At 68.0% G+C, this 57,671-nt stretch carries 34 protein-coding genes and 8 pseudogenes (2 of these 42 only partly in view); 32 read left to right on the forward strand and 10 right to left on the reverse strand.

Annotated elements, in window-relative coordinates; genetic code table 11:
• The 6 genes from MYXE_RS11195 to MYXE_RS11220 form a co-directional block, all read left to right on the forward strand.
• Positions 1 to 103 carry the final stretch of a helix-turn-helix transcriptional regulator gene (locus MYXE_RS11195; protein ID WP_003918971.1) on the forward strand. Its footprint begins 899 nt before the window's first position, so the window shows 103 of its 1,002 coding nt (coding positions 900-1,002); its start codon lies off the left edge, out of view; it ends in the stop codon at positions 101 to 103.
• A complete protein-coding gene (locus tag MYXE_RS11200; RefSeq protein WP_003918969.1) occupies positions 100 to 1,071 on the forward strand; it encodes a helix-turn-helix transcriptional regulator in 972 nt (323 codons plus the stop codon). The genes MYXE_RS11195 and MYXE_RS11200 overlap by 4 nt, the downstream gene beginning before the upstream one ends.
• Positions 1,072 to 1,121: 50 nt before the next feature.
• Positions 1,122 to 1,364, forward strand: coding sequence for a Sec-independent protein translocase subunit TatA (gene tatA, locus MYXE_RS11205; RefSeq protein WP_039889444.1), 243 nt, complete (start codon positions 1,122 to 1,124; stop codon positions 1,362 to 1,364).
• Between the two features lie 46 nt (positions 1,365 to 1,410).
• Entirely contained in the window at positions 1,411 to 2,340 is a 930-nt protein-coding gene (gene tatC / locus MYXE_RS11210) for a twin-arginine translocase subunit TatC (protein WP_085196850.1), read from the forward strand.
• Positions 2,341 to 2,427: 87 nt separating this feature from the next.
• Positions 2,428 to 5,190 (forward strand): DEAD/DEAH box helicase, encoded by a 2,763-nt coding sequence (locus MYXE_RS11215; protein WP_003918966.1) that lies wholly within the window; start codon positions 2,428 to 2,430, stop codon positions 5,188 to 5,190.
• A 64-nt stretch (positions 5,191 to 5,254) separates the two neighbouring features.
• A complete protein-coding gene (locus MYXE_RS11220; protein WP_085196852.1) occupies positions 5,255 to 6,052 on the forward strand; it encodes a DUF4333 domain-containing protein in 798 nt (265 codons plus the stop codon).
• A gap of 66 nt (positions 6,053 to 6,118) precedes the next feature.
• Here MYXE_RS11220 and MYXE_RS11225 read toward each other — a convergent pair.
• Positions 6,119 to 7,074: pseudogene (locus MYXE_RS11225) on the reverse strand (5'-3' exonuclease).
• A 23-nt stretch (positions 7,075 to 7,097) separates the two neighbouring features.
• Between MYXE_RS11225 and MYXE_RS11230 the strand changes: the two are divergent.
• Both MYXE_RS11230 and MYXE_RS11235 read left to right on the forward strand, forming a co-directional pair.
• Positions 7,098 to 8,222, forward strand: a complete 1,125-nt coding sequence (locus MYXE_RS11230; RefSeq protein ID WP_003918963.1) for a M24 family metallopeptidase — start codon at positions 7,098 to 7,100, stop codon at positions 8,220 to 8,222.
• Positions 8,223 to 8,297: 75 nt separating this feature from the next.
• Complete coding sequence (locus tag MYXE_RS11235) at positions 8,298 to 8,963, forward strand: GNAT family N-acetyltransferase (RefSeq protein WP_085196854.1); 666 nt, start codon at positions 8,298 to 8,300, stop codon at positions 8,961 to 8,963.
• A 14-nt stretch (positions 8,964 to 8,977) separates the two neighbouring features.
• Here the strand turns inward: MYXE_RS11235 and MYXE_RS11240 are convergent, their stop codons facing one another.
• Positions 8,978 to 9,391: a F420-dependent biliverdin reductase gene (locus MYXE_RS11240; RefSeq protein ID WP_003918960.1), complete on the reverse strand. Its 414-nt coding sequence runs from the start codon at positions 9,389 to 9,391 to the stop codon at positions 8,978 to 8,980.
• A 35-nt stretch (positions 9,392 to 9,426) separates the two neighbouring features.
• Here MYXE_RS11240 and MYXE_RS11245 point away from each other — a divergent pair, with 35 nt between their 5' ends.
• From MYXE_RS11245 to MYXE_RS11270, 6 genes are all read left to right on the forward strand, one after another.
• On the forward strand, positions 9,427 to 10,176 hold the full coding sequence (locus tag MYXE_RS11245; protein ID WP_003918959.1) for an SDR family NAD(P)-dependent oxidoreductase: 750 nt from the start codon (positions 9,427 to 9,429) through the stop codon (positions 10,174 to 10,176).
• Complete coding sequence (gene cbiE, locus MYXE_RS11250; RefSeq protein WP_085196856.1) at positions 10,173 to 11,351, forward strand: precorrin-6y C5,15-methyltransferase (decarboxylating) subunit CbiE; 1,179 nt, start codon at positions 10,173 to 10,175, stop codon at positions 11,349 to 11,351. The genes MYXE_RS11245 and cbiE overlap by 4 nt, the downstream gene beginning before the upstream one ends.
• Entirely contained in the window at positions 11,348 to 12,094 is a 747-nt protein-coding gene (gene cobM / locus MYXE_RS11255; protein ID WP_003918956.1) for a precorrin-4 C(11)-methyltransferase, read from the forward strand. The genes cbiE and cobM overlap by 4 nt, the downstream gene beginning before the upstream one ends.
• Positions 12,094 to 12,831 carry a cobalt-precorrin-6A reductase gene (locus MYXE_RS11260; RefSeq protein WP_085196858.1) on the forward strand — a complete coding sequence of 246 codons (738 nt, stop codon included), beginning with the start codon at positions 12,094 to 12,096 and terminating at the stop codon, positions 12,829 to 12,831. Before cobM ends, MYXE_RS11260 begins: the two co-directional genes overlap by 1 nt.
• Positions 12,832 to 13,011: 180 nt before the next feature.
• Positions 13,012 to 15,639, forward strand: coding sequence for a LuxR family transcriptional regulator (locus MYXE_RS11265; protein WP_085196860.1), 2,628 nt, complete (start codon positions 13,012 to 13,014; stop codon positions 15,637 to 15,639).
• Positions 15,626 to 16,231: a TIGR03086 family metal-binding protein gene (locus MYXE_RS11270; RefSeq protein WP_085196862.1), complete on the forward strand. Its 606-nt coding sequence runs from the start codon at positions 15,626 to 15,628 to the stop codon at positions 16,229 to 16,231. Before MYXE_RS11265 ends, MYXE_RS11270 begins: the two co-directional genes overlap by 14 nt.
• Here the strand turns inward: MYXE_RS11270 and MYXE_RS11275 are convergent.
• The 3 genes and pseudogenes from MYXE_RS11275 to cobG all read right to left on the reverse strand — a co-directional run bounded on the left by MYXE_RS11275 (position 16,206) and on the right by cobG (position 19,395).
• Positions 16,206 to 17,666, reverse strand: coding sequence for a precorrin-2 C(20)-methyltransferase (locus MYXE_RS11275; RefSeq protein WP_085196864.1), 1,461 nt, complete (start codon positions 17,664 to 17,666; stop codon positions 16,206 to 16,208). The genes MYXE_RS11270 and MYXE_RS11275 overlap by 26 nt on opposite strands.
• Positions 17,663 to 18,286: a precorrin-8X methylmutase gene (locus MYXE_RS11280; RefSeq protein ID WP_003918949.1), complete on the reverse strand. Its 624-nt coding sequence runs from the start codon at positions 18,284 to 18,286 to the stop codon at positions 17,663 to 17,665. The genes MYXE_RS11275 and MYXE_RS11280 overlap by 4 nt, the downstream gene beginning before the upstream one ends.
• A gap of 9 nt (positions 18,287 to 18,295) precedes the next feature.
• Positions 18,296 to 19,395 (reverse strand): annotated as a pseudogene (gene cobG / locus MYXE_RS11285) (precorrin-3B synthase).
• A gap of 129 nt (positions 19,396 to 19,524) precedes the next feature.
• Between cobG and mtnA the strand changes: the two are divergent.
• The 6 genes and pseudogenes from mtnA to MYXE_RS11315 all read left to right on the forward strand — a co-directional run bounded on the left by mtnA (position 19,525) and on the right by MYXE_RS11315 (position 29,249).
• Positions 19,525 to 21,119, forward strand: a pseudogene (gene mtnA, locus MYXE_RS11290) (S-methyl-5-thioribose-1-phosphate isomerase).
• Positions 21,116 to 21,691, forward strand: a complete 576-nt coding sequence (locus MYXE_RS11295) for a 1,2-dihydroxy-3-keto-5-methylthiopentene dioxygenase (RefSeq protein ID WP_085196870.1) — start codon at positions 21,116 to 21,118, stop codon at positions 21,689 to 21,691. The pseudogene mtnA and the gene MYXE_RS11295 overlap by 4 nt, the downstream one beginning before the upstream one ends.
• Positions 21,688 to 22,383 (forward strand): acireductone synthase, encoded by a 696-nt coding sequence (gene mtnC / locus MYXE_RS11300; protein ID WP_003918942.1) that lies wholly within the window; start codon positions 21,688 to 21,690, stop codon positions 22,381 to 22,383. Before MYXE_RS11295 ends, mtnC begins: the two co-directional genes overlap by 4 nt.
• Before the next feature lie 213 nt (positions 22,384 to 22,596).
• Complete coding sequence (locus MYXE_RS11305; RefSeq protein WP_085196872.1) at positions 22,597 to 25,212, forward strand: helix-turn-helix transcriptional regulator; 2,616 nt, start codon at positions 22,597 to 22,599, stop codon at positions 25,210 to 25,212.
• A gap of 80 nt (positions 25,213 to 25,292) precedes the next feature.
• On the forward strand, positions 25,293 to 28,862 hold the full coding sequence (gene cobN, locus MYXE_RS11310) for a cobaltochelatase subunit CobN (protein WP_085196874.1): 3,570 nt from the start codon (positions 25,293 to 25,295) through the stop codon (positions 28,860 to 28,862).
• 3 nt (positions 28,863 to 28,865) lie between these two features.
• On the forward strand, positions 28,866 to 29,249 hold the full coding sequence (locus MYXE_RS11315; RefSeq protein WP_003918938.1) for a PPOX class F420-dependent oxidoreductase: 384 nt from the start codon (positions 28,866 to 28,868) through the stop codon (positions 29,247 to 29,249).
• Here MYXE_RS11315 and MYXE_RS11320 read toward each other — a convergent pair.
• Positions 29,246 to 29,941, reverse strand: a complete 696-nt coding sequence (locus tag MYXE_RS11320; RefSeq protein ID WP_003918937.1) for a dienelactone hydrolase family protein — start codon at positions 29,939 to 29,941, stop codon at positions 29,246 to 29,248. The genes MYXE_RS11315 and MYXE_RS11320 overlap by 4 nt on opposite strands.
• Before the next feature lie 20 nt (positions 29,942 to 29,961).
• Here MYXE_RS11320 and MYXE_RS11325 point away from each other — a divergent pair.
• The 3 genes and pseudogenes from MYXE_RS11325 to MYXE_RS11335 form a co-directional block, all read left to right on the forward strand.
• Positions 29,962 to 30,273: pseudogene (locus tag MYXE_RS11325) on the forward strand (amidohydrolase); the annotation flags it as partial.
• On the forward strand, positions 30,266 to 32,263 hold the full coding sequence (gene lnt / locus MYXE_RS11330) for an apolipoprotein N-acyltransferase (RefSeq protein ID WP_085196877.1): 1,998 nt from the start codon (positions 30,266 to 30,268) through the stop codon (positions 32,261 to 32,263). The pseudogene MYXE_RS11325 and the gene lnt, both read left to right, overlap by 8 nt.
• Positions 32,260 to 33,066: a polyprenol monophosphomannose synthase gene (locus MYXE_RS11335; RefSeq protein ID WP_003918933.1), complete on the forward strand. Its 807-nt coding sequence runs from the start codon at positions 32,260 to 32,262 to the stop codon at positions 33,064 to 33,066. Before lnt ends, MYXE_RS11335 begins: the two co-directional genes overlap by 4 nt.
• Here the strand turns inward: MYXE_RS11335 and MYXE_RS11340 are convergent.
• Positions 33,041 to 33,379: an RNA polymerase-binding protein RbpA gene (locus MYXE_RS11340; RefSeq protein WP_003918932.1), complete on the reverse strand. Its 339-nt coding sequence runs from the start codon at positions 33,377 to 33,379 to the stop codon at positions 33,041 to 33,043. The two genes, MYXE_RS11335 and MYXE_RS11340, sit on opposite strands and share 26 nt — an antisense overlap.
• A gap of 154 nt (positions 33,380 to 33,533) precedes the next feature.
• Here MYXE_RS11340 and MYXE_RS24005 point away from each other — a divergent pair, with 154 nt between their 5' ends.
• The 3 genes and pseudogenes from MYXE_RS24005 (at position 33,534) to MYXE_RS11365 (ending at position 49,346) form a co-directional block, all read left to right on the forward strand.
• Positions 33,534 to 33,866: a hypothetical protein gene (locus MYXE_RS24005; protein ID WP_178031413.1), complete on the forward strand. Its 333-nt coding sequence runs from the start codon at positions 33,534 to 33,536 to the stop codon at positions 33,864 to 33,866.
• Positions 33,867 to 34,166: 300 nt separating this feature from the next.
• Positions 34,167 to 46,635: pseudogene (locus MYXE_RS24010) on the forward strand (type I polyketide synthase).
• 24 nt (positions 46,636 to 46,659) lie between these two features.
• A pseudogene (locus MYXE_RS11365) lies at positions 46,660 to 49,346 on the forward strand (NAD-dependent epimerase/dehydratase family protein).
• Positions 49,347 to 49,353: 7 nt separating this feature from the next.
• On the opposite strand, the gene MYXE_RS11370 reads toward MYXE_RS11365, so the two are convergent.
• Positions 49,354 to 50,040, reverse strand: coding sequence for a hypothetical protein (locus MYXE_RS11370; RefSeq protein ID WP_085194287.1), 687 nt, complete (start codon positions 50,038 to 50,040; stop codon positions 49,354 to 49,356).
• Between the two features lie 77 nt (positions 50,041 to 50,117).
• On the opposite strand from MYXE_RS11370, the gene MYXE_RS11375 reads away from it, so the two are divergent.
• Genes MYXE_RS11375 through MYXE_RS11390 form a run of 4 tightly spaced genes read left to right on the forward strand, consistent with a single transcriptional unit; the run spans position 50,118 to position 54,633 of the window.
• On the forward strand, positions 50,118 to 51,623 hold the full coding sequence (locus tag MYXE_RS11375) for a carboxylesterase/lipase family protein (protein ID WP_003921162.1): 1,506 nt from the start codon (positions 50,118 to 50,120) through the stop codon (positions 51,621 to 51,623).
• Positions 51,613 to 53,643: a DUF7064 domain-containing protein gene (locus MYXE_RS11380; protein ID WP_085194285.1), complete on the forward strand. Its 2,031-nt coding sequence runs from the start codon at positions 51,613 to 51,615 to the stop codon at positions 53,641 to 53,643. The genes MYXE_RS11375 and MYXE_RS11380 overlap by 11 nt, the downstream gene beginning before the upstream one ends.
• Positions 53,644 to 53,696: 53 nt before the next feature.
• Complete coding sequence (locus tag MYXE_RS11385) at positions 53,697 to 54,203, forward strand: gluconokinase (protein ID WP_232061590.1); 507 nt, start codon at positions 53,697 to 53,699, stop codon at positions 54,201 to 54,203.
• Between the two features lie 37 nt (positions 54,204 to 54,240).
• The gene (locus MYXE_RS11390; RefSeq protein WP_085194283.1) at positions 54,241 to 54,633 is read left to right on the forward strand and encodes a DUF2784 domain-containing protein; all 393 of its coding nucleotides are present in this window, start codon (positions 54,241 to 54,243) and stop codon (positions 54,631 to 54,633) included.
• A 40-nt stretch (positions 54,634 to 54,673) separates the two neighbouring features.
• On the opposite strand, the gene MYXE_RS11395 is transcribed toward MYXE_RS11390, so the two are convergent.
• Together MYXE_RS11395 and MYXE_RS11400 are read right to left on the reverse strand one after the other, a co-directional pair.
• Positions 54,674 to 55,483, reverse strand: a complete 810-nt coding sequence (locus MYXE_RS11395) for a DoxX family protein (RefSeq protein ID WP_085194281.1) — start codon at positions 55,481 to 55,483, stop codon at positions 54,674 to 54,676.
• A gap of 62 nt (positions 55,484 to 55,545) precedes the next feature.
• Positions 55,546 to 56,052: pseudogene (locus MYXE_RS11400) on the reverse strand (DUF6328 family protein); the annotation flags it as partial.
• A gap of 50 nt (positions 56,053 to 56,102) precedes the next feature.
• Here MYXE_RS11400 and MYXE_RS11405 point away from each other — a divergent pair.
• A protein-coding gene (locus MYXE_RS11405; RefSeq protein WP_415624423.1) for an IS3 family transposase occupies positions 56,103 to 57,373 on the forward strand; the annotation gives its coding sequence in 2 pieces (ribosomal slippage) (positions 56,103 to 56,376 and positions 56,376 to 57,373; 1,272 coding nt in all).
• A gap of 52 nt (positions 57,374 to 57,425) precedes the next feature.
• Positions 57,426 to 57,671, forward strand: a pseudogene (locus tag MYXE_RS11410) (ERCC4 domain-containing protein); it runs 749 nt beyond the window's last position.

A 57,671-nucleotide genomic window follows, 5' to 3' on the forward strand; every position in this document is an offset into this window, starting at 1 on the left:
CTACGGCGCTGACGCGGTCGTCCTCGAGCCGGCGTCGCTGCGGGACGACATACTGGCCCGCCTGCAGGCCCAGGCCGTTCTTGAGGAGGAGCGGCGCCAATGACAGCCGTATCTACTCGCCTGGTGCGGTTGCTGAACATGGTCCCGTATTTCCAGGCCAATCCGCGGGTCACCCGCGCCAAGGCGGCCGCCGACCTCGGCGTAACCGTCAAACAACTGGAAGAAGACATCAACCAGTTGTGGTTGTGCGGGCTGCCCGGTTACGGGCCTGGTGACCTGATTGACTTCGAATTCTCCGGCGACACAATCGAAGTGACGTTCTCGGCAGGCATCGATCGGCCGCTGCAGCTCACCTCCCCGGAGGCCACCGGCCTGCTGGTGGCGCTGCGGGCGCTGGCCGACGTTCCCGGCCTGGTGGATCCCGAGGCCGCGCGCAGCGCGATCGCGAAAATCGAATCGGCCGCCGGTACTGCCGCGCACGGGACCCATGCATCGGCGGTCGAGGACCCGGCGCCCGCCGAAAGCGAGGCCGCGGCCGCGGTTCGCACCGCGGTACGCCGCAACCGGGCGTTGGCCATTGACTACTACTCTGCCTCGCACGACACGCTGTCCAGCCGGGTCGTCGACCCGATTCGGGTGCTGTTGATCGGCGACCACAGCTACCTGGAGGCCTGGTCACGGGAGGCCGAAGGGGTGCGGCTGTTCCGGTTCGACCGCATCGTCGAGGCCCGGGTGCTCGATGAGCCGTCCGCGCCGCCGGAACCGGCGGTCCAATCACCACCGGACACTTCACTTTTCGACGCCGACCCGGCGCTTCCGTCGGCGACGCTGCGGGTGGCGCCGTCGGCGTCGTGGATGTTCGAGTACTACCCGATGCGCCTGCTGCGCGAGCTGCCCGACGGTCACTTCGAGGCGGCGATGACGTATGCCTCCGAGGATTGGATGAGCCGACTGGTGCTGGGCTTTGGGTCAGCTGTGCAGGTACTGGCGCCCGACTCCCTGGCCCAGCGAGTGCGAAACGCCGCCGCGGCGGCGCTGGACGTCTACCAGGCCGCGGCGCGGTCCGGATAAGACACCCGTCAGCTGCGGTAGCATCGGGTGGACGTCTGGAGGTAACGAAATTGGGCAGTCTAAGTCCGTGGCACTGGGCGATCCTTGCCGTCGTGGTGGTCCTGCTGTTCGGCGCCAAGAGGCTCCCCGACGCGGCACGTTCGCTGGGCAAGTCGTTGCGCATCTTCAAGTCAGAAGTCCGTGAACTGCAAAGCGAGAGCAAGCCGGAAAAGCCTGCCACTCCCGCCACGCCGACCACCCCGGTGCAGTCTGAGCGGGTCGACCCGCCGACCGCCGGCGGACAGTCGGCCTAGCCCGGCATAGTCGTCGCGGTGCCCCGAGCGGCACTGATTCACCGTCGTGCGCACTACCCGACTTTTGCGGCGCCTCGATCCGCGGCTGCGCCGCAGCCGCACCAACCCCGACGCGACGATGTCGCTGGTGGATCACCTCACCGAGTTGCGGACGCGGCTGTTGATCTCGCTGGCCACGATCGCGTGCACCACGGCGCTGGGATTCGTCTGGTATTCGCACTCGATTTTCGGGCTGGAAAGCCTGGGTGAGTGGTTGCGGCATCCGTATTGTGCGCTGCCGGCCTCGGCGCGAGCCGACATCAGCGCCGACGGGCAATGCCGGTTGCTGGCCACCGCGCCGTTCGACCAGTTCATGCTGCGACTCAAGGTGGGGCTGACCGCGGGGCTGGTGCTGGCCTGCCCGATGTGGCTGTACCAGTTGTGGGCGTTTATTACCCCGGGGCTGTACAGAAAGGAGCGCCGCTTTGCGATCGCGTTCGTGGTTCCGGCGGCGGTTTTGTTCGTGGCCGGGGCGGTGCTGGCGTATTTGGTGTTGTCCAAGGCGTTGCGGTTCCTGCTGACCGTCGGCAGCGACGTGCAGGTGACCGCGCTGTCCGGCGACCGCTATTTCGGGTTTTTGATCAACCTGCTGCTGGTCTTCGGTGTCAGCTTCGAATTCCCGTTGCTGATCGTCATGCTCAACCTGGCCGGTGTGCTCAGTTATGCGCGGCTGAAGTCGTGGCGGCGCGGCTTGATCTTCGCGATGTTCGTGTTCGCCGCGGTGTTCACGCCGGGGTCCGATCCGTTTTCCATGATCGCACTTGGGCTGGCCCTGACCCTGCTGCTGGAGTTGGCAATTCAGATCGCTCGGCTGCATGACAAGCGAAAAGCCAAGCGTCAAGCCATGATTGCGGACGACCAAGCGTCGCCCATCGAGCCGCCGTCGCCGATACCCGAACCGTCACGCATTTCCCTACCCCATGACGACATCACCTGAGCCCCGAACCAGCGAGCGGGCGTGTGTGTACGCCGACGCGCCGGCGACCGCTGACCACTCCGCCTGCTTGCCCCATTCGGCGACGCCGTGAACGCCCCGACGCAGCTGGACCGCTTCGTCGCCGAGCTGCCGTTTGCGCTGGATGACTTTCAACAGCGGGCCTGTGTGGCGCTCGAGCGTGGCCACGGCGTGCTCGTGTGCGCGCCGACCGGGGCGGGCAAGACGGTGGTCGGCGAGTTCGCCGTGCATTTGGCGCTGGCCGCGGGCGGCAAATGCTTCTACACCACGCCGCTGAAAGCCCTGAGCAACCAAAAGCACACCGATCTGACCGCACGCTACGGCCGAGATCGCATCGGGCTGCTGACCGGCGACCTGTCGGTCAACGCCAACGCGCCGGTGGTGGTGATGACCACCGAAGTGCTGCGCAACATGCTCTACGCGGATTCTCCTGTGCTGCAAGGTCTTTCACATGTCGTGATGGACGAGGTGCATTTCCTCGCCGATCGGATGCGCGGCCCGGTGTGGGAAGAGGTGATCCTGAATCTGCCCGACGAGGTGCGCCTGGTGAGCCTCTCGGCGACGGTGAGCAACGCCGAGGAGTTCGGCGGCTGGATCCAAACTGTGCGCGGCGACACCACCGTGGTGGTCGACGAGCACCGGCCGGTGCCGCTGTGGCAGCACATGCTCGTCGGCAAGCGCCTTTTCGACCTGTTCGACTATGACGCCGACGCGGGCCAGCTCCGAGTATCGCCGAGTCTGGTGCGCCACATCGCCCACCGTCGTGAGGCAACTCGGCTCGCCGACTGGCGGCCCCGGCGGCCGGCAGGACGGGGAGGTCCCGGACGAGCGGGTGGTCGACCAGGTTTCTACCGGCCGCCCAGTCGCCCGGAAGTCGTCGCGATATTGGACCGGGAAGGGTTGTTGCCGGCGATCACATTCGTGTTTTCCCGGGCCGGGTGTGACGCCGCGGTCGCGCAATGCCTGCGGTCTCCGTTGCGTCTTACCACCGAGGAGGATCGCGCGCGGATCGCTGAGGTCATTGATCACCGCTGTGGCGATTTGGCCGACGAAGACCTCGCCGTGCTCGGCTATTACGAGTGGCGGGAAGGGCTGATGCGCGGTCTGGCCGCTCACCACGCCGGAATGCTGCCGGCGTTCCGGCACACCGTCGAAGAGCTGTTCACCGCCGGCTTGGTCAAGGCGGTGTTCGCGACCGAAACGTTGGCCCTGGGCATCAATATGCCGGCGCGCACAGTGGTGCTGGAACGGCTGGTGAAGTTCAACGGCGAGCAGCACCTGCCGCTGACCCCCGGAGAGTACACGCAGCTGACGGGCCGGGCTGGCCGGCGCGGCATCGACGTCGAGGGCCATGCGGTGGTGATCTGGGATCCCCAGGAAGAAACCGCAGAGCCTGCCGAGGTCGCCGGGCTGGCCTCCACCCGCACATTTCCGCTGCGCAGCTCGTTCGCCCCGTCGTACAACATGACGATCAACCTGGTGAACCGGATGGGTCCCGAGCAGGCGCACCGGTTGCTGGAGCATTCGTTCGCCCAGTACCAGGCCGACCGCTCGGTGGTCGGCCTGGTCCGCGGCATCGAGCGGGGCCGTCGACTGCTCGACGAGATCGCCGCCGAACTCGGCGGCCACGACGCTCCGATCCTCGACTATGCCCGGCTGCGGGAGCGGATCTCGCAGCGGGAGCGGGCGCAGGCGCGGGCGTCGCGCGCGCAGCGCCGCCAGGCGGCCAACGACGCGCTGGCCTCGCTGCGCCGCGGCGACATCATCAGGATCACCCACGGCCGCCGCGGCGGGTTGGCGGTGGTGCTGGAATCCGACCGCGACAGTTCCGATCCGCGGCCGCTGGTGCTCACCGAACACCGCTGGGCGGGCCGGATTTCGTCGGCCAACTACCCGGGCGCGGCTGCGCCGGTCGGGTCGATGACGTTGCCCAAGCGGGTCGAACACCGTCAGCCCCGGGTGCGTCGGGATTTGGCGTCGGCGCTGCGCTCGGCCGCCGCGGGCCTCGCTGTCCCGCCCCCGCGCGGCAAGCGCGGCCCCCGCCGGGACAACGACGTCGGCGCGTCTGGCGACCCAGAGCTGATGTCGCTGCGCGAGCAGCTGCGTCGCCACCCCGCCCACCACGCGCCCGACCGGGAAGCCCAGCTGCGGGTCGCTGAGCGCTATCTGCGCATCGAGCGTGACAACGCTGCGCTGCAACAAAAAGTGGCCGCGGCCACCAACTCATTGGCCCGCACCTTCGACCGGATTGTCGGGCTGCTCACCGAGCGCGGGTTCATCCGGATGCTCAACGGCGATCCACAGGTCACCGAGGACGGCCGGCTGTTGGCCCGAATCTACAGCGAGAGCGACCTTTTGGTCGCCGAATGTCTGCGCACCGGCGTGTGGACCGGTCTGCGGCCCGCGGAGTTGGCGGCGGTGCTGTCGGCGGTGCTCTACGAGTCACGAGGTAGCGAGGGCGCGGGCCCGCCGCAGCGCGCCGACACGCCGACCGCGCCGTTGCGGCGCGCGCTGGCTCGCACACGTCAGTTGTCGACGGAGCTGCGCGCCGACGAGCAACGGCATCGCATCAGCTTGAGCCGCGAACCCGACGAGGGCTTCGTGCCCGCCATCTATCGCTGGGCCAGCACCGGCGACCTCACCGCTGCGCTGTTGGCCACCGACGACTCGGGCACGGGTATCTCAGCGGGGGATTTCGTGCGCTGGTGCCGGCAGGTGCTGGACCTGTTGGACCAGGTGCGCAAAGCGGCCCGCGAACCTGAGCTGCGAGCCACCGCCAAGCAGGCGATCGACGACGTCCGGCGCGGCGTCGTCGCAGTTGACGCCGGGTAGGCTGGCGCGGAGCTACGGTTACATCCGGTGAAGCAGGACCAGAGTCGAGAGGACCGAACACACCATGAGCGGACCGCAGGGATCCGACCCCAACCAGCCGTGGCAGCCGCCAGGCCAGGGTGAGGAGCAGCAGGCCACCGGTGGTGACCAGCCGACGGCGCAGGCCTCGTCGCCGTGGCAGCAGCCAACCGCAGACCAGTCGACCTGGCAGGCGCCGGCGTACACGTCCTCGGAATACCCGCAATACCAACAGCCGACGGGCCAGTTCTATCCGCCGTATCAGCAGACGGTGCCGGGCTATCCGCAGCCCGATCAGTACGGCCAGCCCGCCCAATACGGGCAGCCCACCCAGTACGGCCAGCCCGGCCAGTATCCGCAGCCCGGTCAGTACGGCCAGCCCGCCCAATACGGGCAGCCCACCCAGTACGGCCAGCCCACCCAGTACGGCCAGCCGGGTCAGTATCCGGGGCAATACGGTCAGCCCCAGTTCCCGGGGCAGTATGGCCCGCCGAGCGAGCGTTCGAAACGCTCAACGGCCGTGATCGGCACCGTGATCGGCGTGTTCGCCGCGATCGTGGTCGCGGTCGTGCTGGTGCTGGGTTTCTGGGCGCCCGGGTTCTTCGTGACCACCAAGCTGGACATCAACAAGGCGCAGGCCGGCGTGCAACAGATCCTCAGTGACGAGACCAACGGCTACGGCGCGAAAAACGTCAAGGACGTCAAGTGCAACAACGGCCAAAACCCGACGGTCAAGAAGGGCGCAACCTTCGACTGCGAGGTCAGCATCGACGGCACCAAGCGGCAGGTGACGGTGACCTTCCAGGACAACAAAGGCACCTACGAGGTCGGCCGCCCGAAGTAGCTGCCCAGCAGACGCAAAAGCACCCAAACCGCCGGTTTCGGGTGCTTTTGCGTCGGCTCGCGCCACCTATCCCGGCAGCGAGTCAAGCGCCTTTTGCAGCCGGGCGACCGGCGAACCGACACCGAGCCGACTCGCCAGCTCCGCGGTGCGTCGAGGGTCGGCCGCCACCAGCGGCACGGCATCGGTCGACGTGGACAGCTCGACCGGCGCGTCGGTGGCCACCCGCACCACCGGGTCGGCCGCCTCGATGTAGTCGGCGGCCTGGCGCAACTTTGCCCGAAGTGCTTTGGGCATAGCCGATTTCGGATCCTCGGCGGCGGCCAGGATCGCGGCCAGTGAGCCGTGGCGGGCCAGCAACGTCGCGGCGGTCTTTTCGCCGATGCCCGGCACGCCGGGAAGCCCGTCGGAGGGGTCGCCGCGCAGCAGCGCCAACTCGGCGTAGGCGGCGCCGCCCGATCGGCGGGCAGCCCGTATCGCTCCGCCACCTCGCGGGGGCCCAGCAGCATCGCCTTGGTCAGCCCGCGTCCCAGGTAGAGCACCCGCACCGGCACCGGCGTGTCGGCGACTACTTGCAGCAGGTCCCGGTCGCCGCTGACCACGATCACCGGGTCCCGGCGTTCTCGCGCGGCCAGCGTGCCGATCACGTCGTCGGCCTCGAAGCCCGGCGCACCGGCGGTGCAGATGCCGAACGCGTCGAGGATCTCCTCGATCATCTGCACCTGCGGAGTCAACTCGTCGGGCACCGCTTCGATATCGGGTTGCGCATCAGGGTTTTCCTGCTCGACCCGGTGCGCCTTGTACGACGGGAGGCGGTCGACCCGGAACTGCGGGCGCCAGTCCAGGTCGAGGCACACCGCCAACCGGTCGGGCCGCTGCTGAGTGATCAGCACGGCCATCGAATCGAGGAAGCCGCGCACCGCGTTTACCGGCCGCCCATCCGGGGAGGTAATCGACGACGGCACCCCGTAGAAGGCTCGAAACCACATGCTGGCCCCGTCGAGCAGCAAGAGCGGTGCTGACATGCTGGCCACGTTAGCCTGAGGCCATGGGTCCGCGCCGATTCGACGCAGACGTCTATGCGCACCGACTCTCCGAGGCGGCGGCCGCCACCGCCGCGGCCGGGCTGGCCGGTCTGGTGATCACCCCCGGCTACGACCTGCGGTATCTGATCGGCTCACGCGCACAGACCTTCGAACGGCTGACCGCATTGGTAGTGCCTGCCTTCGGCGAACCCGGCGTGGTGGTGCCGCGACTCGAGTTGGCCTCGCTAAGGGAGTCGGCCGTTTCGGAATTGGTTTTGCCGGTGTGGGATTGGGTGGACGGTGACGACCCCTACCAGCTGGTGGTGGCGGCGCTCGGCGGTGCGCCTGCGGCCTGCGCGGTCGCCGAATCCATGCCCGCACTGCACTTGTTGCCGTTGGCGGAAGCACTAGGTGTGACGCCGGTGTTGGCCACAGGGGTGCTGCGCGGGCTGCGGATGATCAAGGACGCCGCCGAGATCGACACGCTACGCCATGCTGGCGAGGCCATCGACCGGGTGCACGCCCGGGTACCGCAACTGCTGGCGCCTGGCCGAACCGAGGCCGATGTCGCCGCCGATATTGCCGACGCCATTGTCGCCGAAGGACATTCGGAGGTGGCGTTCGTGATCGTCGGTTCCGGGCCCCATAGCGCCGACCCACATCACGAATGCTCGGATCGCACGCTGCAAGTCGGTGACATCGTCGTCGTCGACATCGGCGGCGCCTGCGATCCCGGTTACCACTCCGACTCGACCCGGACCTACAGCATCGGCGAGCCGGAAGCACAAGTAGCCCAACAGTATTCGACGCTGCAGCGCGCACAACGTGCCGCCATCGATGCGGTGCGACCAGGCGTGACCGCGGAACAGGTCGACGCCGCGGCCCGCGACGTTCTGGCCGAGGCCGGGCTCGCCGAATATTTCGTACATCGCACCGGTCACGGTATCGGGTTGGCGGTGCACGAAGAGCCCTACATCGTCGCCGGCAACAAGCTGCCGCTGGCCGCGGGCATGGCGTTTTCCATCGAGCCCGGCATCTACTTTCCGGGCCGATGGGGTGCCCGCATCGAGGACATCGTCGTCGTCACCGACCGCGGCGCAACGGCCGTCAACAACCGGCCGCACGAGCTGATCGTGGTCCCGGCCTGACGCGGCCCCGCCGGGGCCGCAGACCGCGCTGGTGAAACCCGATGCGGACGGGTCGGCGCCCACTACGCTGATGCGATGACCGACCAAGACCGTGCCGCCGCCCGCCGCGACATCGCCGACGCCTTGCTCAAAGCCCTCGAACGTCGTCACGAAGTGCTCGACGTGATCGTGCAGGCCGACGATCGGCCCGCTGCGGTCGAGGCGATCGTCGCGTTGCTGGGCACCTCACGGCTGGGCGGCGAGGCGGTGATGTCGATGTCCTTCGACCAACTCACCAAGGACGCCCGCCGCAAGATTGCCGCCGAGCTCGACGGCCTCAACAGCCAACTGAGCTTCACCCTCAACGAGCGCCCGGCCAGCTCGGGCGACAGCCTGGTGCTGCGCCCGTTCGCCGGCGACGCCGACCGCGACATCTTCGCGGCCCGCACCGCGGACACCGGTGCCTCAGGGGACGGATCCGGGGGGCCTGCCGGTGGACTCGACGACGAAATCCGTTCGGCGCTGGCGCGAATCGACGCCGAAGAGGCCGCCTGGTTCGTCGCCGTCGACGGAACCCAGAAGGTCGGCATGGTCTTCGGGGAGCTCGCCCACGGCGAAGTTCACGTCCGGATCTGGATCCACCCCGATTACCGGCACCGCGGCTACGGCACCGCCGCACTAGCCCAGTCGCGACCGGAGATGGCGCGTTATTTCCCCGCGGTGCCGCTGGTGATCCGCGCGCCGGGCGCCCGGCCCGCCTAGCGGTTTCCGCGCGCTCAGCTGTCGGTGCGGTCCAGCAGCTCGGCCGACCCGAGCACCCGCTCCACCTGCACCTCGATCACCACCCGCCGCGGGTTGGGCCGCGGCGTGCGGTAGCGCTGCGCATAGCGCAACTCGGCGTCGCGTACCGCGTCGATGTCGCTGTTCACCTTGGCGCGGCCTTCCAACGACAGCCAGCGGGCGCCGTCGACCTGGCTGAGCACCGCGATTCCGCCGCGCTCGGCGTTGAGCGCCTTCTGCGAACCGCCGGTGGTGATCACCCGGGCGATGTGCGTCTTGGGGTCGAACGTGAACCCCACTGCCACCACATGCGGCGTATTGTCGGCGCGCAGCGTGGTCAGCATCGCCAGATGCCGCTCGGTGAGAAACGCCAGCGCATCGTTGCTGAGCCGGGTGGTGGTCTTGGCCATCGCGGCCCACGTTAGCGCAGGCAATAATCGCAGCCGTGGATGACACGGGTGGCAGGCCGCTCGTCATTTTCGGTGGCCGCAGCGAAATCGGCACCGAACTGGCGCGACGGCTGGCGCCCGGCGCGACGGTGGTGCTGGCCGCGCGGGGAGCCGACCGGCTCGGCGAGCAGGCCGCGATGATCCGTCAAGCCGGTGCAGCGAGCGTGCACACCCGCGAGTTCGACGCCGACGACCTGGAATCCCACGGACCGCTGGTCGAGGCGATCATCGCCGAGCACGGCCCGATCGACACCGCGGTGCTGGCCTTCGGCATCCTCGGCGACCAGGCCCGCGCCGAGACCGACGCCGCGCACGCGATCGCCATCGTCCACACCGACTACGTCGCCCAGGTCAGCCTGCTCACCCATCTGGCCAAGGCCATGCGGGGCGCCGGGCGCGGTTCGCTGGTGGTGTTCTCCTCAGTGGCCGGGGTGCGGGTGCGCCGGGCCAACTACGTCTACGGCTCGGCGAAGGCCGGCCTGGACGGGTTCGCCAGCGGACTGGCCGACGCGCTGCACGGTACCGGGGTGCGGCTGCTGATCGTTCGGCCGGGGTTCGTGGTCGGGCGCATGACGCAGGGCATGACGCCCGCGCCGATGTCCAGCACTGCCACTCAGGTGGCCGCCGCGACCGCCCGGGCGCTGGCCAAGGGCCGACGTACCGTGTGGGTTCCGTGGGCGCTGCGGCCGGTGTTTTTCGGGCTGCGGCTGCTGCCGCAGTTCGTTTGGCGCAGGATGCCACGATGAACCGCGTAACGGTCGTGGGGATCGGCGCCGACGGCATGGCGGGACTGTCGGAAGCATCGCGGTACGAATTACGCAAAGCCACAGTCATTTACGGATCACAGCGGCAACTGGACCTGCTCGATGACAGCGTGGCCGCGGCTCGTCGGCCCTGGCCGTCGCCGATGCTGCCCGCGCTGCAGGGCCTGCTCGACAGTGACTCCGACGTGCATGTGCTGGCCAGCGGTGACCCGCTGCTGTATGGGATCGGAAGCACGTTGATTCGGCTGTTCGGCGCCGAGCGGGTGCGGGTACTGCCGCACGTGTCGGCGGTGACGCTGGCCTGCGCGCGAATGGGCTGGACCGTTGCCGACACCGAGGTGATCAGCCTGGTTACCGCCGAGCCTCACACCGCTGTGCGCCAGGGCGGGCAGGCGATCGTGCTGTCGCGCGACGTCACCACGCCGACGAGCCTTGCGCGGTTGCTCACCGAAAACGGCCGCGGCGAATCGGAATTCACCGTTCTCGAGCAGCTCGGTGGACCGAAGGAGCGCCGCCGCGACGGGACCGCCCGCGAGTGGGCCGCCAGCGGGCCTGATGACGTCGACGACCTCAACGTGATCGCCGTGCGCTATCTGCCCGACGAGCGGGTGTCGCCAGTGCGCGACGATGCGCTCTTCCATGATGGGCAGATCACCAAACAGAGCATGCGGGCGGTGACGCTGGCCGCGCTGGCGCCGCGGCCGGGGGAGCGGTTGTGGGATGTGGGTTCGGGCTCGGGCAGCATCGCTGTCGAGTGGTGCCGCAGCTGGCGTGGCTGCACGGCTGTGGCGTTCGAACGGGACGAGCAGCGCCGCGATCGCATCGCCCGCAACGCGGTCGCGTTCGGGGTGAGCATCGAGGTACGTGGCGCAGCCCCTGGCGCTTTCGACGGTGCGCCGACGCCGTCGGTGATCTTCGTCGGCGGCGGCCTGACCCAGCCGGGTTTACTCGATGCCTGCCTCGGGCATCTGCCGGCCGGTGGACGTTTGGTCGCAAACGCCGTGACGGCCGAGTCAGAAGCCTATGTAACGCAGGCGCATTCGCGGCTCGGCGGGCAGCTGCGGCGCTTCCAGCACTACCAGGGCGAGCCGCTCGGCAGTTTCACGGCCTGGCGCCCGCAGCTGCCGGTCACCCAGTGGGAGGTGACCAAGCAGTGACGGTGTACTTCATCGGCGCGGGTCCCGGTGCCGCCGACTTGATCACCGTGCGCGCGCAGCGGCTGCTCGGACAGTGCCCGGTATGCCTTTACGCCGGGTCGATCATGCCCGACGACCTGCTCGCGCTGTGTCCGCCGGGCGCGAGGATTGTCGATACCGGCCCGTTGACACTGGAGCAGATCATTACCGAGATCGCCGATGCGGATGCCGCCGGCCACGATGTCGCGCGGCTGCATTCGGGCGACCCGTCGCTATACAGCGCGATGGCCGAACAGTGCCGCCGACTTGACGCGCTGGGCATCGATTACGAAATCGTGCCCGGGGTCCCGGCTTTCGCCGCGGCGGCCGCCGTATTGCGCCGCGAATTGACCGTTCCCGGGGTCGGCCAGACGGTGACGCTGAGCAGGGTGTCCACCGTGTCGACACCGATGCCGCCCGGTGAAGACCTGTTCGCTCTGGCCCGCCGCGGCGGCACACTGGTGCTGCATTTGGCGGCCGCGCAGATCGACGCGATCGTCCCTGAGCTGCTGGCCGGCGGCTACCGTCCCGAAACGCCTACGGCTGTCGTGGCTTTCGCCAGCTGGCCGCAACAGGTGGTGCTGCGTGGGACGTTGTCCGATATCGCCGAAAAGATGCACGACGCCGGCATCACCAAAACGGCGATCATCATTGTCGGTGAGGTCCTCGCCGCAACGGAATTTGCCGACAGCTACCTGTATTCGGCTGAGCGAAGGACGCATTGATGCGGGTACTGCTGCTCGGCGGCACCGCTGAAGCACGCGCACTGGCCGCGCGGCTGCATCCTGACGTCGACCTCATCAGCTCGCTGGCGGGGCGGGTGCCCGACCCCGCATTGCCCGTCGGGCCGGTGCGGATCGGCGGGTTCGGTGGTGTCGAAGGGCTGTGCCGCTGGTTGCGCGACGAGCGGATCGACGCTGTCGTCGACGCCACGCATCCCTTCGCCGCCACCATCACGGCGCATGCCGCTAGCGCATGTCGGCAACTGGGGTTGCCGCATCTGGTCCTCGCCCGCCCAGGGTGGGAGGTCGACAACGCCATCGTGGTCACGTCGGATACTGAAGCGGCGAAAACCGTTGCCGAACAAAGCTATTCGCGTGTGTTTCTGACCACTGGGCGATCCGGTGTCGCGGCGTTCGCCGACAGCGATGCGTGGTTTTTGATCCGCGCCGTCACCGCGCCCGACGCCCGTTGCCTGCCGCGCCGCCACAAAGTGCTGTTGTCCCGCGGGCCGTATCACTACGACGGCGAATACACGCTGCTGCGCGAGCACCGTATCGACGCGCTGGTCACCAAGAACAGCGGGGGTGAGATGACGCGGGCCAAGCTCGACGCCGCGGCCGCGTTGGACATCGCGGTCGTGATGGTCGATCGTCCGCCCCCGCCGGCTGGCGTGACGACGGTGAGCACTGTGGACGAAGCGGTCGCCTGGGTTAGGCGAGCAGACGCAAAAGCGCCCTGAACGATGGGGATTCGGGCTCGCGGGCAACGCGAAATGACCTTGGCCATTGCCCACCGCTTCCATCGAGCTCTCCGCAGACGAAAGCCATGCTGGTCGCGGTGCAGGCGAGGCATAGCGAAGTACTCGTGATTAGCTGCTGAATTACCACGTCAGTGACCGGTGCGCGGATATAGTCGGCGCGTGATCAGCGGCGATCCGCTGACTGGGCGCGAGGGTGAACTCAAACTTATTCGCCGCGCACTGAGCGGGTTCGGCAACTACTCCGGCGTCATCATCGCCGGGGCCGCCGGTGTGGGCAAGACTCGGCTCGCACGAGAGGTATTGGCTCGCGCGGCCGCGGCAGGTGCCCGCACCAACTGGATTGTGGGCACCGAGTCTGCCCGACCGCTGCCGTTGGGCGCATTCGCCGCTTTGCTTACCGACGCGATGGCTGAGCCGTTGCTCAGTGTGCGGCGGCTGATCAATACCTTTGTCGCGCAACAGCATCGAGGTCGAGTGCTTATCGGAGTCGACGACGCTCATCTTCTGGACGGGTTGTCCGCACATGTCGTGCACCAATTGGCGTCAACCCGTGGTGCCCGGCTGGTGGTGACCGTGCGAACAGGCGCGGACGAGCCTGATGCCGTGACGGCGTTGTGGAAGGATGAGCTGCTGACGCGGCTGGACCTGGAACCACTGTCCGCCGCAGCCACCCGCTGCCTGATCGAAACCAGCGTCGGTGGACCGGTGGATGCCCGCAGCGCCGAGCGGTTCTGGAAGCTGACGGGCGGCAACGCCTTGTTTTTGCGGCAGCTGGTTGCTGACCAGATCGCGGCCGGCCGAATGCGGCAGGTCGCCGGGGTGTGGATGTGGGACGACGACGTCGCAGTGTCGCCGAGCCTCAGCGACATGCTGGGTCGACGGCTGCGTCGGATGACGCCCAGGGTGGCACGGGTCGTCGACACCCTGTCGCAATGCGAACCACTCAGCGTCGAGGTGCTCTGCGACCTGGTGCGCCGCCGAGATCTCGAATCTGCCGAACAGATGCGCCTCGTCACCGTGGAACGCGTCGGCGACGAGCGCGTGGCCCGGCTGGCGCATCCGCTGTTCGGTGAGCTTCGCCAGGCAACCGCTGGGGAACTCCATCTGTCCAAGGTCCGCGGACAGTTGGCGCGGCGGCTGGCCCGGGAGGTCGACCGCGACATGCGGGCAACAGTGCGCCGGGCTTTGCTGACGCTCCACTCTGATCTCGATCCCGACCCGAAGCTGTATCTGGAGGCAGCGCGCTTTTCGATGATGCTGTTAGATCCCGATTCAGCCGAGCGGTTCGCCGCCGCGGCCGCGGCCTGCGGCGCACCTGACGCCGCGCCGATGCGGGCGATGACCCTCGTGCTTCTCGGGCGAGGGGAGCAGGCCGAAGAAGCCCTGCGGGCCATCTGTGGCGCGGACCGTGAGGACCGCCATCGATGGTCGACCATCAGGGCGGCCAACCTGATCTGGATGCTCGGGCGGCCCCGGGAGGCAGCGGCCATTCTCGACGGTCTCGCCGCGGCAAAGGAATCCGCCGCGCAGCGTGATGCCCGTCTCGCGGTCGAAGCCTGCATCGACGCGGTATCTGCCCGCTGCGCCGACGCGGAAGAGAAGGCCAAAGCAGCGCTTTGTTCGCAGGTGCTCTCGGATTTTCACGCGATGATGGCATCGGTCGCGCTGGTGATGGCGATGGGTGCACTCGGTCACGTCGATGACCTGGCTGATGTCGCCGAGCGTGCCGTTGAGCGGGCGATCACTGCGTTCGAGTCGTCGCCGATGCGATTTTGGTTCGGCGCAGTCTACGCGCGCGCCTGCCGGTTGACCGGGCACATCGACGAGTGCGGGCAATCCGCCCGGAGGATCGCCGATTCGGCTCGAGATGTTCCCGGTTTTGCATACGCGAACCTGGCATTCCTGTTGGGCCACGCCAGTCTGGTGCGCGGCGATCTCCGCAGCGCCCTCAGCTTGCTGCGCGAAGCGCGTGCCGGAGTTGAAAAGCACGGTGCGACAACAGGTTTACGTCCGGCAAGTTGCTTCGGGTTAGCCGAAGCACACGCCAAACTGGGACAGGTGGCCGCGGCAGAGGAGGCACTGGCCGAAGCCCAACGCTTCGTGCCCGCCGAGTATCTGTTCATGCAGACCGCGCTGTCCCTGGCAACCGGCTGGACGCTGGCGGCCAAAGGCTACCTGGGCGAGGCGATCGCCACCGCGCACCAAGCCGCGACCGAAGCGCGCGAGCGCGGCCAGCCGACCCACGAGCTGGCTTGCCTGCAAGCAGCGGCCCAGTGGGGCGACGCATCGCAGGCGAGCCGGGCCCGCGACCTGGCTGACGAGTTATCGCTTCCTCTTGCGAATACTGTTGCGCGGCATGCTGAATCGTTGCTCAGCGGCGACGGGGAAGGTTTGCTTGCGGCCTCGTCGGAATACCAGGCGATCGGTGACCGGGTCGCGGCTGCGGATGCCGCGGCACAGGCAGCGGCCGTGTTTACCAGCCGCCAACACCGCCAGCGGGGACTGTATGCGACGGCGACAGCGCGGGAGCTTGCCGCCGAGTGCGCGGGGCTGTGCACGCCGGCATTGCGCACCACCGCCGGACTTCCGCTGGGTGGGCGACAGCGTGAGGTCATCGAGTTAGCGATTGCGGGTTTGTCCAACCGCGAAATCGCGGAACGGCTGGTGATGTCGGTGCGTACCGTCGAAGGTCATATTTACCGCGCGTGCCAGCGAGTCGGGGTCAACACCCGCGACGAGCTCAAGACGGTCATCCGAGCTAGCTGGAAAAGCGATGACAGAGCGTGACGCAACGGCGGCCGAGCTGCACCTGGCGGTGTGTCGACGCTTTGGCGACGCGGTCCGAGCGGCCGACGGGAAGTGGCAGCGTCCGTCGCCCTGCGAGGGCTGGAACGCCCGTGACGTGGTGGAGCACGTGATCGGATTTCACGACGCGCTTTTGTTGCGGCCCTTGGGTTTAAAGCCGGAGCGCCCGCGTACGGACCCGCGTCGGCGCTGGGAATTGACCTTCGACCGGCTGCCCGTTGCATTCGGCCCAAGCCAGGTTCTGCGGCGGGTGGTCGAGGTGCCGGCTGTCGGGAACAACCCCGCAGCCCGTCGCGAAGTGAAGACTCTCATGCCGCGGCTCAGCCAAGACGTGTTGGTGCACACCTGGGATCTGGCCCGCGCCGTCGGCGCCGATGACCGACTCGATCCCGACTGGTGTGCACTGTTTTTCGAGCAGCTGCCGTCGGATCCCGATGCCCTTAGCGCATCAGGGATGTTCGCGGCGCCGGTGGCCGTCGGCGACGACGCCGACATCCAGTCGCGGCTTCTCGCCCGCCTGGGCCGCGATCCGGCCTGGGTTGCGCGCTTCAGCGGGGGTACCTTCGCGGGGTGAACACACGGTCGTCGTACCACTGCGTCTGCGACGAGCCGACAATCAACAGGCAGCGCATGTCGACCTCGGCCGGGTCCAAGTCGGCCAGTCGCACCACCACCACACGCTCGTCCGGGCCCGACACGTCACGACCGATCACCACCGGCGTACCGGGATCCCGGTGGCGCAGCAGCAGGTCCCGCATCGCGGCAACCTGCCACGTGCGCGTCTTCGACGCGGGGTTGTAGATGGCCAACACCATGTCGGTGGCAGCCGCGGCCGACAGCCGGGCTGCGATGACGTCCCATGGTTTGAGCCGGTCGGACAGCGAGATCACTGCGTAGTCGTGACCCAGCGGCGCGCCGACCCGGCTCGCGACCGCCTGCGCGGCGGTCATCGCCGGGATCACCCTGACCTGCACACCCGGCCATTGCTTGGCCTCCTCGAGCACCGCGGTGGCCATCGCGAACACCCCGGGATCACCGGATGACACCACCGCCACCGCACGGCCTTGCTCGGCCAGCGCGCAGGCCAGCCGGGCACGCGCCTGCTCGTCGGTGTTGTCACTGGGATGACGACGTTGACCCTCCCGAACCGGGACGCGATCCAGATAGCGGCCGTAACCGACGAGATCGGTGGCAGCAGCGAGCTCGCGGCGGCATTCCGGCGTCATCCAGTCGGCCTGCCCTGGGCCAAGTCCGACCACCGCCACGCCGCCGGCCCGCGATTCGCGGCACCGACCACCCGGCAGCAGCGCCAGCGAGAAGTACGGGACGCTGTCCTGGTCGACGTCGGCGGCCGGTAGCACCCGCTGGCCGGCGGTGCTGGCACGCTCCACGTAAAAAGCGTCATCGAGTCGACCGGCTAGCGAAAGTGCTTCGCGCACAGCGGGATATGAGCGACCCAGCTTCATGACCACCGCGGCGTCGGCGTCGGCGAGCCGGTGCGTCAGTTCGGCGACACCCAAGGTGCCGGGCAGCACCGACAGCACCTCGTCGCCGGCTACCAGCGGTGTCGCGATCGCGGCCGACGCCGCGCTGACCGACGTCACACCGGGCACGATGACCGCATTGAACCGCTGGGTGAGCCGGGTGTGCAGATGCATGTACGAGCTGTAGAACAGCGGATCGCCCTCGGCTAACAGCGCCACGTCGCGTCCGGCGTCCAGGTGTGCCGCGATCCGGGAGGTGGCCTCGGCGTAGAAGTCCTCCAGCGCACCGGCGTAGCCGCCGGGATGATCGGTGGTCTCCGTGGTTACCGGATAGACCAGGTGCTCCTCGATCTGGCCTGGCCGCAGATACCGTTCGGCGATGCCGCGGGCGATGCTGCGGCCGTGGCGTGCGCTGTGGTAGGCCACCACGTCAGCTTCGCGGATCACGCGGGCCGCCTTGACCGTCACCAACTCGGGGTCGCCGGGCCCGAGTCCGACACCGAAAAGTGTTCCCCGCCTATTCATTTGATGTTTGCCGCGATCGCGTTGACAGCAGCGGCGGCGATCGCGCTGCCGCCGCGGCGGCCTCGCACGATCAAATGCGACATCCCGCGCGGGCGCTCGATAAGCTCCTGCTTGGACTGCGCAGAGCCAACGAAGCCCACCGGGCCGCCCAGCACCGCCGCCGGCGCCGAGACCCCCTCGTCGACCAGTTCCAGCAGCCGAAACAGGGCGGTGGGCGCGTTGCCGATCGCCAGCACCGCGCCCGCCAGACGGTCGGCCCACAGCTCCACGCCCGCTGCCGAGCGGGTGGTGTGCCGGCGGGCGGCCAGCTCGGCGGCCCGCGGATCGGCGACCAGCGACACAATCTCGTTGCCGGGCAGGCGGTCCGACATGATCCCGGCGGCCACCATGGACGAATCGCACAGCACCGGCGCGCCGCCGGAGAGCGCAGCGCCCGCGCGGGCGACGACGTCGTCGGTGTAGGCCACCTCCTCGGCGAGGTCGACCTGGCCGCAGGTGTGGATCAGCCGGACGACGACCTGCTCGACGTCGGGGGGAAATCGGGCCAAATCCGCTTCGGCCCGGATAGTCGCGAACGACTGCCGGTAGATCTCGGCCGCATCGCGAAGGTAGTCGAGCACCCGCTCACCTTAAGGCCGCGCGAGTCGGTACCCGTCTCCGGTTGCCACAAGCACCTCACCGGCCGGTGGGCTGCCGCAGGCTCGCTCGCAGCCGACGAAGTGGCGGTGCACACCGCTATCCGCGGCCAGTGACCGTGCGGCGTCGGCGCGCACGTCGGCGACCGACCGCGCGCAGCCGGGACTGCCGGTGCACGCGCTGACCGATAGCCACGGGGAGTTCGCGTCGAACACCAGACCCAGCGGCGCCAGCACCCGCAGCGCCGCGTCGGCGCCGGGCTCGTCGAGGTCGCACACCAGTACCGAACGCCACGGAGTGATTACCAGCGGTGCGCCGATCGCAGCCAGGCGATCGGCCACCGCAGCGGTCAACACCCCGAGCGGCACCGCCGCGCCCAACGCGACGCGCCCGTCGTCCTGGGGCAGCCAGCCCACCGGTGGTCGAAGAACCGCGGGAAACGGTGTCGGCGCGAGCTGCACACCGGGCAGCACTATCGAGAGGTCAGCTAATTCCCTTACCCGCCAAGCATTTCCACGGACATCGACGAATTTCACCGCCAGCTTCACCAGTGCGGGTATGACGGCGTCGACCGTCAGGCGCACGCCGGTGTCGCGCCCGGCCAGCAGCAGCGCGATACCGTCATCGACGACATGGGCTCCCACGTCGGCGGCCAACCCGGACACGTCGCCGCGGCCGTCGTCGAAGCTGAACCAGAACCGTCCCGGCAATCCGGCCAGTGCCGGTTCGGCGCACACCGCCCCATCCAGCTCGGCCACCCAGCCGCGCACGTCGGCCAAACCCCCCGCCCGCCCGGACAGCGGCGAGGCGACGATGTTGCGGACCCGCTCGTGCGTCGTCGATGGCAGCAGGCCGCCCCGGCCAGCGCGTCGGCCAGCGCCTGCACATCGGTGATGCCCCGAATCTGGACATTGCCCCGCGCGGTCAGCTCTAATACCGCCGACCCGTGGCGACTCGACGCCCCGGCGAGCGCGGCCAACTGCGCGGCGGTGAGCATCCCACCGGGCAGGCGCACCCGCGCCAGGGCGCCGTCGGCCGCCTGGTGCATCTCCAGCGCACCCGGGCACTGGTCTCGGTCGCGTGCTCTGCTCACCCGCCTACCGTACGGCCGATATGCCTCGTGTCTCACGATCCGCGGGAAGCAAAACCTGGCATGTGGCCGATACGAGGGTTGAATACGACTTGGAGAAATCAGTGAAGTGCAATCCTGAGGACTGCGGCGATGGCTGAAAGCTCGGTGAAGTGGGAGGACGGCGCGCTGGTCGCCATCGACCAGCGCGCGCTGCCGCACCAGCTGCGCTGGTTGCGGATCACCACGGTCGACGAGCTCATCGACGCGATCAAGACGCTGGCCATTCGCGGGGCCCCGGCGATCGGGGTGTCCGGGGCGTTCGGCGTGGCGCTGGCGGCGTTCGCGCACGTCGGCGATCCCGAGAAGGTGGAACTGGAGGCCTCCCGGATCGCCGCGGCCCGGCCCACCGCGGTCAACCTGGCCTGGGGGTGCAGCGCGCGCTGGCCAGGTTGTCACAGGGCGCGCGGGCGGTGCTGGACGAAGCTCGGGAGATGCTCGCGGAAGGCGACCGGGTCAACCGGGCCGCCGCGACCCAGGCCGCGGATCTGGTGCAGCGGGTGTGCCCGGATCGGCGATTGCGCATCCTCACCCACTGTGACACCGGGCCGCTGGCTACGGCCGCTTTCGGGACGGCGCTGGGCGCACTGGAGGTGCTGCATACCCGTCACGCCATCGACGAGGTGCTGGTCGACGAGACCCGCCCGCTGCTGCAGGGCGCCCGGCTGACGACCTGGGAGCTCGCTCAGGCCGGAATCCCGCACCGGCTGGCCGTCGACTCGGCGGCGGCCTGGGCGATGGCCACCGGGCAGGTGGACTGCGTGCTCGTCGGCGCCGACCGCATCAGTGCCGACGGGTCGGTCGCCAACAAGATCGGCACCTACAGCCTGGCCCTGGCGGCTCGCCACCACGGCATCCCGTTCATCGTCGTCGCGCCCGAATCCACCCGCGATCCGGGCACCGCGACCGGTCGCGACATCGTCGTCGAACAGCGCAGCGCGGACGAGATCACCCATCTCGGCGACGTCGCCACCGCACCGGCAGACACCGCGGTGTTCAACCCCGCATTCGATGTCACCCCGCCGGAGCTGATCACCGCGGTGGTCACCGAGAACGGTGTGATCGGTGAAGGCAAAAACATTGCCGCAAGCCAGATTCCCGGTATCGCCCGGGACTTGTATTTGCGCGGGTGGATGCCGGGCACCGCAGGCAACATCTCGGTCCGCGCTGGCCAGGCTGCGCTGATCACCGGCAGCGGGCTGTCCAAAGGAGAGCTCACCGCAGAAGACTTGGTGTGGGTGAATATTGCTGACTCCCAGCAACTTTCGGGATCACGGCGGCCCTCGGCGGAAACCGCGATCCACACCGCGATCTACCGCGCAACCGACGCCCAGGCGGTGGTGCACGTTCACCCGCCGCACGCCACCACCCAGTCGATCGGCGCACCGAATACTTTGCGGTTCAGCGGTTATGAGCTCATCAAGGGACTTGGCGTCACCGACACCATCGACATCCCGGTGTTCGCCAACCACGCTGACGTGGCGCGCATCGGCGCCGACATCCAGCACCACCTGACCGAACACCCGGACGCCCCGCCGGTGCTGTTTGTCGCCGGTCACGGCGTCACCGCATGGGGCACCGACCTGGCGCAGGCCCGCGACCGCGTGGAATGCCTGGAGGCGATGTGCGAGTTGGTGACACTGACCGGTCGCCGCGACATTGGAGCACCTTCGGAGGAACCCTCATGACCCTGCTGCAAGTGATGGCCGACAGTGACGCCGCTGACGTGCGCCTGCGCACCGACGACCCGATCGAGATCGGTGCCGAACTGGCCAAGCGCGACATCGTCTTCGACCGTTGGCCCACACTGCCCGGCTTTGACGCTTCAGCGCCCACCGAGGGCATCCTGGCCGGCTACGACGACCGCATCGCCGAACTCAACGCCGATGGCCGCTACCAGGTCATCGACGTGGCCCGGCTGCACCCCGACGATGCCGATCCAGGATGGCCGGCCGTCGCCCGCGCCGCCCGCGAAAAGTTCCGGTCCGAGCACCGTCACGCCGAGGACGAGGTGCGCTTCTTCGCGGCCGGCCGCGGCTGCTTCTACCTGCACCTGGATCACGACGTGGTCGCGGTGGTGTGCGCGGCCGGTGACCTGTTGTCGGTGCCGGCCGGCACTCGGCACTGGTTCGACATGGGCAGGCGTCCCGATTTCGTGGCGATCCGGTTCTTCGAGCAGCAAGACGGGTGGATCGGCGACTTCACCGGCGACCCTATCGGCGAACGCTTCCCGACGCTCGACGAGCTCGTCGCCGGATGATCGCCGCGATCGTCCTCGACATCGAGGGCACCACCAGCCCGACCCGATCGGTGCGAGAAGACCTCTACGGCTACACCAAAGCCCACCTTGCCCAATGGCTGGCCGACAACCGCGACGGCCCAGCCGATCCGGTGATCGCGGCCACCCGGGAGCTATCCGGGCGGCTCGACGCCGACACCGCCGAAGTCGCCGAAATCCTATGCCGCTGGCTGGATTCGGACATCAAGGCTGAACCGTTGAAGACCGCCCAAGGTCTGATCTGCGCAGAAGGGTTCCGTCGCGGCGCGCTGCACGCAGAGTTCTTCGATGACGTACCGCCGGCGTTGAAATCCTGGCATGACGGCGGCATCGCGCTCTACGTCTACTCGTCGGGTTCGACACGCAATCAACAGGATTGGTTCACCTACACCCGCAGCGGCCCGCTGGCCTCGCTGATCGCGGGCTGGTTCGACCTGACCAACGCCGGCAGCAAACGCGACGTGGCCTCCTACCGCAGGATCGCCGACGCTATCGGGCTGCCCGCGGAGCAGATTCTGCTGCTGTCCGACCACCCCGACGAACTCGACACCGCGGCCGCGGCTGGCTGGGCTGTGCTCGGCGTGACCCGGCCCGGCGAGCCGAATGCGCCGCGGCCGCCGCACCGCTGGGTCAGCTCATTCGCCGAGGTCGACGTCCTGGCGGTGGCCGATTAGGCTGCAGTGCAATAGCTGTGTTTCGCTCGACCCGCGAGCCAGACGCTGCCACGCCGGGGTGATTCCGGGCCAACATCGCCCTATCCGTTTGCCAGCGAAAAATTGACAACCACCGCTAACCGCTGGCTGAGTCAGCGTAGTGTCTGCCAAAAGATGGGGCCCCGGGAGGTTGGGCATCCGGTGCAAGCCGCAAGCGGGTCGACGTGGCCGGTAGTGGCCCGCGATGAGGAGTTTCGCCAGGCGTTGGCGGTGCTGCAGGACGCTGACGCGAAGTTCCGCGGCGTGGTGTTGCTCGGCGATGGCGGGGTCGGCAAATCCACCCTGGCGCGAGCAGTTGCCGATGCCGTCGAGTCGAGCGGGCAGACGGTGCGTTTTGTGTTGGGCACTCAAACCGGGCGCGCCGTGCCGCTGGGCGCGTTCTCTCGGCTAGTGACCGTCGCAGCGGCACAATCACCCGCCGCGATGCTGGGCGGCGCACTGAAAACCTTGGAGACCGATCCCGACCTGGTGCTCGTCGTCGACGACGCCCACCTGCTCGACCCGCTGTCAGCGAGTTTGGTCTACCAGCTCGCGGCCGGCGGCAGTACGCAGTTGATCGTGACCATTCGCTCTGGTGAACCGGTGCTTGACGCAGTGACAGCGCTGATGAAAGAACGGCTGCTGCTGACCATGCACATCGACCCGTTCACCCGTGAGCAAACGGAAGAGCTCGCCCGCCGCGTGCTCGGCGATGCGATCGCGCCCCGACTGCTCGACGAACTACACCGGCGCAGCGGGGGAAACGTGCTGCTGCTGCGGGGGTTACTGAGCGCGGGACGAGAAACCGGCGTGTTGTTCCACGCCGAGGATGGCTGGCAGTTGCGCGGTCCGTTACATCCGGACCGTGAACTCGATGACCTGCTCGAGTTTCGGTTGCGATCTCTTGCCCCCGAGGAATTGGAAGCGGTCGAGATCTTGGCTATCGGCGAACTGCTGGACTGGGAGGTCCTGCGCGGACTGTGCAACGCCGATGCGGTGGAACGCCTGGAGCGCAGAGGCATCATCCAGCTGGTGCCCGACGGCCCGGCCGCCGTCGCGCGGTTGAACCACCCCATCATCGGTGAAGCTGCGATCCGGCTCGCCGGCGTCGTGCGGTCGCACCGGCTCAATAGCATGCTGGCACAAGCGTTTCGAAAGCATCTTGAGCGCGGAGACCGGCGCTTGAGATTGCCGGATGTGCGCGGCCAGATTCGGCTGGCCCAGTTCATAATCCACAGTGACTTGGAGCCGGACCTCGACGCGATCATCTCCGCGGCGGTCAGCGCGGTGACCATGTCCAGCCTGCGCAACGGCGAGGAGCTGGCGCGGTTCGCGGTCGAGCGTGGCGGCGGTCTGCAGGCTGCGCTCGTCCTCGCGGACGCGTTGAGTTGGCAAGGCCGCGGCGACGAGGCCGAATCGGTGCTGGCCGGTGCTGATCCCGTTGGCGCCGACGAGTTTTCGACTCTGCAATGGGGTTGTCTGCGTGCGGCTAACCTGTTCTGGGGTTGCGGTCAAGTCGAATCCGCCAAGCAGGTTCTCGTCGAGGTCAAGGATCGCGTGGAATCCGAGGCGTGTATCGCTTTGGCGAAGGCTCTGGAGGTGTCGTTTGCATTTTTCTTCGGCGATATCACGACAGCGATCGAGACCGGACCGGCCCTGTGTGCATCGGATGCGCTGCCGCTGGCCAAGGTTTGGGCAGCGGTGGCAACCACATGTGCGCTCGCGGTTGCCGGGCGGCTGGACCAAGTACAGCCCATAGCGGAGGCGGGCTTGCGGGCGGCCGGCCTCAGCGAATCGGGACCGCAACGGTTCGCCATCGGAGTCGCCGAGGTCATGGCGTCCACGTCTGCCGGTGATTACGCTGCTGCCCAACGGGTTTGGGAACGCTACGCCACGATGGCCGGCGGCGTGCCTGAGGCAGATGCGATGGTGGAGGCCATCCACGGACTTGTCTACCTCGCGCGCGGCGAGCTGCCGTCAGCGTGTGCGGCATTCCACAATTCGCTCTCTGCGTTGTCCGGCGGCTTTTTGTCGGCTTGGATGATGCTGGTGGCGGCATGGTCGGCGCAAGCCGAAGGGGCGCGCGGAAACGCTGCTGGGGCTGTCGCCGCGCTGGAACGCTCGCAAGCGGCACACGGACCGCAAGTCGCGGCGTTTACACCGGAACTCGAGCTCGCCCGGGCGTGGGAGCGGGCGAGTGTGGGCGAGACGACAGCCGCGGTGACGCATTCGTTGCGTGCCGCCCAAATTGCGCGACGATCCCAGATGTACGCGGTCGAGATGCGCGCATTGCATACGGCGGTCCGGTTCGGTGACCGCTCGCAGGCCTCCCGACTGGCTGAGCTGGCCGGCATGCTGGGCAATCCGTTGTCTGAGGCGATCGCCGCGCACGCCCAGGGGCTGGCCAGCCACGACGGTGAGCTACTTGACACGGCGGCGGATCGGTTCGCCGGCCTGGGTGCACTGGCATGTGCCGCCGACGCGGCCGCTCAGGCTGCGCGCGAGCATGCGCGCAGCGGACGCCGCGGCAAGGAATTGGAGTCGTCGACGCGGGCTCACTGGCTGGCCATCCGGGGCGAGGTCCGAACCCCGGCGGTCAAAGCCGCGGTGCAGCCGCTACCCATCACCGACCGGGAACGTGAAATCGCAGTGATGGTCGCGGCGGGATTATCCAACCGCCAGATCGCGGACCGGCTTTCGGTGTCGGTGCGCACGGTGGATGGACACCTGTATCGCATCTTCGCCAAACTCGACATCCAAAGCCGCGAACAGCTTGCCCGGCTGCTCGGCGGCTCCCGATCGGGGACCTGAGCCGCGTAGTCGTCTACGTGCACCCTGCGCCACCCGACCTCGAGAACCTCGAGGGTTCGCCGTTGCGGTACGAATGACGGGTGCCCGATCCGACCGTGTTGTTGTTGTCGACGTCCGACACCGACCTGATCACCGCGCGCGCCAGCGGCGCGAACTACCGGTGGGCCAACCCGGCACGGCTGGTTGACGGCGAGCTGCCGGGGTTGTTGCGGGGCGTCGATGTCGCGGTGGTCCGCATCCTCGGCGGCTACCGGGCTTGGCAGGACGGCATCGACACCGTGCTGGCCAGCGGGGTTCCCACCATTCTGGTCAGCGGAGAACAGTCGCCGGACGCCGACCTGACCGAGCGCTCAACGGTGCCGGCAGGCATCGCGGTGCAGACCCACATCTATTTGGCCCACGGCGGGGTGCCCAACCTACGGCAACTGCACGCGTTCCTGTCCGACACGCTGCTGATGACCGGTTTCGGCTTCGGTCCGCCGGTGAGCACACCGATGTGGGGTGTGCTGGAGCGCACGGCTGCCGACGTCGACGGCCCGGTTATCGCCGTGCTGTACTACCGGGCCCAGCACCTTGCCGGCAACACCGCCTACATCGAAGCGCTCTGTGACGCGCTCGAAGCCGCCGGTGGCCGGCCGCTGCCGGTGTACTGCGCGTCGCTGCGCACCGCAGAACCCGACATGCTCGAAACGCTGGCCCAAGCCGACGCAATGGTGGTCACCGTATTGGCTGCCGGCGGGGTCACACCGGCCACGGCCGCGGCCGGTGGCGACGATTCCTGGAACGTCGAACACCTTGCCGCCCTGGATATGCCGATCCTGCAGGGGTTGTGTCTGACCAGCTCGCGAAAACAGTGGCAGGACAACGACGACGGGCTCAGTCCGCTCGACGTGGCCAGCCAGGTCGCGGTCCCCGAATTCGACGGACGCATCATCACGGTTCCGTTTTCGTTCAAGGAGATCGACGACGAAGGGCTGATTTCCTATGTCCCCGATCCCGAACGCTGCGCGCGGGTCGCCGGCTTGGCGGTGCGGCACGCCCAGCTGCGCCGGACCGCCAACGCCGACAAGCGAGTGGCCGTGGTGTTCTCCGCCTACCCAACCAAACACGCGCGGATCGGCAACGCCGTCGGCTTGGACACCCCGGCCAGTGCCGTCAAGTTGCTGCGCGCGATGCGTGAGCATGGCTACCGGATCGGTGAGATTCCCGGCGTCGACGCAGACGACGGGGACGCGCTGGTGCACGCGCTGATCGAACGCGGCGGCCAGGATCCGGACTGGCTTACTGAGGGACAGCTGGCTGGCAATCCAATCCGGGTGTCCGCCAAGGATTATCGCGCCTGGTTTGCCACGTTGCCTGCCGAGTTCGCCGACGCGGTCCAAAAACACTGGGGCCCGCCGCCGGGGGAGCTGTTCGTCGATCGAAGCCGCGATCCGGACGGCGAGATCGTCATTGCCGCAATGCAGGCGGGCAACGTGGTGCTCATGATCCAGCCGCCACGGGGATTCGGCGACAACCCCGTCGCGATCTACCATGACCCGGACCTGCCGCCCAGCCATCACTATCTGGCCACCTACCACTGGCTGGACACCGGTTTCGGGGCTCACGCCGTGGTGCATCTGGGCAAGCACGGCAACCTGGAGTGGCTGCCCGGTAAGACGCTGGGCCTGTCGGCGGCCTGCGCAGCCGACGCCGCGCTGGGCAACCTGCCGCTGGTGTACCCGTTTTTAGTCAACGACCCCGGTGAAGGCACCCAGGCGAAACGACGTGCGCACGCCGTGCTCGTCGACCATCTCATCCCGCCGATGGCTCGTGCCGAAACCTACGGCGACATCGCTCGGCTCGAACAACTGCTCGACGAGCACGCTGCCGTCGCCGCGCTGGACCCCGACAAGCTGCCCGCGATCCGCCAGCAGATCTGGACACTGATCCGAGCCGCCAAGATGGACCACGACCTGGGTCTGACCGAACGCCCGGAAGACGACTCGTTCGACGAGATGCTGCTGCACGTCGACGGATGGCTGTGCGAGATCAAGGATGTGCAGATTCGCGACGGCCTGCACATCCTGGGTGACAAGCCGACCGGAGAAGCCGAACTGAACCTGGTGTTGGCGATCCTGCGATCTCGTCAACTCTTCGGCGGTCAGATGTCGGTGCCCGGCCTGCGCCAAGCGCTGGGACTGGCCGAGGACGGCACCGATGAGCGCACCTGCGTCGACGCAGCCGAAACCCAAGCTCGCGAATTGGTAGCAGCGTTGCAGGACACCGGCTGGGATCCCGACGCGGCCGACCGGCTGACCGACAACCCTGATGTGGCGACGGTGCTGCGCTTCGCCGCCACCGAGGTGGTGCCCCGGATTGCCGGGACCGCTGACGAAATCGACCAGGTGCTCAAGGCATTGGACGGCCGATTCATCGCCGCAGGGCCCTCTGGCTCGCCGCTGCGCGGTCTGGTGAACGTGCTACCCACCGGGCGCAATTTCTACTCCGTCGACCCCAAGGCGGTGCCGTCCCGGTTGGCGTGGGACACCGGTGTAGCGCTTGCTGATTCGCTGCTGGCGCGCTATCGCGACGACTACGGGTGCTGGCCTCGCTCGGTTGGCATTTCAGTGTGGGGCACCTCGGCGATGCGCACCGCCGGCGACGATATCGCGGAAGTTCTTGCGCTGCTCGGGGTCCGGCCGGTGTGGGACGACGCGTCGCGGCGAGTCGTGAATCTAGAGCCAATCCCGTTGACGGAACTGGGCCGCCCTCGCATCGACGTGACCGTGCGCATTTCCGGCTTCTTCCGAGACGCGTTCCCGCACGTGGTGACCATGCTCGACGACGCGGTACGGCTGGTCGCCGACCTCGACGAACCCTTCGAGCACAACTACGTCCGGGCCCACGCACAGGCCGACCTTGCCCAGCATGGCGATAAACGTCGTTCCACCACAAGGGTTTTCGGTTCGAAGCCGGGCACGTATGGGGCAGGGCTGTTGCAGCTGATCGACAGCCGCAACTGGCGCGACGACGCCGACCTGGCCCAGGTGTACACGGCGTGGGGCGGATACGCCTACGGGCGCGACCTGGATGGCCGACCTGCGACCGACGACATGACCCGCCAATACCGGCGCATCGCGGTCGCCGCCAAGAACACCGACACCCGCGAGCATGACATCGCCGACTCCGACGACTACTTCCAGTACCACGGCGGCATGGTGGCCACCGTGCGCGCGCTGACCGGACGGGCGCCGGCGGCCTACATCGGCGACAACACCCGCACCGACGCGATCCGGACCCGCACGTTGTCGGAAGAAACCACCCGCGTCTTTCGCGCCCGCGTCGTCAACCCGCGCTGGATGACCGCGATGCGCCGGCACGGCTATAAGGGCGCTTTCGAGATGGCCGCGACGGTGGACTACCTGTTTGGCTACGACGCCACGGCGGGCGTAATGGCCGACTGGATGTATGAGCAGCTCACCGAGCGCTACGTGCTCGACGCCGAAAACCGCAAATTCATGGCGGAGTCAAACCCGTGGGCGCTGCACGGGATGGCTGAGCGGCTGCTGGAGGCGGTCAGCCGTGGAATGTGGGCCGAGCCGCAACCGGCCACGGTTGACGGATTGCGGCAGGTGCTGCTGGAAACCGAGGGTGATTTGGAAGGGTAGGTTATGCACCCCACTTTTGCCGACGTCGCGAAATCCCGCTACATCCTGCTGACCACCTTCACCAAGGACGGTCGGCCGAAACCGACACCGATCTGGGCGGCCCCAGACGGCGACCGGCTGCTGGTCATCACGGAGGAGAAATCCTGGAAAATCAAGCGCATTCGCAACAGCCCGCGGGTCACCCTCGCGGCATGCGATCTGCGTGGCCACCCGAAAAGTGAGGCCATCGAGGCGACAGCGACCATCCTGGACAAGTCGCACAACGCCGCGGTCTACGACGCGATCGGCAAGCGGTACGGCATCGTCGGCCGAGTGTTCAACTTCTTTTCCAAGTTGCGCGGCGGGATGGAAACCAATGTCGGGCTCGAGCTTCGCCCGGCCGGCTAACTGCGCAGATATCGGCCGAAGAACGCGAACACCCGGGCCCAGGCATCTTCGCTGGCGGCTTCGTTGTAGCCGAATCCGGTGATGCGCAACAGCGGCTGGGCGGGCAGTTTGTTGGCGAAACTGTGGCCGGCGCGGGGGTAAACCTTGACGTCGTTGGGAATGCCCTTGTGCTCCAAAACCCGGTGCAGGCGATTGGGCGCGCCGATACCCAGCGGGTCACGGCCGCCGAAGCTGGCCACGATCGGGCATGCGCCGTCCAGGGTTTCGCTGAGGTGACGGGGCAGCGGCGTGCCGTAGAACGGTGCGGAGGCGCCGAATCCCTTGGGCGCCATCACTAACGCGAACTGCCCACCCATGCAAAAGCCGGCGATTCCTATCCGCCCGGAGCATTGCGGCAGCGACTGCAGGTAGTTGCGGGCGGCCAAGATGTCGTCGACCGCGGCGCCCTGCTTGCTGAACAGGTCACGAAATACCCGCATGACGCAGCGCGCCCTGCCGCCGCGCGCGAACAGGTTCGGCGTGATCGCCACGTATCCCGCCGCGGCGATGTGATCGGAGATTCGTTGCTTGTCCGGCTCGTAGCCAATCGCATCGTGGATCACCACTACGCCCGGCCATGGGCCTTGCCCGTCGGGAACATCTAGCAGCGCATCGATCGGACCGGCCGGGGTGTCAATCTCGATGGTGGTCATGACGCTTATCTAACTGCAGCCGCCGCGGCGTCTGCGGAGGCACCCGGCCCAATCGGTTCGCGCTGTTAGCATCGCAAGGCGTGCCCCCCGCGCTCGGTTGCGACGCCCCGGTGACGGGTCTGGACCCGTGGGCCGCGGTGCGCGCGACCGCCGCTCGTCGCACACCGGGCAGCGCGGGGTCGACCCGGGCGGTGTTTGCGCCGGGGAACCCCGTGCGGCGCTGGTCGACCGACCCTCCATCGAGCACCCCCTCGCTACCGGGGCTGGGTCCGGCCGCCACCGGGGCCCGCCGTGGGCTAACCGTTGCCTGGGGTGCGGTCAGCTATGGCTAGCACGCCCAGGCGGTTTCACCGCGCGGGCCGCTTCGACGATCCCACCGAGATCATCCCGGTCGTCGATGACGAGGACACCGGCGCGACACCCGTCGACCCCGATGCCGGTCCGGGTTCCGACTCTGCGGTCGACGACGACGCCGCAGACGTGGCGGACGAGCCCGACGCCCATCCGACACGGCGCCAGCGGTTGGCTGAGCTCGGCGCGGCGGGTCTGGTGTGGTTGCGCACCGCGTTGCTGCCGCGGCTGCTCAAGGCCGTGGTGCCGCGAGCAGCGCGGCTGTGCGCGACGGTCGCGGCCGCGCTGTTGCTCTGTGCCAGCTTCCCGAGCTTCGACTGGTGGTGGGCCGCGGTCGTCGCGTTCGCGCTGCTGGCCTGGGTGCTGACCCGTCCTGCCACCAGGCTCATCGGCGGCCTGGGGTATGGCTTTCTGTTCGGGCTGGTGTTCTATGTGTCGTTGCTGCCGTGGATCGCCAAGCTCGTTGGTCTGATGCCGCTGGCGGCGCTGGTGTTCGTGTGTGCGCTGTTTCCCGCGATCTTCGGGCTGCTGGCCGTGGTGGTACGCGCGCTGCCCGGCTGGCCGATTTGGTTCGCGCTGGTGTGGGCGGTGCAGGAGTGGGCCAAATGCTCGGTGCCGTTCGGCGGGTTTCCGTGGGGGGTGGTGGCCGCCGGCCAAACCGCGGGCCCGTTTCTGCCGTTGGTGCGGTTGGGCGGTGTTGCGCTGCTGTCGACGGCGATCGTGTTGCTTGGGTGCAGCCTGACCGCGATCGCACTCGAGATCGGGCGGTGGTGGCAGCGCAGCGGCCCCGGCAACGCCTCCGGCGGCACCGGCGATACTCCCGCCGACCTGCCCCCGTCGGTGGTGTTGCCGGGTATCTGCATCTGCCTGGTGTTGCTGGCCAGTGTCGTGGTGTGGCCGCCGGTGCGGCATTCGGGTGCTGGATCCGGTACCGACGCCACCGTCACCGTGGCCGTCGTCCAGGGCAATGTTCCCCGCCTGGGGCTCGACTTCAACGCTCAACGTCTTGAGGTGCTGCGCAACCACGTCCGCGAGACGCAGCGGCTCGCCGACGACGTCCATGCCGGCCGCGCGCCGCAACCCCAGTTTGTCGTGTGGCCCGAGGACGCCTCGGAAATCGATCCACTGCGCAACGCCGACGCGAGCCAGCAGATCACCGCCGCCGTCGATGCCATCGACGCGCCGATCCTGGTCGGCGCGCTGACCGACCTTCCCGGCGCCAGCGGCAAGCAACCGGCGGCCCGCAACACCGTGATCGTCTGGAATCCGGGCACCGGGCCGGCCGATCGTCACGACAAGCAGATCGTGCAACCGTTCGGCGAGTACCTGCCCTGGCGGGGCTTTTTCCGTCACCTCACCACGCTCGCCGACTGGGCGGGCAACATCGTGCCCGGCGAGAGCACCGGCGTGGTGCATGTCGCCGGCGTCCCGGTCGGCGTCGCCACCTGCTGGGAGGTGATATTCGAGCGGGCGCTGCGGGAATCGGTCCACAATGGCGCGCAACTGCTCGCCACGCCCGCCAACAACGCCAACTTCGACCAGCGGATGAGCGAACAGCAGCTGGCCTTCTCCAAGATCCGCGCCGTCGAGCTGGACCGCTACGCCGTCGTCGCCAGCAACACCGGCATCAGCGCGGTCATCGCGCCGGACGGCCGCGAGCTGGAGCGCACCGACTTCTTCGTGCCCGCGTATCTGGACACCCAGGTGCGGCTCAGGACCACCCTGACACCCGCCGCCCGCTGGGAGCCGATCGTCCAGTGGATGCTGGTCCTCGCCGGCGCGGCGGCGGTGCTCGTCGCCATAAGGCACAATGGGTGGTTCCCGCGTCCCATGCGCGGCCGGTGGCGGCCGACCGGCGAATCGCCTGCGCCCGCGGACGCATCCGGCAGCGCACCCCCGGACGAGGACGAAGCCCCCGCCGAAGGCGGCCGACACGCAGCCCGGTCCGGGCCAGACAAAGGAGCGACATGACCAGCGGCCAGGCGACATCCCGTGGTACGGGCGAGCGTCCCAGCCAGCGCACCTTGGTGATCATCCCGACCTTCAACGAGCGGGAGAACCTGCCGCTGATCCTGCGGCGGCTGCACCGGGCTCGCGCGGACGTGCACGTGCTGGTCGTCGACGACGACAGCCCGGACGGCACCGGCCGGCTCGCCGACGAACTGGCCGCCGCGGATCCCGAGTGGCTGCACGTCATGCACCGCACCGCCAAGAACGGGCTGGGGGCGGCCTATCTGGCCGGTTTCGGCTGGGGACTGGCGCGGCAGTACACCGTCCTGGTCGAGATGGACGCCGACGGTAGCCACGCGCCCGAGCAGCTGCACCGATTGCTCGACGCGGTCGACGCCGGAGCCGACCTGGCGATCGGTTCGCGCTACGTCGAAGGCGGGACGGTGCGCAACTGGCCGTGGCGGCGGGTGGCGCTGTCCAAGGTGGCCAACACCTATTCGCGGTTGATGCTGGGCATCGGCGTGCACGACATCACCGCGGGCTACCGCGCCTACCGCCGCGAGGTGCTGGAGACCATCGATCTGTCCGCGGTGGATTCGAAAGGCTACTGCTTCCAGATCGACCTGACCTGGCGCACCATCAGCAACGGCTTCAGCGTTGTCGAGGTGCCAATCACGTTCACCGAGCGTGAACTCGGCGTGTCCAAGATGAGCGGCTCCAACATCCGCGAAGCGGTCGTCAAGGTCGCCCAGTGGGGGATCAGCGCCCGGCTGGACGCCCGATCACGCCGGGCCGCGCTCAGCTACCGCGACGGCGCTGCCTGATGATTTCGAGGCGCTCCTTGAGCAGCTCGTCGAGCTCCTCGATAGTGCGGCGCTCAAGCAGCATGTCCCAGTGGGTGCGCGGTGGCTTGACCTTCTTCGGCTCGGGCTGATCACCCTCGATCAGGACACCTTCCATGCCGTTGCGGCACAGCCAGGTGCCGGGGATCTCGGCGTCGTCGGCGAACGGAACTTCGAACACCTCGCCGTTTTCGGTGCGATACCGCGCAATCTGACGCGGCGCCAGGTCGTGGTTGCGGTCAGTCTCGTAGCTCACGGCTCCGAGGCGACTACCCCTCAGCACGCGGTCAGCCATGGGCTTATTCCTCCGAACTCCTCTGAGCTGAAACTCTACGGGTTGACAACGCTATGGCGGACTCGCGCGTTCCCGGGACCCACATCGTCACCGGAGCGCGACGCGGCCTTCTATGATACCGGGATCACCGCGGGCACCGCGTTACAGTGCGGGCGTGGCCCGTCGCACACGACCCCAGCCGTGCCGCTGGTGTGGTCGCGATGTCGCCGAGAGCCGCGCAGGCCGGCGGCGGCTGTACTGCCGGCAATCCTGTCGGCAACGCGCTTACGAACAACGGGCGTTGGTCAGCGGGGCCAGGACGCTGCCGGCTGACGCGGTGGTGCTGTCGGCCCACGAGGCCGCCGAGTTGTCCGACCGTGTCTACCAGGTGCGGTGTGCGGCTGAGGACGTGGTCACGGCGCTGGACGAAGGTGCTGACAGAGCGGAATTGCGCCAGCTGTGCGATGCGCTGCTGCGGGCCGTGCAAGCGGCCGATGGCTGGCGCTAAGTCCCTACTGTTACTCGTGGCCGTAGAGGCTGACCACAGTGACCGTCGCCACCTGATGGCAGGTACAGTCGCGCCATGACGGCTGGGCTGTGCGGTTGGCCGTGGGCCTGGCCGGCGAATCAGGCGGGCAACGCGGCGCGGCGGCAGCCCGACGTGGACAAAGCCGGGGGATATCGGGAGCGTTGGACAATCGTGCCGAGGTTGGCCTTGCACACCACTGACGGCGTGCGGTCGCGAACCAGAACTCTTGGCGCGCGCTAAAGCCCGCTTTCACCGGACAACCAAGCGAGGAATAGCGACATGGCTGATCAGCTCCGGCATGCGACCGAGGCGCTGCGCAAAGCACTGGTGCAGGTCGAGCGCCTCAAGAGCGCGAACCGCGCGCTGCTGGAACGGTCGAGCGAACCGATCGCGATCGTCGGCATGGCTTGCCGCTTCCCCGGCGGGGTGGACAGCCCCGAGGGCCTGTGGGAGATGGTGGCCCAGGGCCGTGACGTGATGTCGGAGTTCCCCACCGATCGCGGCTGGGACCTGGACGGGCTGTTCGATCCCGATCCCGACGCGCCGCACAAGTCTTATACCCGCTACGGCGGATTCGTCGACGACGTCGCCGGTTTCGACGCGGGGTTTTTCGGGGTGTCACCCACCGAGGCGCTGGCCACCGATCCCCAGCATCGGATGCTGCTCGAGCTGTCGTGGGAAGCGTTGGAGCGGGCCGGGATTGACCCGACCTCGTTGCGGGGCAGCGCCACCGGAGTGTTCGCCGGGATCATCGTGCAGGGCTACGGGATGCTCGCCGAGGAGATCGAAGGCTATCGGCTGACCGGTATGACCTCGAGCGTGGCGACCGGCCGGGTGGCCTACGTGCTGGGCCTGGAAGGCCCCGCGGTCTCGGTGGACACCGCATGCTCGTCGTCGCTGGTGGCGCTGCACATGGCGGTGCAGTCGCTGCGCTCCGGCGAATGCGACCTGGCCCTGGCCGGCGGCGCGACGGTCAACGCCACCCCGACGGTATTCGTCGAGTTCAGCCGACACCGCGGGCTAGCGCCCGACGGCCGCTGCAAGCCCTACGCCGCCGCGGCCGACGGCGTCGGCTGGTCCGAGGGCGGCGGGATGGTGGTGGTGGAGCGGCTGTCGGATGCGCGCCGGTTGGGCCATCCGGTGTTGGCGCTGGTGCGCGGCTCGGCGGTGAACCAGGATGGGGCCTCCAACGGGTTGACCGCACCCAATGGGCCGTCCCAGCAGCGGGTGGTGCGCGCCGCGCTGGACAACGCGGGCCTCAGCCCGGCGGATGTCGATGTGGTGGAGGGCCACGGCACCGGCACCACGCTGGGGGATCCGATTGAGGCGCAAGCACTTTTGGCCACGTATGGGCAGAACCGCTCGCAGCCGGTGTGGTTGGGCTCGATTAAATCGAACATGGGTCACACCCAGGCCGCCGCCGGGGTGGCGGGCGTGATCAAGATGGTTGAGGCGATGCGCCACGAGCTGTTGCCCGCCACGTTGCATGTCGATCAGCCCAGCCCGCATGTGGATTGGTCGGCGGGGCAGGTGGCGTTGTTGACCGAGCCGCAGCCCTGGCCTGCGGCGAACGCTGAGGGCCGAGCGCGCCGGGCCGGGGTGTCGTCGTTTGGGATTTCCGGCACAAATGCGCATGTGATCATCGAAGCCGCGCCGCCTGCGCCGCAGCCGCAGGAGCGGCCGCAGCCGGCGATCGTGCCGTGGGTGGTGTCGGCGAAGACCGCCTCGGGGTTGCCCAAGCAGGCGGCCCGGCTGATGCAACATCTGGTCGCACACCCGCACGAGGACGTCGCCGACGTCGGGTGGTCGCTGGCCGGCCGGTCAGTGTTTGAGCACCGGGCGGTGGTGCTCGGCACCGATCGTGAGCGTCTGCTGAGCGGCCTGGGGGAGCTGGCCGACGACAACCCGGGAGCCGCGGTGGTGCGCGGCAGCGCACGGCCCGCCGGCAAGACGGTGTTCGTCTTTCCCGGCCAAGGCTCGCAATGGCTCGGCATGGGCGTCGAATTACTCGACACCGCACCGGTTTTCGCACAGCAAATCAACGACTGTGCGGATGCGTTCGCGGAGTTCGTGGACTGGTCGCTGACCGACGTGCTGCGCGGCGCCCCGGGCGCACCCGGCCTGGACCGAGTCGATGTGGTGCAGCCCGCGCTGTTCGCTGTCATGGTTTCGCTTGCCGAACTGTGGCGCTCGATCGGTGTCCGTCCCGATGCCGTCATCGGCCATTCCCAAGGCGAAATCGCGGCCGCCCACGTCGCGGGAGCGCTGTCGTTGCGCGACGCTGCGCGCGTGGTCACGTTGCGCAGCAAGCTGCTTCGAGAATTGACCGGCCGCGGCGGCATGGTGTCGCTGGCATGCAGCGCCGAGCAGGCGCGAGACGTGTTGGCGCCCTTTGCCAATCGGATCGGGATCGCTGCCATCAACGGGCGATCGGCGGTTGTGGTGTCCGGCGAAGTCGCAGCGCTTGAGGAGTTGGTGCAGCGCTGCACCGAGCACGAGTTGCGAGCACGCCGCATCGATGTGGATTACGCGTCGCATTCGGCCGACGTCGAGGCGATCCGCGAGCAGCTTGCCCGAGCGTTGTCCGGCATCGAACCCCGTTCAACGCGCACCGCGTTCTTTTCCACGGTCACCGGCGGTCTCCTAGATACCGCGGGACTGGACGCCGACTACTGGTATCGCAACATCCGCCAGACGGTCGAATTCGACCGGGCGATTCGCAGCGCCTGTGAGCACGGTTATCGCGCCTTCATCGAAACCAGCCCGCATCCCGCGTTGATCGCCGGGATGGAAAGCACCGTCGGTGATTGCGTCGAAGGCAACGCCGAGCCGATTGTGATTCCCACCCTCGGCCGCGACGACGGCGGGCTGCTGCGCTTCCTCACCTCGGCCGCCCAGGCCTTTGTGTCGGGTGTCGGCGTCGATTGGCGTGCGCTGCTGCCGGAGGCAGGTTTTGTCGAGCTGCCGACGTATGCCTTTGAGCGGCGCCGGTTTTGGCTGGCCGGTGACGGTACCGGCGCCGACGCCGCAGGCCTCGGACTAGGTGCCGGGCAGCACGCGCTGCTGGGCGCGGTGGTGGAGCTACCGGACTCCCGCGGGGTGGTGTTGACCGGCCGGCTCTCGCCGTCGTCGCAGTCTTGGCTGCTCGATCACGCCGTATCCGATGTCGTGCTGTTTCCGGGCACCGGGTTCGTCGAGTTGGCGATCCGGGCCGGCGACGAGGTCGGCTGTTCGGTGGTCGACGAGTTGACGTTGCGCACCCCGCTGATCGTGCCGACCTCGGGCTCGGTGACTGTGCAAGTGGTGGTGGGCGCCGCCGCCGAATCAGGTGAGCGCGGTGTGTCGGTGTATTCCCGCTCCGACGGCGGGAGCTGGGTATGCCACGCCGAGGGCACACTGAGGTCGGGATCGGTTGAGCCGACGGCAGATTTGTCGGCGTGGCCGCCGCCGGGATCCACTGCGGTGGCGATCGCTGACGGGTATGAGCGATTGGCGACCCGCGGATACCAGTACGGCCCGGCGTTTCGCGGGCTGACCGCGCTGTGGCGCCGCGGCGACGAGGTGTTTGCCGAAGTGACGCTGCCCGAAGCGGCTGGCGGCACCGGTGGGTTCGGCGTGCATCCGGTGCTGTTGGACGCGGCGCTGCACGCGTTTGTCGTCGCGAGTGACAGCGCCGAAGTGGCCCTGCCGTTTTCGTGGCAGGGTGTGACGTTGCATGCGGCCGGGGCCGCGGCGGTGCGAGCCCGGATCGCGCCCGCCGGCCCGTCGGCGGTGACCATCGAGCTGGCCGACGGGCTGGGCTTGCCGGTGTTGTCGGTGGGTGCGATGGTGGCCCGACCGGTCACCGGCGAGCAGTTGGCCGCCGCCGCGTCTGGCTGCGGGCCGGACCGGCTCTTTGAATTGGTGTGGTCGCCTGCCTCCGTGGGTCACACCGATGCCACACCGTCGCATGAGGTGTTCGAGTCGCCGCCGGCCGAGGCGCCAGCCGGCGTCTACGACCGCACGCACCGGGCGCTGGCCGCGGTGCAGGCGTGGTTGACCGAGCGCGACTCCGGGACCCTGGTGGTGGTCACCCGCGGCGCAATCGCGTTGCCCGGTGAGGATGTCACCGATTTGGCGGGGGCCGCGGTGTGGGGGTTGGTGCGGTCGGCGCAAACCGAGCATCCGGGCCGGCTGGTGCTGGCCGATGTGGACTGCGCGGTCGACGACGCCGCAGTCGCGGCGATCCTGGCGACGGGGGAGCCGCAGGTGTGCCTGCGCGGCGGACAGCTCTACACCGCGCGAGTGCATGCCAGCCGTGCCGTCGATGGCCTGCTGGTGCCGCCAGCGGATCGGCCGTGGCGGCTGGGTCTCACCAGCGCGGGCACGTTCGAAAACCTCACGCTGGAGCCGGTTCCCGACGCCGACGCGAAGCTGCAGCCCGGTCAGGTCCGGGTTGCCATCCGCGCTATCGGCACCAACTTCCGCGACGTGATGATCACGCTGGGCATGTTCACCCATGACGCACTGCTGGGCGGCGAGGGCGCCGGTGTGGTCGTCGAAGTCGGGCCCGGCGTCACCGAATTCGCGGTCGGTGACCGGGTGATGGGCTTCTTCCCCGACGGCAGCGGCACCATGGTCGCCGGCGATGTCCGGCTTTTGCTGCCGATACCGGCCGACTGGTCGTATGCCGAAGCCGCCGGCATATCAGCGGTTTTCACCACCGCCTATTACGCATTCCGCTACTTGGCTGACGTCAAGCCGGGGCAGCGGGTGCTGATTCACGCCGCCACGGGTGGGGTGGGCATGGCCGCGGTGCAGTTGGCGCGGCATTGGGGGCTGGAGGTGTTTGCCACCGCTAGCCGCGGCAAGTGGGACACGTTGCGCGCGATGGGGTTTGATGAAAGCCACATCGGGGATTCGCGGACGCTGGAGTTTGAGGACAAGTTCCGGGCGGTCACCGGCGGGCGCGGCATGGACGTGGTGCTCGACTCGCTGGCCGGTGAATTCGTCGACGCCTCGCTGCGGCTGGTCGCCCCCGGCGGAATCTTTTTGGAGATGGGCAAGACCGACATCCGCGACCCCAACGCGGTGGCCCAACAGCACCCCGGCGTGCGCTACCGCGCCTTCGACCTATTCGAACCGGGCCGGGCACGCATGCATCAATACCTGCTCGAACTCGCAAAGCTGTTCGACGAGGGCGTATTACGGCCGCTGCCGGTGACGGGGTTTGATATTCGTCGGGCGCCGGCGGCGTTGCGGTATTTGAGTCAGGCCCGTCATGTCGGCAAGGTGGTGTTGACCATGCCGGATGTGTGGGCGGCGGGCACGGTGTTGATCACCGGTGGCACGGGGATGGCTGGTTCGGCGGTGGCCCGGCATGTGGTTGCCCGCCATGGGGTGCGGCATGTGGTGTTGTTGAGCCGTCGCGGTGCTGAGGCGCCGGGGGTGGGCGAGTTGGTTGGTGAGTTGGGCGGATCCGGGGCGACGGTGCGGGTGGTGGCCTGTGATGCGGCGGATCGGGAGGCTTTGGCCAAGGTGATTTCCGATATTCCGGTGCAGTGGCCGCTGAGTGCGGTGATTCATGCGGCTGGGGTGCTTGATGACGCGGTGGTGACGTCGTTGACCCCGCAGCGTGTTGATGCGGTGTTGCGGGCCAAGGTGGATGCGGCGTGGAATTTGCATGAGTTGACCCGGGATTTGGGTGTGTCGGCGTTTGTGATGTTTTCGTCGATGGCCGGGCTGGTGGGTTCGTCGGGTCAGGCCAACTATGCGGCGGCCAACGCGTTTTGGACGCGCTGGCCGCGCACCGGCGGGCCAATGGGTTGCCCGCGATGTCGCTGGGCTGGGGGCTATGGGAGCAGGCCAGCGCGATGACCGGCCAACTCGACGACGCGGATCGGGCCCGGCTGGGCCGCAGCGGCGTCCTCGCGTTGCCCTCCGAGGAAGCGCTGCAACTGTTCGACACCGCGATGGTCGTCGACCAGCCGTACCTGGCCGCGGCCCGCATCGACCTGACCGCACTGCGCGCCAGCGGCGCTGCGGTGCCGGCGATGTTCACCGAGTTGGTCAACGCGCCGGCCCGCCGCCAGGTCGATGACTCGCTGGCCGCGGCCAAGTCCAAGTCGGTTCTGGCACAACGGCTTCACGGCCTGCCCGAGGACGAGCAGCACGCCATCCTGCTGGATTTGGTGCGCTCCAACATCGCCACCGTGCTGGGCAACACCACCCCCGAGGCAATCGACCCGGACCGTGCTTTCCAAGAGCTCGGCTTCGACTCGCTGACCGCGGTCGAACTGCGCAACCGGCTCAAAGCCGCCACCGGGCTGGCGCTTTCCCCGACCCTGATCTTCGACTACCCGACACCGACCAGGCTGGCCACCTACATTCGCACCGAACTTGCGGGCGTCCCCCAGGAAGTCAAACCTGTCCCAGCGGCACGTGTTTGCGGCGACGAGCCGATTGCCATCATCGGGATGGCGTGCCGATTCCCCGGCGGCGTGGATTCGCCGGAAGCCTTGTGGGACATGGTCGCCGAGGGCCGTGACGTGCTTACCGAGTTTCCCAGCGATCGCGGCTGGGACCTGGCCGGCCTGTTCAATCCCGACCCGGACGTACCGGGCAGCTGTTACACACGCACGGGCGGATTCGTCGACGGTGTCGCCGATTTCGATCCGGCTTTCTTCGGGGTGGCACCGTCCGAAGCGCTGGCCATGGACCCGCAGCAACGCATGTTTCTCGAATTGTCGTGGGAGGCCTTGGAGCGGGCCGGGATTGACCCCACCTCGTTGCGGGGCAGCGCCACCGCTGTGTTCGCCGGTGTGATGACCCAGGGCTACGGGATGTTCGCCGCGGAGCCGGTCGAAGGCTTCCGGCTGACCGGGCAACTTTCCAGTGTGGCCTCGGGTCGGGTGGCCTATGTGCTGGGGCTGGAAGGCCCGGCCATGTCGGTGGACACCGCGTGTTCGTCGTCGCTGGTGACGCTGCACATGGCGGTGCAGTCGCTGCGCTCGGGCGAGTGCGATCTGGCGCTGGCCGGCGGCGTCACCATCAACGCCACACCCGACATCTTCGTCGAATTCAGCCGCTGGCGTGGGCTCTCGCCCGATGGCCGCTGCAAGGCTTTCGCCGGGGCCGCCGACGGCACCGGGTTCTCCGAGGGCGGGGGAATGCTGGTGGTGGAACGGCTTTCGGACGCGCAGCGGCTTGGCCACCCGGTGTTGGCGGTGGTGCGGGGTTCGGCAGTCAATCAGGACGGCGCCTCCAACGGGCTGACCGCCCCGAATGGGCCCTCCCAGCAGCGGGTGGTGCGCGCCGCGCTGGCCAACGCCGGACTCAGCCCCGCGGACGTGGATGCGGTCGAAGGCCACGGCACCGGAACAACATTGGGTGATCCCATTGAGGCGCAAGCGTTGTTGGCGACCTATGGGCAGCATCGCAGCGAGCCGCTATGGCTGGGATCGATCAAGTCGAATATGGGCCACACCCAGGCCGCGGCGGGCGTCGCCGGTGTGATCAAGATGGTGATGGCGATGCGCCATCAGATGCTGCCGGCGACGTTGCACGTGGATGTGCCCAGCCCGCACGTGGATTGGTCCGCGGGACGGGTGGCGTTGCTGACCGAGCCACGGCCGTGGCCGGCCGAGGGCAAGGTGCGCCGTGCCGCGGTGTCATCGTTCGGGATCAGCGGCACCAATGCGCACGTGATCATCGAATCCGCCCCGCCGGCGGAGGCTCCGGCGCCGGCACCGTCCGAGCACCCGGCGAAACCACCGGTGGTGCCGTGGGTGGTGTCGGCCAAGACCGCGTCGGGGCTGTCCAAGCAGGCCGCGCGGATGGCCGAGCATTTGACCGCGCATTCAGGGCTGGACCCGGTCGATGTGGGCTGGTCGCTGGCCGGCCGGTCGGTGTTCGAGCACCGGGCGGTGGTCCTCGGGCCCGATCGCGAGCAGCTGCTTTCCGGGTTGGGGGAGCTGGCGCAAAACAATCCCGGCGCCGCGGTTATCCACGGCAATGTGCGCCCTGGGGGCAAGACCGTGTTCGTGTTCCCCGGTCAAGGCTCCCAATGGCTCGGCATGGGCAAGGGACTGCACGCCGCATACCCGGTGTTCGCCGAAGCATTCAACAGCGTTGTGGCCGAGCTGGACCGCCATCTGCTGCGGCCGCTGCGTGAAGTGATGTGGGGTCATGACGAAAATCTGCTGAACACAACTGAATTCGCACAGCCAGCGCTGTTCGCGATGGAGGTTGCGCTGTTCCGCCTGCTCGAATCCTGGGGTATCAAGCCCGATTATGTGATGGGCCACTCGGTGGGCGAGTTGACCGCAGCGCACGTCGCCGGAGTCCTGTCGCTGGAGAACGCTGCGGTGTTGGTGGTCGCCCGCGGCCGGTTCATGCAAGCCCTGCCGGCGGGCGGGGCGATGGTCGCAGTGCAGGCCACCGAGGACGAGGTGCTGTCACTGCTGGGTCCCGACGTCAGCATCGCCGCAGTCAACGCTCCACGATCGGTGGTGATCTCGGGTGCCGAGGACGCTGTCACCGCGGCCGCGGACCAGCTGCGCCAGCAGGGCCGCCGAGTGCACCGGCTCGCGGTGTCGCATGCCTTCCACTCGCCGTTGATGGAGCCCATGATCGACGAGTTCCGTACTGTCGCAGCAGGATTCGCCCCTGCGCAGCCCACCATCCCGATCGTCTCCAATCTGACCGGACAGGTGGTCGACGACGACTTCGCGTCGCCGCAGTACTGGACCCGCCACATCCGGGAACCGGTGCGTTTCGCCGACAGCATTCGCTTCGCGCATTCGGCCGGGGCCAACCGCTTCCTCGAGGTGGGTCCGGGCGGCGGCTTGACCACGTCCATCGAAGAGTCGCTACCCGACGTCGAACCGGTGTCACTGCCCATGCTGCGCAAAGACCGCCCCGAGCCGGCGAGCCTGACCGCGGCGGTAGCGCAGGCATTCGTGTCAGGCATGGCTGTGGACTGGCGCGCCATGCTACCCGGCGGCCGCTTTGTGGAGTTGCCGACGTATGCCTTTGAGCGACGCCGCTTTTGGCTGTCCAGCGACGGTGGGACCGCTGACGCTGCCGGTTTGGGGCTCGCGGCCAGCGACCATGCACTGTTGGGCGCGGTCGTGGAACTGCCCATCTCAGGCGGCGTGGTGTTGACGGGGCGAGTGTCGACGGCGTCGCACCGCTGGTTGAGCGACCATGCCGTGGAGGGCGTGGTGGTGTTCCCCGGCGCCGGTTTTGTGGAGTTGGCCATTCGCGCTGCTGACCAAGTCGGGTGCAGCGTGGTCGAGGAGCTGACGCTGGCCGCGCCGTTGGTGGTTCCGGCATCGGGTTCGGTGGCCGTGCAAGTGATTGTGTCTGGCGCCGACGAGTCCGGTTCGCGTGAGGTGTCGGTGTTCTCGCGGACGGACACCGGTTCGGGCTGGACGTTGCACGCCGAAGGCAGGGTAGCCGCCAGCGCGGCCGTTCCGGGCACGGAATTGTCGGCATGGCCACCGGCCGGTGCCGTCCCGGTGGACGTGGCCGATTGCTATGAGCGGTTGGCGGCACGCGGGTACGGCTACGGGCCGGCCTTTCAGGGACTGACCGCCGTGTGGCGCCGCGGCGACGAGGTTTTTGCCGAGGTGGCGTTGCCGGCCGACGCGGAAGTATCACCGGCGGGCTTCGGAGTGCATCCGGCGCTGTTGGATGCCGCGTTGCACGCCCTGCTGGTGGCCGGCGGCGCCGAGGATATCGACGGCGGGGTATTGGTGCCGTTTTCGTGGCAGCGGGTGTGCTTGCATGCCGCCGGCGCGTCGGCGGTCCGGGCCCGGATTTCGCCGATGGGGCCGTCATCGGTGTCGATCGAGCTCGCCGACGGGCTGGGTTTGCCGGTGTTGTCGGTGGGCGCGATGGTAGCCCGGCCGGTGACCGGCGAACAGCTGCGGGCCGCGGTGTCGCGGTCGGGTCCGGACCGGCTGTTCGAGTTGGATTGGGCAGCGCACCCGTCGATTTCGCTGGAACCCGTCTCGGTGCACTGGTGGGGCCGATCGGACACCGACGAGGCAGGCGAGCCGGCCGAGTCTGCCGTTGCGGCATACGTGTTCGAATCAGCGTCCGCCGACGCGTTGCCCGGGGTGTATGCGGCCACGCATGCGGCGTTGACAGTGTTGCAGTCCTGGCTAACCGGCGAGCGTGCCGGTGTGCTGGTGGTGATCACCCGCGGCGCAATCGCGTTGCCCGGTGAGGATGTCACCGATTTGGCGGGGGCCGCGGTGTGGGGGTTGGTGCGGTCGGCGCAAACCGAGCATCCGGGCCGGGTGGTGCTGGCCGACGTGGACTGCGCGGTCGACGACGCCGCAGTGGCGGCGATCGTGGCGGCGGGGGAGCCGCAGGTGTGCCTGCGCGGCGGTGTGGTGCAGATCCCGCGGGTGCACGGGTGCCGCGCGGTGGCGGCTTGTTGGTGCCGCCCACGGATCGGCCCTGGCGGCTTGGCCTTACCAGCGCGGGCACGTTCGAAAACCTCACGCTGGAGCCGATCCCCGAAGCCGACGCGAAGCTACAGCCGGGTCAGGTCCGGGTCGCCACACAAGCCATCGCCGCGAACTTCCGTGACGTCATGATCACTCTTGGTCTCTATCCCGACGACGACGCGGTCATGGGTATCGAAGCCGCTGGCATTGTCGTCGAAACTGGTTCAGACGACTGTCGATTCGCGGTCGGTGACCGGGTGATGGGGCTGTTCCCGGAGGGCACCGGCACGACGGCGATCACCGACGAGCGGCTGTTGATGACCATCCCCGACGGATGGTCGCACACCGACGCCGCCACAGTCTCCGTCGTCTTCGCCACCGCGTATTACGCGCTGTCGCGGTTGGCTGACGTCAAGCCGGGGCAGCGGGTGCTGATTCACGCCGCCACGGGTGGGGTGGGCATGGCCGCGGTGCAGTTGGCGCGGCATTGGGGGCTGGAGGTGTTTGCCACCGCTAGCCGCGGCAAGTGGGACACGTTGCGCGCGATGGGGTTTGATGAAAGCCACATCGGGGATTCGCGGACGCTGGAGTTTGAGGACAAGTTCCGGGCGGTCACCGGCGGGCGCGGCATGGACGTGGTGCTCGACTCGCTGGCCGGTGAATTCGTCGACGCCTCGCTGCGGCTGGTCGCCCCCGGCGGAATCTTTTTGGAGATGGGCAAGACCGACATCCGCGACCCCAACGCGGTGGCCCAACAGCACCCCGGCGTGCGCTACCGCGCCTTCGACCTATTCGAGGCGGGCGCCGACGGGATCCAGCGCATTCTCACCGACCTGGCCGCGATGTTCGCCGCTCGGGTCCTGCACCCGTTGCCGGTGACGGGGTTTGATATTCGTCGGGCGCCGGCGGCGTTGCGGTATTTGAGTCAGGCCCGTCATGTCGGCAAGGTGGTGTTGACCATGCCGGATGTGTGGGCGGCGGGCACGGTGTTGATCACCGGTGGCACGGGGATGGCTGGTTCGGCGGTGGCCCGGCATGTGGTTGCCCGCCATGGGGTGCGGCATGTGGTGTTGTTGAGCCGTCGCGGTGCTGAGGCGCCGGGGGTGGGCGAGTTGGTTGGTGAGTTGGGCGGATCCGGGGCGACGGTGCGGGTGGTGGCCTGTGATGCGGCGGATCGGGAGGCTTTGGCCAAGGTGATTTCCGATATTCCGGTGCAGTGGCCGCTGAGTGCGGTGATTCATGCGGCTGGGGTGCTTGATGACGCGGTGGTGACGTCGTTGACCCCGCAGCGTGTTGATGCGGTGTTGCGGGCCAAGGTGGATGCGGCGTGGAATTTGCATGAGTTGACCCGGGATTTGGGTGTGTCGGCGTTTGTGATGTTTTCGTCGATGGCCGGGCTGGTGGGTTCGTCGGGTCAGGCCAACTATGCGGCGGCCAACGCGTTTTTGGACGCGCTGGCCGCGCACCGGCGGGCCAATGGGTTGCCCGCGATGTCGCTGGGCTGGGGGCTATGGGAGCAGGCCAGCGCGATGACCGGCCAACTCGGCGATGTCGATTTCGCCCGGTTCGCGCGCGACGGCGTGGTAGCGATGTCCTCCGAGGAAGCGCTGCAACTGTTCGACACGGCGATGGTCGTCGACCAGCCCTTCGTGTTGCCGGCCCGCATCGACCTGGCCGCGTTGAAGGCCAAGTTCGACGCCGGCACGCTGCCACCGATGTTCGTCGACCTGATCAACGCGCCGGCCCGCCGCCAGGTCGACGACTCGCTGGCCGCGGCCAAGTCGAAATCTGCGCTGCTACAACGCTTAGAGGGCCTGCCCGAGGACGAGCAGCACGCCATCCTGCTGGATTTGGTGCGCTCCAACATCGCCACCGTGCTGGGCAACACCACCCCCGAGGCAATCGACCCGGACAAAGCTTTCCAAGAGCTCGGCTTCGACTCGCTGACCGCGGTCGAAATGCGCAACCGGCTCAAAGCCGCCACCGGGCTGGCACTTTCCCCGACCCTGATCTTCGACTACCCGAACTCCGCGGCGCTGGCCGGGTACTTCCGCCAAGAACTCCTGGGCGGCACACAGCCGAAGACCCAACCGGTCGCACCCGGGGAAGCCGAAATTCAGCGTGTCGTGGCCTCGATTCCGGTCAAGCGTCTGCGACAGGCCGGGGTCTTGGATCTGCTGCTGGCGTTGGCCAACGAAACCAACGGCGCAGCGACACCGGATACACCGGAAGAAACCACCGCTAAAAACATCGCGGAAATGGACCTCGACGACTTGGTCAATGCCGCGTTGATGAATGACGACGACTAGCTCGATGCGGTCGAAGGCCAACCAGTGAGGGTCGCGGTCACCGGGGCCAGCGGCGTACTCGGCCGCGGACTCGTCGCGCGGATGCTCAGCAGCGGCCACGACGTCGTCGGACTCGCACGGCATCGGCCCGAAAGCTGGCCCAGCGCAGCACAGTTCGTGCCCGGGGATATCCGCGACGCAGCCGCTGTCCGGCGTGCCATCGCGGGTGCCGAGGTCGTCGCACATTGCGCGTGGGCGGCCAGCCGACCCGCCGACGACCCGCGCAGCCGGGAAGTCAACATCGGTGGGACCGCCAATGTGCTTGCCGCCATGGCCAAGTCCGGTGCTCGGCGCATTGTTTTCGTATCGTCGGCGCACGTGTACGGCATGCAGCGAGCCGGGACAGCGCCGGCGGGCGAGCACGACGAGCTGAACCCCGTTAGCGCCGTGGGCCGTCACCAAGCTCGAGCCGAAGAGATGCTGGCCGCGTCCGGAGCAGAATGGGTGGCCATCCGGTCGGCGCTCATCGTCGGCCGTGATGTCGACAACTGGGTGCAGCGGCTGCTGGCGTGCCCGGTGTTTCCCGATATTGACGGATCGGCGGGCGGGCGGTTGCAGGTGGTGCACACCGACGACGCCCTTCGGGTACTTGCCCGGGCCGCGTTGGATACCGGCATCGGTAGCGGGCCGGTCAACCTGGCCGCCCCCGGCGAGCCGGCCTTTCGCGAGGTCGCAGCCGCCCTCGGACGGCGGGTCATCGCGCTCCACTTCGATCCTGCTTCGAAGCTGCTGCGCGGTTGTGCAGCAACTTTTTTCGACACGCTGAGCCTCGTCCAAGACGCGCCGCTGATGGACACTTCGCGGTTGCGCGACCGGTGGGGGTGCACACCCGCCTGGAATGCCAATGAATGCGTCGAGGACCTCGCGCTCGGGCTGCGGGGCCGCGTCACCGTCGGGAAGCGGGTGATATCGCTGCCGTGGCGGATCTCCCGCATCCAAGACATCCCCGTGGCAGATGCTCCCGCCGCCGACGGAAAGCTGCCCGTGCTGGCCGGGCCCGAGGGGGAAAACGGCGAGTTCGACACCCCGATCGATCCGCGATTCCCGACATTCATCGCGACCAACTTGTCCGAAGCGCTGCCCGGACCGTTTTCGCCGTCGTCGTTTTCGGTGACCGTGCGCGGGCTGCGGGCGAGCGGTGCGGGCATCGCTGGGCGGCTGCGCCCCGGGGGGTTGATCCAACGGGAAATAGCGATGCGCACCGTCGCCGTGTTCGCTCACCGACTCTACGGGGGCATCACGTCGGCTCATTTCATGGCCCAGACAGTGCCGTTCGTCAAGCCGGCGACGATCGTGGCCAACAGCGGGTATTTCGGCCCCAGCGTGGCGGACTTGCCGATCTTCGGCGACCAGCATCCGCTGCCCCAGACCGGTTTGCTTGCAAGACAAGCGCGCACACTTCGCAATATCGGGGTGTTCGGCGTCAACCTGGTGGGCCTCAGCGCCGGATCGGCGCACGATACCGCCGACTACATTGCCGACGTCGACCGCCTAGAACAGCTCGCGGGCCGCGATGTGACCCGGCTCGATGACCGCCGGCTGCTCAGCCTGATCTTGCTGGCGCGCGATCATGCCGTGGACGGGTGGGTGCTGGCATCCGGGTCGTTCATGCTGTGCGCGGCGTTCAATTCCATCCTGCGAGGCGTGTGCGGGCCCGGTGCTGTGCCGGTGGCGGGACCGGAGTTGGTCAGCGCGCGACCGCTGGCCGCGATTCACCGGCTGGTTGCCGCGGCGCGCCGCGACCCGGAGGTGCCCCGCATCCTGGCGCAACCCGGTGACCACCTCGACGCGCTGTCCAAGTACGCGCCAGAGTTTCACGCCGCGGTTCAACATGAGCTGGCGCTGATCGGGCACCGCGGCCCGGCGGAAGCCGAGATGCGTTCGACCAGTTACGCCGACAACCCCGAGTTGTTGCTGGGCATGGTGGCCAAGTCGGTAGACGCACCGGACGCGCCGCGATCCTCGCAACCGAACATTCCGGTGTGGGGCCGTCCCGTCGCGGCGCTGTCCGCCCGCCAACTGCGTGAACGCGAAGCCCGCCGCGACAGACTGATCCGCGCCATTTGGGTATTGCGTGGTCTGCTTCGCGAATACGGACATCGGCTGGTTGAGTCCGGTGTGTTGAAGACCGTCGATGACGTGTTCTACCTGCTGGTCGACGAGCTCGACGCTGTTCCCGCCGACGCTTCGGAGCTGGTGGCGCGGCGCCGCGCCGAACAACGTCGACTGATGAAGGTTGTTCCGCCCCCGGTGTTCAGCGGCCGCTGGCAGCCCGGTACCGCGCTGGCGACGGTTCTCACGCCCGGGCAAAGCTTGCACGGCCTCGGGGTGTGTGGCGGACGCGTCCGCGGCCGCGTTCGCATCGTGCGACCGCAGACCATCAGCGAGCTGCAGCCCGGTGAGATTCTCGTCGCCGAGGTCACCGACGTCGGCTACACCACCGCGTTCTCGTATGCGGCCGCCGTGGTGACCGAACTCGGTGGGCCGATGTCACATGCTGCCGTGGTGGCCCGCGAGTTCGGGTTCCCGTGCGTGGTCGACGCCGCCGGCGCCACCCGGCGGCTGCCCCGGGAGCTCTCGTCGACGTCGACGGCGCTACCGGTGAGATTCGGTTGCTGGAGCTCGCTGATCACACCGCCGAAATCGATTCTGCTGCAACGAACTCCGAGTAACCGTCCGCTAGCAGCTGAACTTTTCGCCGACACCCTCCGGTGGCGGTACCGGCTGTAAGCAGCCGAACGGCTCGATACCGGCAGCAGCGAGCCGCACCGCTGACCGGTGGGCGTAGTTGACGCAGAACACACCGGTTTGATCAGTGCGACAACGGAAATCGTCAAACGCCAGCGACTTACCGGACGGAAGTTCGGGGCCGTCACCGTTGATAAAAGGTCCGGGGTCACCGTGGGCCGAGCCCACTTGCACACTGGTGCCGTCGAAATCGACCCAGCCGCCATGCCATTCGCCGTAGACGGCGGTCGGTGGCGGTGGGGGATTGGTCAGCCGGACCAGGCAGGACAACGTGGCGCCGGTGTGCTTGGAGTCGGTTATGCAACGCACGTTGTGGTCTGGTGCGGTGAACGCGATGTCTTGACCGAGATCGGTGGTGGCGCCGTCGCGGGTCGCGCTGTGATAGCGGTCGGCGTCGGCGGGTTCAGCAGCCTCGATCCACGCGATCACATCGGAGATCGGCGTGCCCGGTTGCGGCGCGGTCGACCGAATCGGCGGCTCGGCCGTCGGCGGGGCGGCGGTCGCGCCCTTTGCGGACGTGCTCGGCCGTGCCGAGCTAGTGCTTTGGGCGGACCGACCGCCCACCAGTGAACACCCGGCGACCAGCAGCGACGCAACCAACACCACAACGATGCGCATCCCGTCAGGCTAGCGGCACCGAGCTGATTGCGACCGCAGCCGCATGTCGACAGATCCAGTTCGCTACGGTCGGGGTCATGCACGAACACACCGTCCGCGTCACCACAGCCACCGGCACCGTGGAAGGCTTCACTCGCGACGGTGTGAACAGGTGGCGCTCCATCCCCTATGCCCGGCCGCCGGTCGGGCCGCTGCGGTTCCGGGCCCCGCAACCACCCGAGCCGTGGCCGGGTGTGCGGCACTGCCACGGGTTCACCAACTGTGCACCGCAGCAACGCCGTTACACGATCATCGGTGTGGGCAAATACCAGCCCATGAGTGAGGACTGCCTGACGCTTAACGTCGTGACCCCGGAATCTGTCGGCGACCAGGCGTTGCCGGTCCTGGTTTTCATCCACGGCGGCGGTTACATCCTGGGCAGCTCGGCCACCCCGCTGTATGACGGTGCGGGGCTGGCCCGCCGCGGTTGCGTCTACGTGTCGGTGAACTACCGGCTCGGCGCGCTGGGCTGCCTGGACCTGTCGTCACTGTCGACACCGGAAATCACCATCGACAGCAACCTCTTCCTGCGCGACTTGGTGATGGCGCTGCGCTGGGTCCGCGACAACATCGCGGTGTTCGGCGGTGACCCGGGCAACGTCACCATTTTCGGGGAAAGCGCCGGTGCCCACGCTGTCGCCACGCTGCTCGCCGTGCCTGCGGCCAAAGGTCTTTTCCATCAGGCTATTTCAGAAAGCCCGGCAAGCGGGATGGTGCGTTCTCGTGAGGTGGCAACCGAGTTCGCGACCCGGTTCGCGACCCAACTGGGTGTGCGCCGGGAAGACGCCGCCCACGTGCTGATGCAGGCGTCGCCGGCCGAACTGGTGGCGGCCCAGAACCGTCTGATCGACCAGGGCATGGAACAGCGGCTTGGTGCATTCCCGATTGGTCCCGCCGTCGGCGACGATTGTCTGCCGCTGGACCCGGTGGAGGCGATGCGGCGCGGCGAAGCACACCGTGTGCCGCTCATCGTGGGCACCAACGCAGACGAGGGCCGCCTGTTCACTCGTTTCCTCCCGCTGCTGCCGACCACCGAGCCGATGGTCGAGGCGCTGCTGGCCGACGCGGATCCGGCTGCCCGGGAACGCATTACCGCCGCCTACCCGGGCTATCCCGATAGATCTGCCTGCGTGCGCCTCGGCGGAGACTTCGCCTTCGGCTCGGCCGCCTGGCAGATCGCCGAGGCCCACGGCAAGTACGCGCCGGCCTACCTGTACAGATACGACTTTGCGCCCCGCCCACTGCACTGGGCCGGTTTGGGAGCCACCCACGCCACCGAACTGCTTGCGGTCTTTGGCATTTACCGCAGCAAGTTCGGGGCGTTGCTCACCGCCGGTGTCGATCGCCGAGCAGCGCGGCGCGTCACCAAAGAGGTACAGGGCCGTTGGCTGGCGTTCAGCCGCACCGGGATACCCGGTGACGGCTGGCCCGCCTACACCGATGCCGATCGCGCGGTGATGGTTTTCGACCGCACGTCGCATCTCGAATTCGACCCACACCCCGAGCGCCGCATGGCGTGGGAGGGGTTCTCCGTTGCGCAATGAAAACTTTGCTGCCCCAACAGCGGAGCCGGCGAAAGTAGTCGAAAAACCAAGCGACCTCAGCGCCGACTGGCTGACCGGCATACTCGGCATACCGATCGCCGGGTTTGGTGTCGAGCGCATCGGTACCGGTCAGATGAGCGAGTGCTACCGCATCGAACTGGCCTACAGCGGCGAAACCCCGGTTGGGCCGCCGTCGGTGGTCTTGAAGGTGGCCGCCACCGATCCGGTGAGCCGCCAGACCGGCCTGACACTGGGACTCTACGAGCGTGAAGTGCGCTTCTACCGCGAAATCGCGCCGCGCGTGCATGGGCCGCTCGCGCCGTGCTACCACACCGCGTTCGACGCGGCGGCCGGCGCGTTCGATGTATTGCTCGGCGACGCCAGCCCCGCTGTCGTCGGTGACGAAATCCGCGGCGCCACAACGTCACAAGCCATGGTCGCCGTTGCGGAGTTGGGCCGCTTACAGGGCCAGTTGTTCAGTGATATCGGCTTGGCCGACGCGGCGTGGCTCAACCGTGACGCCCCCATCAACCAGGCGTTGATGACCCAGCTTTACGCGGGGTTCCTCGACCGTTACGGTGACCGGATTTCACCGGAGCACCACGAAGTGTGCGAACGGCTGGTCAATGGATTCGACTCCTACCTCGCCGGCGATTCGGGTGAGCGGCGCATTGACGGGCTGCTGCACGGCGACTACCGGCTGGACAACTTGTTGTTCGGCGCCGCCGGGGCCGATCGGCCGCTGACGGTGGTGGATTGGCAGACCGTCACCTGGGGTCCGGCATTGACCGACCTGGCGTATTTCGTTGGTTGCGCACTGCCGGTGGCTGATCGGCGGGCGCTGTATGACGATCTGCTAAGCGCCTACCACGACGCACTCGGGCCCGATGCGCCGCTGACGTTGGCCGACGTGTACGAGGGCGTGCGCGGGCAGAGCTTTTTCGGCGTGATGATGGCGATCGTGTCAGCGATGTTGGTCGAACGCACCGAGCGCGGCGACGCGCTGTTCATGACGATGCTGCAACGGCACTGCCAGCACGTGTTGGACACCGACGCGCTGGCCACGTTGTCCCCGACGTCGCCCATGCCGTTGACCCCGGTCCACACCGACGAGTCCGTGCACACCGCCACCGGGGAACCATTGTGGAGCGAAAGCTGGTATGCCGATTTCGTCGACGCCGCACAGGGATTCGGCGGCTGGGTGCGGATCGGCTTGATACCCAACCAGCGCACCGCGTGGATGCACGCATTGTTGTGTGGTCCCGACAGCCCCACTATCGCCGTGGTCGACTTCGACGTTCCGTTTCCGGCCGATCCGTGGCATGTGCGAACCGCCACCATCGATTTCACCCACGCCGCCACTGACCCGTTGCAGACGTATCGGGTCGCGCTGCAGGCACGAGGCCAGTCCTATACCGACCCCGGGGCTCTGCTGCGTGGAGAACCCGGTCGCCCCGTGGCGGTGGCGGCGAACTTGACCTGGGCGACTGACGGCACGCCCTATCGGTATCGGTTGACCACACGCTACGAAATTCCGTGCAGGGTGTCGGGAAGCGTGACCGTCGAGGACACCGAGTACATGCTCGATGAGGTGCCCGGTCAGCGTGACCACTCGTGGGGTGTGCGCGACTGGTGGGCCATGGACTGGCTGTGGAGTGCGCTGCATCTGGACGACGGCACGCATCTGCATGGCGTGGACATCCGGATTCCGGGCGCGCCGAAGCTCTGCGTCGGCTACCTTCAACAAAAAGACCGGCAGCTCGTTGAGCTGCACACGGTGACAAGCCGAGAATCGTTTGATTCCAACGGCTTACCCGTAGCCGCAACGGTGAGCGTCGAACCCGGTGACATCGCTGCGACCGCCGCTGTGCGCGGACACGCTCCGTTGTTGCTTGTGGCCGACGACGGGCGAGTGAGCCAGTTTCCCCGCGCGTGGGTCACCGCGACCACAGCCGATGGCCGTCACGGGGTTGGTTGGCTGGAATGGAACCGCACCCGATGGCAGCCGACGCCGACCTGAGCCAATCGAAGCGTCGAGACCGAAGCAGTCGGGGGCCCGGACCCATCGTGGTCATGGGTGTGTCCGGCTCGGGCAAGTCCACGGTGGGCGCTGCGTTGGCCCGGCGGCTGGGGGTCCCGTTCGCGGATGCCGACGCATTCCACCCGCGCGCGAATATCGCCAAAATGGCCGCCGGTGAGCCGTTGAACGACCAAGACCGGTTCCCGTGGCTGGAGGCAGTCGGCAAGTGGCTGGCCGCTCACCGTGACGGCGGTGTGACGAGCTGCTCGGCGCTCACGCGCAAATACCGCGACCAGTTGCGTTCACACTGCCCCGACGTCGAATTTCTGCACCTGAGCGGCTCGCCGGAGCTTATCCGTCACCGCCAGGCCGGCAGGACAGGCCATTTCATGCCCGCGACGCTGCTGGACTCGCAGTTCGACACGCTGGAGCCCCTCGGACCGGACGAGCGCGGGGTCACCGTCGACGTCGACCAAAGCGTCGACGCCATCGTCGAGACCTTTCTGGCCGGATTCGCGCCACCGCGCGGCGGCGGCGCCGGGACAGCTAGCGGTGGCTAGCATGCGGTGGTATCCCCGAGTGGGAGGCGGCGCAACGATGTACCAGATCGCGGTGGTGCTGACGGCGATCACGCACGTCGCCTTCATCTGCTACGTCGTCGTCGGCGGCTTCATCGCACTGCGCTGGCGCCGCACGCTGTGGCTGCACATCGCAGCGGTACTTTGGGGCGCGGCCAGCGTGGTGGGCCATGTGGGCTGTCCTTTGACCGGACTGGAACGCTGGGCGCGGCGTCACGCCGGCATGCCGCCGCTGCCGCCGAAGGGGTTCATCGCCCACTACATCACCGGAGTGCTCTATCCCGTTAGTTGGGCGAACGCCGTGCAGCTGGCAGCGTTCGCCGTGATCGTCGCGTCGTGGGCGTTATATGCCTGGCATGGCCGGCATGTCCCGGTGCGCGCCCATCGAGGGGCATCCGACCGCGTGCGGTGACGACCGCCGCATGCGCAACGCCCCGCCGCCGTGGCGTCTCTTAGCGCTTCCGCCGGGTCTTGACCCGCTTGCGCGCCGCGCCCGCTAATTCCTCGCCTCGCTCCCGGGCGGTTTCGGCGAGCTCGCTTCCCCGCTCGCGGGCGGTTTGGACAAGTTCGGCGCCCCGCTGACGAGCGGTTTCGGCGAGTTCGCGTACCCGACCGCTGTCGGCCCATTCGCCGCCTCGCCTGCGGGCGGCCTCCACCAGGGGGGCGCTTTTTTCTGCCGCCGCGCTGGCAAGCTCCCGACCTCGTTCGGCGCCCACCTGGATACCGTGTCCGATTTTCTCCCCCAAACCCTCGGTGTCCAGCAAGGGTTCGTTAGACCCGCCGAGCGGCAGCGCCTCGGTCACCGCCTCAGAAATCCGGCTCGCCGCCTGTCGGCCACGCCATCCCAACGACGGCTTGCCGGCCGTGTCGGCGGACGCAATGATCAGTCCGCCCAGCAGGCTTAGATCGGTCAGGAAGTCACGCCGTTTCTCGGCTTTGCGCTGCGGATCCGGTTCGGTCCAAAACATATGCGCGCCAAGGCTCCCCGGGATTACCGTGCATGCCAGCACGGCAGACGCGATGCGGGGGAGCTTGCCGGTCGCGAGCAAAACGCCGCCGCCGACCTGGACAGCCGCGTTGAGGCGTGCGAAAGTCTCGTCGTCGGAGGGCACCTTGGTACCAACGGGCTCCGGCAGCCTGCGCAGACCCGCCGCGGCGGGGCGCGCGGCGTCGACGGACGCGCTCGGGTTTCGCAATGTCTCTATACCTTGGCCGATGAACACCGCCGACAACAGCGGCCGGGCAATTCTGCGGATCAGCATGGCCGCGGTGTTCCCGCGTTGACCCGCACGCAAACCGGTGGGCGTGGCTTGGGTGGGCCGCGTCAGCGGACCGGCAGGTCACCACTTCCCGAGCGCATCCACAACGGAAGCACCACCCAGAAACCCGCTAGGGCGATCAGCGCGCAGACGCAGGCGATGACCGCGGCAGCACTACCGGCGACGGCGTCGAAGATCACCATGGTGACGCCGGTGAGCGCGAATCCTAGGAGCAACAACCCTGTGTAGGCCAACCGGTGCGCGGTCGACACCAGCGATTTCAGCCGATGCCGGCGAAACAGCAACCGGTGCATCGCGACCGGAGCGACCAGCAGCACCGTAGAGGCGACCGAGCAGACGACTGTCGCGAGGTACACCGAGCGCATCGTCACACTCAACGCTCTAAACGGCTCCTGGAACGGCAACGTCAACAGGAAGCCGGTCAATAACTGGACACCGGTCTGCACAACCCGCAGCTCTTGCAACAGACTGGCCCAATTGCGATCCAGCCGTTCGGTTTCGGTCTCCTTGCGCGCGGCGTAATCCCATTGCTGGTCGCGTTCAGGATGGTTGAACCGTCCCGGGTTTCGTGCACACCTTCTTTTGAGGGAAGGATGGCACGATGCCGAGCAAGTACGATGAGAACACCAAGGCCAAGGCGGTGCGGCTGGTCCGAGAGCATCGCGATGACTACGAGACCGAGTGGGCGGCGATGCGCGCGATCTCGGCGCGGTTGGGGATGAGCGCGGAGACGCTGCGCAAATGGGTGCGCCAGGCCGAGGTGGACGACGGTGAGGCTGCGGGTGTGCCGACTGAGACCGCACGCGAGCTGCGGGAGCTGCGCCGCAAAACCAAGGAACTTGAGCAAACGATCGAAATACTAAAGGCCGCAACAACTTTCTTCGCGCGGGAGTGCGACCCGCTACACCGCTGATCTGCGAGTTCATCGACGAACACAAGGACCGGTTCGGGGTCGTACCGATGTGCCGCGCCCTGGGTGTCCAGGGCGTGGCGATCGCCCCACGCACCTACTGGGCACACCGGTCGTCGGCGCCGTCAAAACGGGCCCTGTGGGACACCACGATCACCGAGATCCTCGCCGGCGTCTATGAGCCTGACGAGCACGGCAAACGCCCACCGGAGTGCCTGTACGGCAGCCTGAAGATGTGGGCGCACCTGCAGCGCCAGGGCATCCCGGTGGCGCGCTGCACGGTCGAACGGATCATGCGCAAGCACGGCTGGCGCGGGGCCACGCGCGCCCGGACGATACGCACTACCGAGCGCGATCCGGCCGCCGCGAGAGCGCCGGACCTGGTGCGGCGGCGCTTCCATGCATCGCGGCCCAACGAGCTGGACGTGGCGGACTTCACCTACGTGCCGCTCGATGGCGGCGGGTTCGGCTACACCGCATTCGTAATCGACGCCTATGCCGGGCTGATCGCGGGCTGGGAGTGCTCGTTGACGAAGAACACCGCCTTCGTCGAGCGGGCGATCCGCCAAGCCACGGCATACCGGGCGCGGCAGGGACATCCGCTCACCGGTGACACGATTCATCACAGCGATGCCGGATCACAATACACCGCAACACATTTCACTGAGACACTGATGCTGGCCGGACTCGTCCCGTCGATCGGGACTGTCGGGGACGCCCTCGATAACGCGTTGGCCGAAACCACGATCGGGCTCTACAAAACCGAGTGCGTGCGCGCGGGCTCCCCGTTCCGCACCGGACCGATCCGCACCCTCGCCGACCTGGAGAACATCACCTCGGCGTGGGTGCACTGGTATAACACCGCCAGGCTCATGCACCGCCTTGGCCGCCGCCCGCCAGCCGAAGCCGAGGCCGAGTACTACGCCCGGCTGCAAGCCGGCGACCCCATCAGCAGTCCGTAGGCTCGGGTCGCGACGGGGGTGTCACCCAACACCGATGGCAGACTCGGGACTTGTGGCGGAGTTGTTGATCGCGGTCAACCCGGATGAAGACTCCAGGCTGCCGTTGTTGCTGAGGGTCCCGCTCGGTGGCGGTGACCTGCTGTTCCGCACGTCGGGAACCTGGCCGCGGGAAAAAGCTTTGTTCGCCTACCCGGTACCGCTGGACGAGTGGCCCGACGATCCGGTAATCGTCGAACGAGTGCGGTTGCGGTCGTGTCGTCGGCGCGGCGCAGCGATCGACGTGATCGCCGACCGGTCC

Source organism: Mycobacterium xenopi, from assembly GCF_009936235.1.
Taxonomy (GTDB): Bacteria; Actinomycetota; Actinomycetes; order Mycobacteriales; family Mycobacteriaceae; genus Mycobacterium; species Mycobacterium xenopi.

Coding starts and splice junctions, on each gene's coding strand:
- MYXE_RS11275 (WP_085196864.1), bottom strand. CDS start 17,666: ATGAATAGGCGGGGAACACTTTTCGGTGTCGGACTCGGGCCCGGCGAC.
- MYXE_RS11270 (WP_085196862.1), top strand. CDS start 15,626: ATGACAGAGCGTGACGCAACGGCGGCCGAGCTGCACCTGGCGGTGTGT.
- MYXE_RS11340 (WP_003918932.1), bottom strand. CDS start 33,379: ATGGCTGACCGCGTGCTGAGGGGTAGTCGCCTCGGAGCCGTGAGCTAC.
- MYXE_RS11375 (WP_003921162.1), top strand. CDS start 50,118: ATGCACGAACACACCGTCCGCGTCACCACAGCCACCGGCACCGTGGAA.
- MYXE_RS11230 (WP_003918963.1), top strand. CDS start 7,098: ATGGGTCCGCGCCGATTCGACGCAGACGTCTATGCGCACCGACTCTCC.
- MYXE_RS11390 (WP_085194283.1), top strand. CDS start 54,241: ATGTACCAGATCGCGGTGGTGCTGACGGCGATCACGCACGTCGCCTTC.
- MYXE_RS11295 (WP_085196870.1), top strand. CDS start 21,116: ATGACCCTGCTGCAAGTGATGGCCGACAGTGACGCCGCTGACGTGCGC.
- MYXE_RS11200 (WP_003918969.1), top strand. CDS start 100: ATGACAGCCGTATCTACTCGCCTGGTGCGGTTGCTGAACATGGTCCCG.
- MYXE_RS11335 (WP_003918933.1), top strand. CDS start 32,260: ATGACCAGCGGCCAGGCGACATCCCGTGGTACGGGCGAGCGTCCCAGC.
- cbiE (WP_085196856.1), top strand. CDS start 10,173: ATGAACCGCGTAACGGTCGTGGGGATCGGCGCCGACGGCATGGCGGGA.
- MYXE_RS11220 (WP_085196852.1), top strand. CDS start 5,255: ATGAGCGGACCGCAGGGATCCGACCCCAACCAGCCGTGGCAGCCGCCA.
- MYXE_RS11320 (WP_003918937.1), bottom strand. CDS start 29,941: ATGACCACCATCGAGATTGACACCCCGGCCGGTCCGATCGATGCGCTG.
- MYXE_RS11395 (WP_085194281.1), bottom strand. CDS start 55,483: ATGCTGATCCGCAGAATTGCCCGGCCGCTGTTGTCGGCGGTGTTCATC.
- lnt (WP_085196877.1), top strand. CDS start 30,266: ATGGCTAGCACGCCCAGGCGGTTTCACCGCGCGGGCCGCTTCGACGAT.
- MYXE_RS11315 (WP_003918938.1), top strand. CDS start 28,866: ATGCACCCCACTTTTGCCGACGTCGCGAAATCCCGCTACATCCTGCTG.
- mtnC (WP_003918942.1), top strand. CDS start 21,688: ATGATCGCCGCGATCGTCCTCGACATCGAGGGCACCACCAGCCCGACC.
- MYXE_RS11385 (WP_232061590.1), top strand. CDS start 53,697: ATGGGTGTGTCCGGCTCGGGCAAGTCCACGGTGGGCGCTGCGTTGGCC.
- MYXE_RS11240 (WP_003918960.1), bottom strand. CDS start 9,391: ATGGCCAAGACCACCACCCGGCTCAGCAACGATGCGCTGGCGTTTCTC.
- MYXE_RS11235 (WP_085196854.1), top strand. CDS start 8,298: ATGACCGACCAAGACCGTGCCGCCGCCCGCCGCGACATCGCCGACGCC.
- MYXE_RS11260 (WP_085196858.1), top strand. CDS start 12,094: ATGCGGGTACTGCTGCTCGGCGGCACCGCTGAAGCACGCGCACTGGCC.
- MYXE_RS11370 (WP_085194287.1), bottom strand. CDS start 50,040: ATGCGCATCGTTGTGGTGTTGGTTGCGTCGCTGCTGGTCGCCGGGTGT.